We start from the raw sequence: 56980 nt of genomic DNA on the forward strand, positions 1-56980 counted from the left end.
GTGAAACTTTTCCTCGGGATGGGCGACCCGAAAGCGGACTACAGGGACAGCGTGGCACAGGTTCGCATGAAGTAACCCGCCCTCCAGACTGGACCCAGGCGAGGAGTGGACGGCGTTCCTTTTTGACCGTATGCAGCCATTCGTGCCGCGCCGCGCGTCGATGCGATGCCAGAACGCGTTGCGCTCATCGGCGAGCGGGTCGGCTTCCGGGTCGAGCTTGTCGCCGACTGGCGCTTGTCGACAGCATCGTTCGCCTGACCAGATCTGACGACGCTGCCCTATATGCAGCCTTCGTCCAGAAGCGCATCCACGTGTCGCACATCCTCGCAGGATCGCAGAGAGCGCCGGGCCACTCGCTAGCAAACAAAGTGCCTATTACGACTGACTTAGACGTATCTTGTCTTCAGTGTGGGTAAATAGACTCCCGGTGAGCGACGCAATCTCTTCCTCTCCCCAGATGGCTTTGGTGGCTATGATGGGCACCATCGGCAGATTGGATTCCTCTGCGAATGACCGTCCCTCTTTTAGCGCCGTAATCTCGTCATCCCGTCTGGCGATGCGGCTTTCCAGATTTGCGATGCGCTCCGTCAAAAAGTAGCGCCCGACCAGGAAGCCTCCACCTCCAAAGAGGACCGCGAACGTAGCAAACGCTATTGGGTTAGCCAGCACCAGCGCCGAGTTGATTTGTAGAAAATCGATTAGGTCCTGCATCCTTCACATCCTTTCAGTTCCTCGGCAGCTTATGAATCTCCAGCCGAACCGGCCCTCCCCGCTCGCAACTCGTGCAGAAAAGTGCCCTTTCGACCGTGCTGAAGAGCGCGTCCCTGCCATAGCGCCTGATGAGGGCCGGCGCCTTGACCTCCGCATGATGCGAGCAATTTCTGCACCAGGCCCGTAACATGGTGCCATTTGCGGAGATCGCTCAGCGATACGTCCAGCCCGGCATGTATGCTGCCCTCTACGATGGTCTGCGGCGGCACTGTCGGCTCGCCGGGCGTGATGATCTTTTCCATCACATGCCGGCTGTTGTAGTGGATCAGGAGCATGCCGGGTCGACGCCGGATGGCGGTTTGCCAGGCCGCTTGGCTGACAAATGAGTCCGGCGATCGACAGATGGTCTCGATCAGCGTCTTCTCCTCCCGATCCCAAACCTCGATCCGGAAATTGTCTTCCCCCGTGTTTGCCATGGCTAGGGTCGGGCCTTGTGCCAGCCGCGAGAAAAGCCATTCGAGACTGCTGCCCGCGCCAAGGCAAGTTCGCGCTCAAGTTCGGCATTTTTGACGAGCACGTTCAGCAGGGCAATCACGGCATCGCCACCTGCCGCAGCTATGGCCTGATGAGCAAACAGTTCCAATTCGGACATATCTTCGCCGGCCGGCTCGTTTTGGCGCTTTTTCATAACCCTTTCCTGGTCGATCCGGTCAGAAATAAGGAACATATTCCTCGCCAGTCAAGACGGCCTTGACTCTTTTGTTCTCATTTTGTTCACTATCGGCAGGATAGCCACAGGAGGCGGTCATGGACCTGCTTTTTAAACTCAGGGGAGCATCACCCGAGGAAAAGCAGCGCGGGTAGAGGCTGCAAAGGCGGGGATCGAGCGCGCCAGCATCACGGCGGAAGAAAGCCGCTGACGGCTGGGCGGCGAGCTGAACTGTCCGCAATCAGACAAAGCCTTGAAGGCCGCCGCATGTTGACCGAAAGTCGCGTTGGACAGAGTTTCAGGGAGGAATTCTCGATGACTCGCTCCTTTCCCACAATCACGGTTGAAACAGTCGCCGAAGCCTACGTTCTCTCCAGAGGCAAGGCCCGCTTCCTGTCCATCGGACAGGCAATCTGCGCCATTCGGAAACTCATGCCGGCCTGCAAGGCGACCGACCACGAGTTGGAGGAGATATTGGCGGCGGCGTGCGTGATTCACAGTGTGCCCGTCGCTTTCGACGCCAAAACAGCCGATGGCGCATGGCTCCATTCGTAGGGCCGGAGATGCTCGGGCAAGCGCGGCAGCCTGCCGCATCGGACGATCACCAAGGGATTGTCCGCTGCCTCATCGACAACATATCTTTGCACCAGTGGTCTTCATTGCCCTGATGCATGGGATCTGAGATCTCCCGCTTAGTCCTCGTCCCCAAAATCCTGCAGCGAGGCGTGCCAAAGGTCTTCCTCCCCACGTAGGTGCTTGATGCGGGCCTTGATGCCTGGCTTGACCCACTGCGTTGCCGGCCGCTTTGGCATGTCCTTGGGTGGTGGCCCGGCGTGTTCCTGCACTCGTTTCCAAAGCCGCTCCCGCATCTCGCGATTGACGCTGACAAACGCACTGCCGCGGCCATCAGAGCAAACGCGGGCTTGCCCCTCTCGCGTTCAACGCCAAGAAGTTCAAACTCGCTTTCGGTGAAGGATTTTGTTTTCAGCCAATTGGTAGTCGGGCCGCTGCGATATTTGCTGTCTCGGCGCTTCGATACCATCCCCTCCAGGCCGGCCGCGTCGATCAGATGATAGATCGCATTAGCCTCGCCCGGCATGGTCTCACTGAACTGGATGCGGCTATCAAACCCTGTAAGGCCGGCCAGGATTTCCCGCCGATCCTCAAATGCCATGTCGCGCAAGTCGTGGCCGTTGAGATGCAGCAGATCGAACGCGACGAAATAGAGGTCGTGCTGGCGCCTAGTGATTGCCTTGCGCAGCGCGGCAAAATCCGAAAGGCCAGCCTCATTCAAGACGACGACTTCGCCGTCGATTATGGCGTTCTGTACGCTGAGACTTTTGGCGGCCTCGACCAGATCGCGGTATTTGGAGGTCCAGTCAAGTCCGCGGCGGGTGAAAATCCGAGCGCCGCCGGCGTCGATGATGATCTGGGAGCGGTAGCCGTCGAATTTGGCTTCATGCATCCAATCATCGCCTTGGGGCGGCTTGGCGACTAAGGTAGGCATCATCGGAGGAATAAATTCTAGCCGGCCGCCGGCACTCACTCGTTTAGGCACCAAATTGACTCTAGGCTCATCCGATTTGACAGCCAGAGGAACGGAACGTGACCATTTTACTAAATTAGCAATGATGCATGAGAGGCTTATGGTAGAACTCGCCGGCGGACACGCCCACCCCCCGCCGGTAGGCCCGGCGGCCGGTTGCACCCCGCAGCGGGCTGTCGGGCCGCTCGAACTTAATGAGTGGAGCGTAGCAACCCCTCCTCCTCGGCAGCGGCCTCGAACGCCGTTCTTACGTCGTCGGGCGTGCGCTCGCCTTTAATGAGAGCGACGCAGGCCTCGATGGCCTCCTTCCACTTAGGTCCCCGCTTGGTCCACTTCATGAGTTCCGCCGCGGCACCCTCGACATTCGTACATACGTAGGTGAGCCCAGGTCGGTCGGTTCCGATGTAGACCGGAGGGTGAAACCAATGGATACCCATGAGGGTGCCGCCGCCGTTTTCGCCTGAGTTAAGAACGGTTGGACCGCCAGCCATGGCTGCCTCTCCTACCTCTGAATTATCATTGGCCGGCAAACGGGACGGGCAGCACTCGGTTCCGCCGCTGGGCTATGGTCCGACATGCGGTAAGACTGAAGTCCTTGCGTGAAGAACAGAGGGCTGAGGGCCGGCAACCAGGACCTTACCACTGCATTGGTATTCGGCCGCCGAGCAAAGTCCCTTCATCGGTGGTTCACCGAGTGCCCGCTGTTTGCCCCCGATCAGCGGACACCCGAAATGACCCCTGACAGCGGAGAGAACTGTGACCCTTATCCAGAGCAGACAGAACGTCGATGAGGTCGCAGGGCGACCCGCAAACGACAATCAAACCCCTAACCCAACGGATTTCTCGGTGATTGATCTCGTTTCGTCGAGCGACGACGAGGTCGTTGACATGGTCAGGCGAACAGAGCGCCTGGCCCTTGCCGTGATTATAGTAATGGCGATCTTCCTGCTCTTTGCACCGGTGGTCTTTATTGCCCTGAGGTATGGAATCTGAGATGTCCCGATTAGCGCCAGTAACTTCCACCAACAGAGAATAGGTTGAGAGAGAGGGACATTGCAGCGTGTCACTTTCTGGAGAGATTGAAGCCGGGTTGGTTGTCCAGCGCCTCGACGACAAAGGATACGGCAATCAAATCATCGGCAGGGATTCTGCCCTTGCCGTCCTCCATGACGGCTGCGACCTTTTGAAAGGTCTTCAGTTCACTTTCGGTAATCCGGGCGCCGCGCATCCTCTCATTGAGGTCGGCCACGCGCATTCGCAGCGCCTGGGACGCTCCAATCTCACGGTTCGACATGATGATCAAATTCCTCCCTTGATGGCTTCCCGCCGCACCTTTCGGCACGGCGGGCTGTCCTCCCAGTCGCTTTGGCCATTCGATGATTTTGATGATCTTGCGTGTGCCCGGGTCAACGACAACGGTTCGGTTGTCGACGACAACGGTGCGGTATTTGGTGTTGGGGACTTCATGAAGTTCGACGGTTTCGGGCAGGGTTGAGCCGATATTGAGCTCCACTCCAGGGATTTTCACCGATGCGAGCGGCTGCTTCTTCACATATTCCCTGATGACGGTCTCCTGTTCAGGCTCGATGATTACGTCCTGAGCAGCAGCGGCGCCGATGCCTGCCAGCAGCAGAAATCCCGCAGCGAAAGGTGAAAGATGCATTCTCATAATGGGGCTCCTTGCGTGAGTTCCGCTGAACGGCTCGTCGCGCCAGCCCCACCCAACCTCAGGCGGCCGCAAACGTTCCTTGATTGGGCTTCGGTCTACTTAAAGTAGGACCTAAGTCTGACCTTGCTGTCGCAAAGGACGACGACGGGGTGCAGCCCGGAACCGCGACTGCCAGCACTCGTTGTCGCCATGTGCTCACAGGAGAGAGAGACCATGGAGAATAGTGTCCACCAAGCTCGCTGGTTACTCGCTCCGGTGTTCGCCGTATCGATCACGTTCCTGGCGATAGGAATCATTGTTAGCTAGAGGCACCCGATTTGAGATCCGCGCAGCTAAGTCCCTTCCTGCGCTGATAAGCGACCACCCGCCATTCCTCGATTTGGCGGGTGGTCCGCAATCCCGGCTGGCCAAGTCCGCCCAGGCGAGGCCCGTCAGCGGTTCAAATTCTCGAGGCGACATCACCTCACAGCAGGTCTTCGGCAACCCCGTCGAATTTCCTAAGGCCTACGCTTGGAAGCTTCCGCTTAAGAAGGCCCTGTTCTCTCGCGGCCGCCTTGAAGGCGGCGAACGCGGCTTGTTGGGTGCAGTGTCCGGCCAGGCATTCCTCGATCATTCGGATTGCTTCAAGTCGGGATGGCTTTTGCATGAATGGCCATGGTTGCTGAAGCGCCGTCTCAGCATCAGGGATCGACGCAACAAGCATCGATCTGTGATTCAGGTAGATTGTAATCGGTATAAACGCCGGCATCTTTGGTCGCGCTCCAGAATTGAAGAGGCTAAACGCGAAGACAATGGCGGTGGTTGCATGAACGTTCGTCGGGGCTGGCCGAGCGCATCGGCCGGCTCTCGCAACGCGAGGGTGACCACCTCGTCTGGCAAGGCCAGATCAAGGACGGCAAGCCCTATCTCGACCGCGTCGGCAACCCGGCCCGTATCCTGCTCAATCTCACGGAACATCCCGACTACCAGATCCGACGCGACGAAAGTTTCTGTGACGACCCCCGGTGCATCGAGCCGCACCACTACAGGGTGATCCGCGAGCGGAAATTCAAGTACGACGACCAGCCCTCAACACCGTGGCGCGATCCCCGCAACACCAGCTCGTTCTCCGACCGAGAACTGGAGGAGATCGAGAAGAACGTCGAGCTCCTGATTGCCAACGAGACAACGGACGAGGATCTCAGCGTCTTCCCGCCCCGCATCCGGGACGAGATCCTACGCCGCGCCGGGAACATTAGCAGTCGCTAACAGTTGGGTGGGACCAGTGGGCCCACCTCCGCTACTCCCAGCCCGCTGCAGATCGGGCCGCCGCCCGATCGGCCCGCGCTCGGAGGAGGAGCGCGGGTTTATGGTGCCGCCACTGGGGCCCTTATCTTTGCGTTCGCCAAGTCGCCGATTGGATGAAGTGCATTCCACCGGAGCTTTGGCAGTGTCAGGCTTCATGCTATTTTGCCAACTCTTTCGTGGAGATGAGTGCCGTGTCGCAATTGGCAACTTTGCTGCTGGGATCATGGCGGATGATTTCCTGGACCTATGAGGTCCTTGTATCCGGCGAAGTCAGAGACGCTTTCGGAAAGAAACCCAGAGGCGTTATCACCTATGCTGCGAACGGCCGAGTGATGGTCCTCGTGCTTAACGAAGATCGCATTGCACCCAACGATCTTGTCCCTACTCCCGAAGAAAAGATCGGACTCTACGATACGATGTTTGCCTATGCGGGGACATACACGGTCGAAGAAGATCGAGTTATTCACCATATTGACATGAGTTGGAACGCGATGTGGGAGGGCACCCAGCAAGTCCGTTTCATCGATACCGACGGTCAAAGGCTGACTTATAAATCAGCGCCAGCGAAAAACCCCCTTGACGGTCGCGACTGCATTCACACCGTCAGGTTCGAGAAGATCGTTTCGCCTCACTAAAATGTACAACGCGCATCAAAGACGTCTCAGTTTGAGCTTCGGCTCACGACCCGTTCCGGTCGTTGGAGTTTGGGCACACGAGCGGCAAGTTGGCCCAAAGCCGTCGTGCGAACGGGCCGCCATTCGTCGCCCGCGATTTTTGCTCGTCGCCAATTTCGCTGTTTTGATGGCCTGATCTGATTGCGAAGATTGGCGTGGCCCCGAGTCATAGAGGCAAGTTTCATGAGTGACGCAACTTCACAGACCGTCTTTTTCTATAATCGTCATCCTATCTCATGCGAAATCATCCTTACGAAACTACGCGCAAGCCGTGGCAATCTCGACGGCTTGCGCCCTGAAGAGCTGTTTCCCCACGACCAAGATCATTATGGCGGCCTCGCCGCTACAGATGAGTTGGCGCGAGGAGCGCAGGTTAGCAATGGATCGCGAGTAGCCGATTTCTGTGCGGGGCTTGGTGGCACGGTGCGTTATCTGGCTCACAAATATGGAGCCGACGTCACTGGTATCGAATTGACGCCAGCACGCGTCTCGGGCGCACAGGAGTTAACCAGACGCGTTGGCCTTCACGGTACTGCGCGGATTGTCGAGGGCAACGTGATGGGCGTTCCCCTTCCGGACGCGAGCATGGACGCTGTCGTCAGCCAAGAAGCATTTTGCCACGTTCCTGATGTGAAGAGAGCGGTTGCCGAAGCTTTTCGTATTCTGAGGACAGGTGGCCGATTGGCATTCACAGATTGGATAGCTAATCAGCCGCTTACCGCTGCTGATGCGCAATTGATGTGGGAAGGAATGGCTATTCAGCCTCTTCGGTCGATCCCCGAGTATCGCAATCTGGTCGAAAGCGTTGGCTTTAGAGTAATTTCGACAAAAGATTTGACGGAAGAATGGGGACCAATTCTGAAGGAACGACTGGCCATGTATCGGCTGCTGCGTGAAGAAGCCAGACAGGCTGGCACCCCAATGGGGCACGATGCATTCCACGAGTCCTACATCCGATTTGTTGACCTCATTCAAGAGCGCAAAATGGGCGGCGTCAGGATTGTGGCTACGAAGTTGCCGCGTGATTGAGGAACGCCGCGCATTACCGACTCTGCTCGCCCGCGCCGACGAGGTGGAGCGGGCTTACATGCCCCCGTTAAATTGATCTAGGCTGATTTATGAGTACGGCTTAGCTCTCGTCACTAAAAACCCAGCAGCGACGCATGACGTATTTTGCTGTGGTCACCGCGAAGATGCTTGATGCGCAGCTTGACGCCAGGCCCGACCCATTGCGTTGCCGGCCGTTTCTTCATGGCCTCGGGCGGCGGCCCAGCGTGTTCCTGGACCCGCTTCCACAGCCGTTCCTTCATGTCGCGATTAATGCTGATGAACGCCGAACCGACATACTTTCCTGTGCCGGGTTCCGCTAAAAGCGCGAAGGCCGCCTTGCCCGGCTCGCGCTCGACGCCGAGCAGTTCGAACTCGTCGACCGTCCAGCTCTTGGTCTTCAGCCAGTTCGTTGTCGGGCCGCTGCGATATTTGCTGTCGGCGCGCTTAGAGACGATCCCCTCAATCCCGGCCTGGTCGACCAGGTAGAAGATCGCTTTGGGGTCGCCGGGTATAGCCTCGCTGAACTGGATCCGGCTGTTCGGCTTGATGATGCCGTAGAGAATTTCGCGGCGCGCCTTGCAGCCGATGTCGCGCAGGTCGTGGCCATTCAGATGCAGAATGTCGAAGGCGCCGAGATACATGGCATAGGGATCGCTGTGGACGGCTTTCTGAAGCGCAGCGAAGTCAGGCAGACCGGCCTCATTGGTGACGACCGCCTCGCCATCGATGATCGCGTTCTCGACCTCAAGCTCCCTCGCGGCTTCCACGATCCCCGCATATTTGCTCGTCCAGTCCGCACCGGTTTTCGTGTAGACGCGGATATCCTCGGGACTGTTGATGACGATCTGGGAGCGGTGGCCGTCGAGCTTGATCTGGTGAAGCCAGTCATCGCCCTCGGGCGGCTTGGTTACCAGCTTGGGCTCCATCGGCGGAATGAACTCGAGCCGGCGGACGCCGGTACTTACAATTTTACGCACTTATTCGAATGTGGAGACGTTCCACGACCAGCGCATCAGCCAAATGGATGAAACCCGCGCCCTACGGAGGGAAGGACGCGGGCTGATCGGGAGGGGACACCGATCTCGCAGCATTGGTTCACAGGAGAAGATGCTGCAGGAGTCGAACGCCCTCCCTGAGCTGGGTGTTCCATACGAAAGTCAAAAAAGCCCGCCGCACCTTTCGGCACGGCGGGCGATCGTCACCAGGCACAGGGTGCGGGGGGGCGGGGTGTGCCCGGATCGGAGGAAATCCTACGCGCGCCGGCTGCGTCGCGTCTACCAACCGGCGGTTGGCACCTTTAGGCACGGCTGGCTTTCGGTTGGCGAGTGTATGGTGGCGCTTTGCCCCTAAGGAGAGTAGGGTTTCCCGGTCGCCCATACCTTCCGGCAATTGAGCGCTTGAGAGCGAGCAACGTGCTTTCGCCTAATCAGGGAGAAGTACGATGCAGCAGCTATATTCCAACCTCGTCACTCATTATGAGAACGCGGTGTCCTTTCAAAACAGAGTTGTAGAGCATGAGCGCCGGTGCGGACATGTCCTCCCGGAAAGCGAAGCGCTGCTAGACATTCTGGCCGAGAATTTGGCCGAAGCCCGTCGCGCCCTTGATCGTGTGACTCACAGTCACCACTAGCTCACCGGCCAAGCGCTTGTTTCGAGGCCAACAGAAGTTCTTCCTCGTCCACCACTCCGGCCATGTAATTGGCCATAATCCGAGAAGCGAGCGTTTCACGTTGCTTTTCAGATTGAGCCCCAACCTTCAGCCGATCGAACACCCGGCCCAATAGGGCCAACTCGGACGAATTGAAAACACCCGAATCCTCTGCTCTTCCACGAAGCGGCATGACAAACCCCCTTGCCCAGAGATTTTGTTCGTGCAGCATTATTATACACCAAAAAACCGCACCCCGTTGCAGAATCGCAGGTGCGAGAAATGACAGAAACTCTCCGTAGGACTTCGACAGGTTCAGGCCATTGAAGCTCGTTATTGAGCATAAACCAGACGGTATCGGAATTGATTGCGGATGTGGTCGTTGAAGAAGCCGCCCTTGGCGAAGGCGGCGCGGAACTCGGCGAAGGTCTCCGGCGGCACGTCCTCAAACTCGTACCGTTTGCCGCTGGCGACGAACCACACCGAGAGGATTCTGCTGTCGGGATCGTATTCCGTTTTGCGTATCGAAGTGGATGGCATGATGGCCGCCCGATGAAAACCTCAACGATCGGAGAGCTCGTCGCGTTCCCTTGTGACTTAGCTCCCGACCAGCGCACGAGGATTTTCTCCGGGCCACCTCGCGCTCGGCATCGCAAAATGCGGCAGGCACGGTCTTCCGGAAGCCAACCGGAATCACGCCAACACATCTACCACCCCGGTTACGCCGATCCGGCCAATCCAACCATCTCTTCGCCGATCTGCCATAGGCGCCCGCCCCCACCGCACCGACCGCAGCCGCCTATCCGGCCTGCGTCCAGGGCTGATCGTTCGGTCCGCCCATACGGCCAGCACTGAAACCCAGTGTTAACGTCGTTCGCGGGTAAGAAGATGCGGCCGCAGCTTCAAAGTGTACGGTACAGGTTGCTGCCAGCAAGGGAGGCGGAAATGAAATTGCTTCGGATTGCGCTCTTGTGCACGGGCATGATCAGCGTAGCAATGCCGGCCGTTCGCGCTGAGGATCAGCTTGTTCCGCCTAACCACATAGAAGCGCCAGAGCCGGCAGTTCATTGCGAGGGCCAGAACTGCCTTCCACCAGCCGATAACCCTGTCGAGGAATGCAAGGGGCAAGATTGCACGCCGGCTCCGCCGGTGGACCCAGGTCCGCAGATTGAACAGGTCGACTGAACCATCAGCCGAACACCCCAACTACGAAGGTGATCGCAGATCCGTGGAGAAGGTTGGATTTCAGGTACTCTCCCTCCGCCATCTGCCGTTGATTTATCTAAGTAATTCATCGATTTGGCAGAGTTACGCACAAAGCTACGGACAGTGATTTGCAGGCCACCGATGAAATTCAGCCCAAGATGGACATATGCTGCTTCGTTAACCCGGACTAGGCTCCCGCAATTGCGACCCTCGATCCGATCTTAGGTTATGCCGTAATCTGGCGAAACCAGTTCCAAGACTGGATTATGAGATTTGACTCTTTGGGGGAGCACTTCTGGCTACTTCCTCTCCAGCGAATCTATTTTCTACATATGGGCAGCGTGATTATCCTCACTGGTTTGCTTATTTTTTGGGTCTTTGTCCTTTCCAATCAAAGCAAATCCCACACGACGAAGCTATATTGTCGCTGTTCAAGGTGACTGGGATCACGACGAAATGAAGCGGGCACGCGCTATGGTGACAGAGGCTTCAATCCCGGCACAGACCAACCAGGAAGAGTAATCTTGCTTGGGCGTGTACTGGAGAGGGACTGGCTTCTCGGCGCGTCTGGGGGGAACGCCGGAGCTCCTGTGCTCGCCGGGTATTTCGAGCTTTTGGACCGAAGGTCCCCCGCCCTTTCAGCGTCTTGTCTTGCCCTGTTACTGCTGGGCGGAGTGATATTCCTAATTCCCAGCGTGGAAGTGCTAATACTGGCTCTGAGTAGAGTTGGGCGCATCTTCTTCCAGTAGAGAAGGGCCCGCCACATGAGGCCGGCGAAGCGAAGTGAGCTACGACCTACCGCCCGGGAACACGGGAGCCTTCGATCTGCATTTGACAGACTTGGAGTTCGAAGGACTACTGGCTTTCCTTAGATCTCAACAGAGAATAGGCCGAGCCTGGATTTTCGGCTCCCGGCGGTCTGGTCGGCGCCGGTCAAAGGATGTCGTTAAGCCCGCTGATATCGACGTTGCCGTCGAACTCGTGGACGTTCCTGAAGCAGACACGCTACTGGCGATGTTCGATGTCCGGTTCGCTGCCAGCGATTTTTTCGTGCATGGGCACCCGCAATATGGCCTCTCGACTACGGAAGGTCAGGCTGGCTTTGTTCAAATCGAGTTTCCTGGCAAAGAAGGCCCGACCGTCGCGGCGTTCATCACCGCCGACGGCGCCACCCTGATCTTTGAGCGGGCCGGCTTGCTGCCGGGGTAGCTTACGCGATCAGGCTTGACGCTCTGCCCTGCCACGCGATGCTGAGTACGGCTTGGGGGATCATTTGCTTACCCGCGGTGGGAGGGGAACATGACTCCTGAGTTCTTTGGGAGTTGGCTGCTCCAAGTAGCCGTGATGCTTTGCGTCGTTGCGGGATTGGCAATGACCATCGTTGCGGATCGCACTGGATGGAGCTCCATTGGTTTCGTGATGATCGGCTTTGCCAGGCGAGGCCGACACGAGTACATGCGGTCTGTGTCATCGATGGTCGAGAAGATCCTGACCACGTATCTGCGGGAAAAGGGCTACCTGCCGAAAGGCGCAGCAGAATAGCTATGCTCGTCACCGTCAGCCGGGAGGAGTGTAGAGCGGCTCTCTGCATCGATGAACCAGGCACTGGCCATCGAGCGTCGGCACAAACCCTACCGCTGGGATTTCCGACCAGTCGCACGCATTGCTGTACCGGCGGACGTAGAGGGCATAGGTGTTCGGGCCGGTGGTCAGCACCGCCGAGCCATGGCTCTGGATTAGCGCCTGCGTCTGTTGGCAGGTCATGGCGCGGGTGTCCGGCCTGGCCTGGGCGAGGGTTGTGAAGGCAAGCGTGACCGCTGCCGAGGTCAACGCAATCCGGCGAATGGACATGACGAGACTCCCATGATGAGCCATTTGGTTGACAAACTCGCATGTCGCAGGGCAGCTGTGCAATGGCGGCCTCCAAATCGGAATTTCCGGACTGGAGCAAACCGCCCGCCCCGTGCGAACCACGGCGTGCCGCTGGAGCCCGCAACCGAGGACGCTCTCAACTCCATCGCGGCTGAAGTGAAAATTGGCCGGGCGGCCGCACACCGCCGGCATCGATGATGATCTGGGAGCGGTAGCCGTCGAATTTGGCTTCATGCATCCACTCATCGCCTTGGGGCGGCTTGGCGACCAAGGTAGGCATCATTGGCGGGAGAAACTTCAAATGCATGCATTGACTCGCAAAACCGCGATTTCAATTAGCATGCGCTTAATTAGTTCCAATTTTAACGAATCGTTGACCGCGCTGTCCCAGAATAGGACGGCGCGGTCAAACCCCAACCCGGGATTGCGCAGGCGGCTCCGCCAATCTAGCTCCCCCGCCTCACTGTCGGAGCCGCTTCCACACTCCTCTAGCATTACCAGCAAAGGTTGCATCTACTGTTACGTTATCGGAACTCCTTCGATTAGGCGGAGACGGCCACTCCCTCCGCCAAATGCACCCTGCCCCAACATTCTCCGGGTCGGTCTAAACCGGCCCGCGAATCCCTTAGTTGAGAACTGCGGGCTTTCAAAGGAAAGCTTGCAACCGCGGAGCCTAGCCCTTTGCCGTGGCGTCATTCGCAGCAGGATCTAAATTCGGCCGCTCGATCCCTTGCGTCTCAACATTGTAGACGCGAACGTGCCCTTCGAGGCCTTTGAACTGGCGAGTACCGAGGTCAACGATCGGCATGTTGCCAGGCAAATGGCGCGTCACGGAAAAATCGATAAGGATTTGTCGATCTTCAGCGGACGAACACAGCCTCGATGCCAAGTTCACGACATTGCCAATTGCGGTGTAGTCAGCGCGGGCCTCATAGCCAATTCGACCCACCGTTGCCCACCCCATAGCGAGCCCCATGCCGAAGCCAATCTCAAAACCACGCTGCCGCCACCCAGATATGAGCTCTTGTGTGGAATCCTGCATGTCGACAGCCATGTTTACGGCATGAAGCGCCGGCTCTTCACATGGAACCGGGGCGTTGACGAGAATCATCAATCCATCCGCCGAAAAACTGGTCAGCGTCACCTCATACCGGGCAATGATCGCGCCGAGCGCCTCGTAGTACTCACGCAAGAGCTGCATGATGTCCTCAGGCTCAGCGTGCGCCGAAAATGCGGTGAAGCCACGCAAATCGCAAAAAACAGCGACCACTTCCGCGCGCTGTCCGGCGAGCATTCTCTCGTCGCCAGCCTTTTCTACGAGCTCCGCCACCTGTGGTGCCAGGAAGCGCTTCAAACGCATCATTCGCTCATCGCGGTCCCGCGATATGGCGAGTTCCTCCGCCATTTGGTTGAACCGCGCAGCCAGCCGCTCAAGTTCGTCTCCAGTGACAATGTCGATCCGGTGATCGAACTGTCCGGCACCGATCTTGAGGGCGCCTTCTTCCAGCAATCGGATAGGCCCGCTCATCCGTCTGGCAAGCCAATAGGCGAGTACCGCCGCAAGGACTGTGGCGGCGAGGAACAACCCGCCGGTTCGCCACAATGAAGCGTACAGGGGTGCAAAAGCCTCTGCCTGCGACTGCTCGACAAATACCATCCAACCGGCCGCGGCAACGGGCGCGCCAGCGGTCACAACGCGTTCATTCTCGGCGTTGCGGCTTGCAATCGCAGTGCCGCCCGCGGCGGCGATCGCATCCCGCAATCCGCGCAGGGCCAAAGCTGCTTTCTCGTCGGCGCCTTGCATCACTTTGCTGATCGCGGGGTGAGCGATGAGGTGGCCGGTCTCGTCGACGACAAGTGCCTGGCCGCTGCGGCCTACGCGGACTTCGGAAACGATGAGCCAGATAGCCTTCAGACTGATTTCGGCGATGATCGTGTTTTCTAGGACTGTATCGTCGTAATTCGCCATCGCCATGGTTGCCGACGGTTCGGAACCCTGGCGGTAGGCGACCGGGCCATACCAGACCTTCGCGGTCTTGGCGCCCACGACAGCGGGATCGCCCGAGCGGTCCGCCCCGCCTTCCGTCCTGTTTGAGCCAACGCGCGAGACGTGCAGCCGTTCTGCGCCGTCGCCGTCGACGAAACTGATGCTGAGAATTCCCGGGACCTGGTGCATCACACGCAGGAAAAGAAGCCGAAGCTGTTTCACGCTGGCATTGGCCGACACGTCCTCGGGGATCGTGGAGCCGAGCGGAATCTTGATGCCGTCAAGAAAGCTCTCAATTTTGTCGGCCGCCGATGTTGCCTCGGACCGCAGCAGGGCACTGAGGATCGCACGCTGGTCGACATAGCTGAACCACCAGTTGCTGATGCCACCGGCAGCCATCGGAAAAATGGCCGCCGCGAACAAGACTAGAAAATACTTCTGAAATAGCGATCGACGCATGGAAGCGGCTTTAAGATTGGAGAAAGGTCTCCCACATGATGCGACCCGACCATAAGTCGCGACAGCTCAGTCCCAGAAAGGTAACCTAAATTCTTGCGTCTTGGTATGGGCTGAGCCGTTCCCACTCATGGTCGAGTCTCGTGCCTTCCATGGGGCTTGGATGGACGTTTCCCTGATCGGGGAGAGTCGCGTATTCACCAGCCACGTGAGCACGCCCCCGAAGGCTCGCTAGGCCCAGCGACCTCCCCCCGCAACCAAAGCCGCTGGGCCGCCCCGCTCCGCTAGTCCAGTCTAGAGCTTCCCTTTGAACCGATCTCCATTCATGGGGCTCGGCAGCTACATCACAGGCGAACGAATCCTATAAGCGGCAGATGATCGGAGGCGACCCGCGAAAGCGGCGTGTCATGGGCTTCGACGGATGAGATCATTCCGTGTCGATTTGCCATGATCCGGTCGAGCGACAGCAGCGGCAGACTCGATGGAAAGGTGGGGACCGCCGGTGGCGCGGGACCGAAAGTCGTGTGTAGCGTATTCAGCGCGGAACGGTTTCCGAGTCGCCATTCGTTCAAATCGCCGAGCAGCAGTGTTGGTTTTTCGTCCGGTCTGTTCATGATTTCGAGCACGACACGGGCCTGTTCGGAGCGCGATCGGCGCAGCAAGCCGAGATGGGCTGCGATAATGCGCAGAGTTCGTTTCTCGTCCAGATCGATTTCGGCAACCAGGGCTCCGCGCGGCTCCAGCCCCGGGAGCTTTATCTGATGGACATTGCGAACGATGCCCCGTTTGAAAAGCAGAACGTTGCCGTGCCAGCCGTGTCCTTTGCCGTTTCCGGACACCGGCACCGGCACCAGGCCTGTTTCCAATTCGAGACGCAGCAGATCCAGAAGGCCGGCACGATCTCCAAAGCGATTGTCCGCTTCCTGCAACGCAATGACATCCGGACCGATTTCCCGGATGACGCGAGCGATTCGTTCGGGATCGAACTTTCTGTCGACGCCCACGCATTTGTGAACGTTGTAAGATGCGACCAGAGTCCCCGCAGGGCGTGTCCCTTCGGACGGCGCAGCCTTCGCCTTCTGCTTCTTTCTGTCGCGAATGGATTTGAGCACACTTGCAGGAAAGCTCTGTCCAGTTCTTTGCATGAGTCTGCTGCTCGTCCTCACTACCTTCAAGACTTAGCTTTGTCTCACTCAAACAGGATCTGCAATCGCTGCTTCCTGCCCTGACGAGATGCGGCGCTCGAAAAGAGCGATGGCTGCGTCGCCCGAATTGCCCCGGGCAGAACGAGAAAGCCTCTAAAGGTAGGGCGATCCCAGCCACAACACTCGGTCGAACAGGCGGACGATGAATGGCCGGGCTCTCAAGGTTTCGATCGTTACAGACGTGGCTGAGGCGATTGCCGATCCGATCCGCGCATCAATCTCCGCGGCAAATCCTGCATCAAGAACCTCTACATCAATCTCAAAATTCAGCCGCAGGGACCGGGCATCAAGATTGGAGGAACCTATATAAGCCCAAACTCCATCGACCGACAGCAGCTTCGAATGATCGAACGAGCCCTGCGTGCGCCATACGCGGCAATAGTGCTTCAGGACCTGATCGAATTGCGCCGTCATCGCCCGGTCTACAAGGAAAAGATTGTTCATCGCCGGTACCACGATGTCGATCTCGACACCTCGCCTGGCCGCGGTCGTCAGCGCGCTGATCAGTTCCCGATCCGGCAGGAAATAGGGCGACATGATGCGGATCGATTTGCGGGCGACGGAAAATGCCCCGATCAGCAAGTTGTGGTTCGTTTCGATGCTGGCATCCGGCCCGGATGCAACCGCCCGCGCCAGCATCGGTTGAGCGGGAGCCGCGGGAAACGTGGCCACTTGCCAGGTGTCGCCTTTCAGGAACTCGCCGCTCACGAAGCGCCAATCTTCGGCGGCAACCGAAAAAAGGTCGGCCACGACCGGCCCGGTGACCTGAAAATGCGTGTCCCTCGCGCTGGAGGAGCCGGCGAACTCGGCTGAGAATCCCTTTCGGATGTTCATCCCTCCGGTGAACGCAATCGTGCCATCGACGACCAGGATCTTCCGGTGCGTTCTGAGGTTGGCGTAGGGAAGACGCAGGCCCATGACAATGTTGCCGTTGAAGAGGTCTGCCGGGATTCCCGCCTCTCGCAGGCGCCCAAGAATGCTGGGGACGGAGTAACGCGCCCCGACGGCATCGATCAGCACGCGAACGCTGACACCCCGCTGGACGGCTCGCGCGAGAGATTCCACGAAAAGCCGCCCGACATCGTCATTGTCGAAGATGTAGGTCTCGAGAAGGACAGTGCGTTGAGCGCCGTCAATCGCTCGGCACATTGCGGCATAGGCCTCGTCACCTGTCTCCAATATCGCAATCGCGTTTCCCGAGGTCAGGGCACGCCGGGCCACCCTGTCGCCCAATGTCTTCAAGCCGGTGAAGCGTTGGCCGTACCGCTCGGCAATCAATTCCTCGGCGGCAAAGTTGCGCTCATGTTTTGCGGAAGCCGCCTCGCTGGAAGGGGGCCGCATGGCGCTGATCGTTGCACGACGAATGCGGTTTATGCCGGCAACGGCGTAGATGATCGCGCCGAGGAATGGCGACAGGAACATCACGCCGACCCAACCTGTGGCGGCGCGGACGTCTTCCTTCGTCATTATGGCGTGGACGATGCCGATGGCCGCCATCACCACCGAAATGATCGCGAGGACCTGGGGCCAATGAGTCATCAAGGTCTGCAACATCGCCAGGACTATCCAGCGAGCGGTTGCAGAACGCAATGCAACTCATCCCCGGGGTCAGACCACGGTAACAAACTGGACAGAGCCGCTGTCGGGTTCGATGGAACGGCCCCGTCGCCGGAGGCCAACAGCCACGAGCGGGCACTACAGGCCTAACTTCTCCCGGAGTGCATCGATGCGTTTAGAGGCTTCCGCCTTGCTGAGGCCGTCAGCATAGGCGTCAGGGTCGTCGGCCTGTTCGGCCAAAGTTTTCAAATAGGAGGCTTGTGCGGGGGTCATGGGATCATCTCCGCTGATCCAATCTTCCGGGTCCTTTTCGACATTTGCCGATGCCTCGATTTTTGGGTTGTGCCGGTCACCCATGATCAATCTCCCTTGATGATCACCACAATGAGAATGATCATGATTTGTTCCGCCAGATTGGTATGCGCGTCGCGTCCGCCCGCGTAGGCCTCAAATCGGTGAGGACGCCCGTGAGCAGCGATCAGGGCATTGGAACCGTGCCTGGCTCATAAACGACCCCCAACTCGGGAGTCGGCTTCTTCAAATTTTTTGGCCTTCAGCCATGTGCTCGACAGTCCGCTCCTGTAGCGGCTGTCGGCGCGCTTCGAGATGATTCCATTGAGCCCGATCTTCTCGACGGTGCGGAAGAGCGCCAGCGCGCTGCCCTCGAAATGCTCACTGTATTGGATCTTGCCGAGGCCAGGCTCAATCAGTTGCCACAGCGCCTGCTTGCGCTGCAGCAGCGGCAAGGAGCCTAGATCGTGGCCGTCGAGATGGAGGATATCGAACGCGACGAACACCAGCCGGCTCGGCTCGTTCCAGATCGCCACTTCCAGCGCAGGGCAATCGAAAGCGCTCTGCTCGCCGGGAACAATGACTTCGCCGTCGAGAATGGTAGTCCGGCATGGCAGATCGACGGCTAGTGCGATGGGCCAGTATTTCGTGGTCCAGTCGCGGCCGTTCTTGTTGTAAAGACGCTTACCGCCATTATCGATGATGATCTGGGTTCGATAGCCGTCGAGATTGGCCTCGTGGACCCAGCCCTCACCTTCAGGCGGCCGCTCGACCCGAGTCGGGATCTGCGGCGGAAGAAACTCCAGCCGGCCGCCAACGACCTTGGCACGCTTACTCAATGACGCCACCTTGACCGCGCAGCGGCGGCTATCGGCACAGGCAGCACGACATCTCCCCAACATGATGCCTGCCACCTGTGCCGAGCCCCCGTCAAGCCGCCGAGCCCCCGCCAAGCATTGCAAGCATCTACGCACGAAGCCGATCTGTCGTTAGCTTTGCATCCTAATACTTATCCCGGCGTACATATCTTGCCCGGCGCGGCGCTCTTGCACCGTTCCCGACCGGCTAATTGCTGTCCGGGATCGCCGCCAGCCTACGCAGCCCTTTGCTGGTGAGATAATCCGGGCTAGAGCGGTTCGTCATTTCAAGGAACCGCAGAACCGCTCTATCTCTTTGTTTCTAGACTTGGCAAACATACGACTCGCGCTCTCAACAAGTGTCTTATGCTGCGTAGTTGCAATGTATGCTCCGCTGTGATGCGCGGCGACATCGATGAACAGTCGGTTGATAAATCGGGGATCGGCTATAATTGATGGCGCGGTGAACGCGACACGAAAATATTCTGGTTCATCCCGATCTTGTACTCAGCTTCCGAGCGCTTTGAGCCAATGTTCAAAGGAAGAGGCCTCCTCGTGTCCGGCATGCGAAACGGAGTTGGCGGGGCGCGGTAACACCACGGAGCTTCGGACTTCGCGGGGGCTGTAGCCGAATTCCTTGCTAAAAGCTCGGCTGAAATTAGCCGCTGAACTAAACCCGACGGCTTCGGCAATATTAACAATGCGCCGGCTGTCCGCCGGATCGCTAAGCGCAACATGGGCTGCCAGAAGTCGGCGACTTTGTATGTAGTGGAGAACACCACCGCTCGGTTCGAACAACTGATAAAGACGCGTCCGCGAGACGCCGAGCGCCCGGCACATTGAATCCGGCGTCAGATGAGCCGCATCCAGATTGTTGTGGACGTATCGACGGGCTCGCTCCATCAGCGCGACACTCACCAATTGTTCGGTGGCCGCGGCATGTTCCGCCGGGGGCGAGAGGCAGGCAATGATCATGCTGCGGGTTGCGTGCACGATGCGGGGCAGATCGTCAACCGTGAGACTGCGCAGTCTTGCTTCGATGTTCTTGAGGTAGTCGAGCAAAAGGTTGGCAAAGTTGCCGGACAGAATTGAATTATTCTTTGCGTCCAGGGCTGCCGCCGCATCGGCGAACAAATCACGCGGCAAATAGAGAAAGAGACTTTGGGATTCCGTTGCCCTCCCCCGAAACGGGTAGCCAAGCGATCTAATCTCCAATTTGCCCGGCTGGTTTTCCGCTACGCGGCGATCGACCTCCGTCCACGACCGGCCAGTATGCGGCAAAGCGATATACCAGTGATCGATCGAGCTGGACCGAAGCTTCGCAGCAGAACGCATATAACTATGTGCCGGTGCGCGCTGTTGAACGATCAGCATGCCGCCGAGGTTCCAAGCCGTGTGGTCGGCGGGAAAGCCATCGTCGAGCGATTTGTCATCCGGCAACTTGATCTCGACAAGCGGAGCCATATGCGCCTGCCAAGCGACGAATTGATCTTCTGGCGCCAGTTCGAGCGTCGAAAAGGGCAAAGGTTCGAGCGCCGGCGCAAGTGACGGGGCAGCCTCATTGTAAGGCTGAGCTTCGCGCGGCCAACGACGTCGATCGCGCTCAAGCGCCTGCCTCGCAAGCGCCTTGTCCTGCCTCTTAGCGTCCATCGCGTAGTGCCGTATCCGATTCCGGTATGCCCATCGCCACCGCAATCATGTGGTGTATCACAGCCATCTGGCAAGACCAGCTGAACGCGAGTCCACAGAGGGCTATCACACTGGGTTACAGCAAGAAATGCATTCCGAGATAAGTTTCTGGATGCGACGATAACGACACTCTTCAACGTGGTGCGTATAGAGTCTGGCACGGTGAAAGCGTAGTTGAGGAGGCAACGAAATGAACGCAAAGCTCAAAACAGAAGCTCGTCGCAAGATAATTCTTGATGGATATTTTAATAACGAACCTTTGAAAGATATTGCAGCCAAGGTCGGATGCTCACTGGCGAGTGTGAAAGTCGCCGCCAGTAGACTCGGTTGCACACGAACTCCGAAAGAGGCGGCGGAATTTCGGCGAGGATTTCATGTCCCAGAACAAAAATTGCGGGATTACCGCCAACTTATGATTGCTGGACAGTATAGAGCTCGCGAGTGCGCCCTGATTTTGGGACTATTGAAAGACCAATTATCGGTCAGCGAGTAAACTTATTCCAATCACGCCTCAGCGGTTCATCGACAAAAAAAGTCCGCCGCAAACACTGGCAACAGGCCCTGAAAGGTTCGCACAGATGCTGCGTCGGCGTTTCAATCGCACCTGCTTCAGCCCTCATGATCTGGCTATTTGCGAACGCGTGTTCGATCAGGTTTGCGCAGATGAACACATGGACTCTTCAAGCCGGGATGCCGAGGCCTTAGCGGTGGCGATTGTCGCAATCTTCCGAAACATTACTACCAAGGAGCGCGAACTGCTGGATGAATTGAGGTCTCTTCGTCTCTCAAAGGGCGCAGAGAAGGCGCACTAGCTGGGCGGTTTTCCCTGACGAATTGTTCTAGTCCCGCGTTGGCATTCGCATCTGCATTGCCCCATTGAGTCCCGCCAGAGTGTAGCCACAGCGCTTGCGAAGGAGATGGAAATGGGTTTAGCCCAAGACTTGTCTGATGTTGCGCTCGCATTCGATTGTCCGAATTGCTCGCATCCGGCGGTAAGGAAGGGCTCTGCGCTAAGAACGATCGCGCACTTCAGATGCGACGGGTGCAACGCCAAGGTACGGATCACCTATCCGCAGAAGCTAGCGATCTTCGAAAAGTACAGGCTATTAGCCGCCCAAGGGGCATTGCGATAAGACGATCCGGAAACGCGTCGCCAATGGCGGTCACGTGGACCAGATGCAAGAGGTCGATGCCCTGGTGGGTCCCCGCTAAAGAAATAACGGCAGTAGCGCACGTTCCCGCAGCTGCACTCGGCTTTGACGAGCATGTTGTGCCGGGTCGCCTTGCCGAGCGTATCGATCGGATCATGCGCCATGGAGGATTCGCAGTATCGAGTCCCGGCTACGTCAACCGATTTGCGACTTCTCCCAAATTTCTCGTGAAGCGCTGGGGGATAAGCGCACTGACCCATTTGCGGCGGAATCGGTGTCCATTACCGTTCCGTTAACAAATGAACGATTAGATATTGGTGGGGTCAACCGCGAAAATGTTGCGAGAACGAGGAGCCCATCAATGGCTGCGATTGCCCTTCCTGGCGATTGGACCGAACAGTACAAAGGATCGGAGCTGAACCTCTCCGGGTTCAACCTCTCCTTTTCCGACGAGTTCAATACGCTTGATGTCGTGCCGAACAACGGCACCGGTAAGTGGTTCGCGCCTGTTCACGCCCCCGCGGGGGCCGCAAAGTACATGCCGCCGGTCGGAGAAACCAACCCGTTCTCCGTCTCTGACGGGCTTCTGACGATAACCATGAAGCAGGTGGACGGCGCCTGGCAGTCGGGAACGATGCAAACGGTTAACAGCGCCGGCGAGGGTTTCGCGCAAGAGTACGGGTATTTCGAGATGCGCGCCGCCTTTCACGGCGGAGCGGGAGCGTGGCCGGCCTTCTGGATGCTGTCGCCCGATCAGACTGTGCCACGCGTCGAGGTCGACATCGTTGAAGCGTATGGCGGCGATCCCGATGCTCATCACCAGGCGGTGCACTTGAGCAATAAGGAAAGCCACGCTTGGGAAAGCAACTATACGGGCCTCGACGGTTCGCTGTTCGACGGAGCGTTTCACACGTACGGCGCGAGGATAACGACTGACTGGATCACCACATATTATGACGGCAAAGAGCTGAGCCGCTTTCCAATGAGCGACTTTTTCCGCACGCCGCTCTATATGCTGGTCACGCTAAGCATGTATTCCTCCGAGCAGGCTTCCGGCACGTACGACATGGTCGTCGACTACGTGCGAGCCTATGCTGCGCCGGACGTGATGGAGCAGCACCCGACCGGGACGGATGCGGCGGATATCCTGAACGGCGGCAATTTTGATGACGTTCTGGACGGCGGAGCTGGTGCTGACAAAATGTCCGGCGGTTTCGGCAACGATACCTACCGCGTCGACAACGCATTCGACGTAGTCATCGAGGCTAAGGGCGCCGGCATCGATCTCGTCATCACCTCGATGACGTATTCGCTGTCCGGCCAGCAAATAGAGCAGCTCACACTCACCGGCGTTGCCGACATCGACGCGATTGGTAACGAACTCGACAACAGGCTGGTCGGCAACGCTGGCAGCAACCTGCTCGACGGCGGGGTCGGAATCGACAGCATGGAGGGCGGCGCAGGCAACGATACCTACTATGTCGACAATGCGCTCGACCGCGTGGTCGAGGCCGATGCGGCGGGCAACGATTGGGTGTTCAGCTCGATCACCTATTCACTGCCATCCTATGTCGAAAATCTGACTCTCATCGGCCTTGCCGCTATCGATGGTCGCGGCAATTCTTCCGACAATGAGCTGACCGGGAACAATGGGAACAACACGCTTGTCGGCCTTGCCGGCAACGACACCATAAGGGGCGGGGCGGGTAGCGACCGGTTAGCGGGCTATGATGGCGCCGACCTTCTCGATGGCGGGACCGGGGCCGACCAGATGAATGGCGGAGCCGGCAACGATACCTATTATGTGGACAATGTGCTGGACAACGTCATCGACGAAGCGGGCCTCGACCAGATTTTCAGCTTGGTCACGTACTCACTGGCGGTCGATCGCCGGCTGGTAGAAAATCTGCGTCTGACCGGAAACGCCAACGTCGGAGCCACGGGAAATTCCCTCGACAACGTGCTCGACGGCAACGACAGCGACAACAAACTGGACGGCGGCCGAGGCAATGATACCGTGCTTGGGCGGGGTGGCAACGATGCACTAACGGGCGGCCTGGGCATTGACCGGCTTACTGGTGGCGCCGGCAACGATTTCTTCGTTTTCAGCGCGCCGCTCTCAGTGGCCAACCGCGACATCATCACGGATTTCAACCATACGGCCGATACATTCAGGCTCCAGAATTCGATAATGCAGGGGCTTGGAGCCACCGGAGCCCTCGAGCCAGGGTACTTCTTCGCTGGGACTAGCGCGCACGACGCCGACGACCACATCGTCTATGACAAGGTTACGGGTGCGTTGTTTTACGATTCCAACGGAAACGTCGCAGGCGGCGTGACACAGCTCGCGACGCTGACGAACAGGCCGACGCTGCTGGCCGACGATTTTTTCGTGATCTGATCCGACACCTACAGCGATGCGCGTGAAAAAGAGATCAAGCACCGCTGTAACTTCTTGTTTGCGCATCGCTTTGTTCGAAAAACCGGTGACCTCTTTTCGAGCAATGCTCAAATTATATTGCTAGGCGATACGTATCAAATCTCTATCTGACGACGTCCTCAGGTCTGCCGCAACGTTTCAAAAATTCGATGACGAACCATCATGTAGAGTGAGTGCGCCGGCCGGCGTGATCGTGAGATCCTCGCTTACTCGAACATGATCCGAGAGGTTCCTCTTTCTGCGATCGACATTCTCCGAGCTTCCTGGATCCGCTCGGCCTGTTGTTTGGTATAGGGACCCATCGGCCGGGTCTTTTCACCGCCGCGACGAACCCGGCAGTACCAGTGGCCGCTGTCAGAGAAGATTTCAACCGAGGTCGGTGCATCGTTGGCCGCCTCCTTGGCGACCTCGTCGATGAATTTCACGACCTTTGAATAGTACTGCGCGGGTGCAACCGTGCGCAAACCACTGGTGACGCTAAGTTCCTGCTGCACTGGGGACATGGTCGAACTCCTGTCGGTCATTTGCTTGCGCTCCCTCCCACCGGCGCTGCGCAGCATTCAGCGCAGAGCTGGGTGGATAATCTCGAAGCCTATTGCTCTGACTAGCTATCTAGCAAACGAAATTGATTGACATTTAAACGCAATTTTTATGCTATATGTTTTATGGACATTGAACTCGCCCGGACTTTCATCGAGATCGTTTCGACAGGGAGTTTCATTCGGGCATCGGAGCGCTTGAATGTCGCCCAGACGACCGTAAGCGCACGGATTCGCAGCCTCGAGCAGCAATTGGGCCGCGCGCTTTTTGTTCGCCACAAAGGCGGAGCTTCTCTCACCCCGGCCGGTGAGCAATTTCTGCGCCACGCCCCGATGTTCGTCCAACTATGGCAACGCACCCTTCACCAGGTTGCCGTGCCCCCGGGACGTCGAGCTGTTCTGACGGTCGGCAGCGAAGTCAGCCTAGCGCAACCTCTTCTGCTCGATTGGGTCCGATGGATGCGCGGGTCGCTTCAGGACATTGCACTTCGAGTACACGTCGATGTGCCGAAGGATTTGATCAATCAGGTCGCGTCAGGAATGGTCGACTTGGCTATCATGTACGCGCCCCCCCACAGACCGGGTTTGAAAATCGATCTGCTTCTGGAGGAAAAACTCGTCCTCGTGACGACCAATTCCGAAGCGCGCCTCCTGGACGAATCCGATTATGTTTATATGGATTGGGGGCCGGATTTTGAACTTCACCACGGGATGAATTTCCCGAGTGCTGCTCCGGATCTTTCTTTCGATCTCGGTCCGCTCGCACTGAGCTATGTTCTTGCGACTGGCGGCTCCGGATATTTCAGGATGAGTTCTGTGCGGCCTCACATGGAGGCCGGCCGGCTGCACCTTGTGCCTGAAATGCCGCAGTTCTCCTATCCGGTTTACGCGGTGCAATCCGCAAGTGCGGACGAGAGCGTGGTAGGTCCTGCCCTGGCAGGATTGCATTCCGTCGCGAGCGCCGACATCAAATTGTAGGAGTTGTTGGGCGTCTAAAGGTCCGCTTGGATTGACGGGAACAGAAGGTCGACCGTTGTTCCAATCCCTCGCTCACTCTTTATCCGGATCCGACCACCAACCATTTGCGCCAATGCCTGCACTTGCAACATCCCTATCCCGGTGCCCTTCTCACCCTTCGTCGTAAAGAAAGGATCAAATACCTTTCGCAAGACTTCCGGAGCCATGCCGCAACCATCGTCCTTGACGCGAACGCATGCGTAGGTTTCGGGTCCGGGCAGGTCAGGCGTCGGGGCCGTCTGCACCAATCGCTCAGTGGTGACGCGGATCTCCCCGCCACTTGGCATCGCATCTCGTGCGTTCATTACGAGATTAAGCACTGCAGAGTCGAACAGCGCCGGGTCGATCAAGCAGTTCGGGATATCGGAACCAAGCTCCAGCTTGACGCGGACATCGGGGCCTGCGCCATATCTCAGGAAAGGCTCAAAAGACCTGAGGAATTCATTCAAATTGCCAGCGTGGATTTCGAGTTCCTGATGTTTTGCGAAGGCCAGTACCAGTGACGTCAGTTCGATACCTCGATCGATTCCCTGCCGCGCTGCAGCAATGTAGGTCCTCACGCTTTCGGGCTCCTCGGCTCTTATTTCGGCAAGCCTCAGGCCGGATCCGATGACTGCCAGGAGGTTTCTGAAATCATGGGCAATACCGCCAGTCATCTCGCCTAAGGCGGCAAGCCGATGTGTGGCACGCTCACGTTGTTGGGCTGCGGCCCGAGCACCGAGAGGCATATCTACCTGACGCTCGTCGCGCTTCGCTCGTGTTTCATTATCGTATGGAAACGCGCTGCCGGTCATGATGGTCGCCCCTATCGATCATTGACGACAAACAGGAAACTCGGGCTCCCATTCGCATCGTCGTTTGGGTTCTCCTGTTGCTGGTGTCACGCATCCTGCACGCATGTCTAGGCGCGCCGCACGATCCCTTTCGTCATGATGTCTTCGACCATCGGAAAGGCCTTGACGGCCTCTTCCGGTAGGTCTCCCTTCGCTCCGGTTAGCTCCGTCCAGTCATGCGCCTCGGGCTCGCCGACGACGATACGACCGACCATTCCAGCATGCTCATGCGGAATGCAGTAATAATCATAGACCCCCTGCTCGGTGAAAGTAACCGAAAAGCTTTCGTCGGGCAGTAGATAGTCAGAATCCCAAGATTTTGCCGCTTTCGGCATGCGGAGCGGCCGCTCGAAGTTTGTGGGATTGTATGCCGTCGTCGTGTGCGAATTGCCGGGGTTGAGATTGGTCCAGCGGATCGTCTGTCCTGGTTTGATCAGAATGCCTATCGGGTCGAACCAGACGTGTGAACCGTCGTCGCGCCCTTGCATCTTGACTTCGATCATCTCGCCACCCAACACGGCCAGAGAAGAGAGGGAAAGGGCGGCGGCGAGCCCGCCGCCAGCGCCCAGTATCTCACGACGCGTCAGTGTCATTTGGCGACCTGTGCCTCGTCAGCCGCCGAAACATGCCACAGCACGACATGGACATGCGGCTCTTCTACCCCCGGATGGCCGGCATTGTAGTAGACGTCCACATGGTCGACATTGCCGCCGGGTGAAGCGAGGTCGTCAAAACGCTTGTCCGGATTGAGGTCTTTGATCGGCAGCATGTAAATCGTGCTGACAAGCTCGCCATCGTGGTCATAGGCAAGGAATGGTCCGGCAGGCAATGTCGTCGGATCGACGAAAAGTTGGCCCATGCCCGGCAGGAAGTCGGGCAGTTTCACAAGCTTGCTGACCTGTTCGTAAGGAGCGGCTGGCGGAGCTTTGGTGACCTCATTCGCCGCCATGGCGCAAAGCGAACTGCCCACTGTCAAGGCAACTGCGAGGACGAGTTTTTTCATCACGGCATCTCCTGGTTGAAATAAAAATTGCGACGGCTGAAGATCTGGAAGTCCGTCTAAAAATTCGATTTTCACTTTCTGACACGGCATGTTCGCGCCCAGCTAGCAAGCAGGAGACTGTTCTGTTCGTCAAACGAAAATAACTGGCATTTAAAAGCATTATTTCTGTTAGTCAGGCCCGTACCTGTTTTGCTTGATTTTCAAAATATCTTCCACTACCTCTGAATTGCTATGAATATTTTCAGCCTCAATTTTCGGCGGGAGCCTAAACGCCTCAAAACGGGCCATTAGCCCGGACGCGAGAGAGTTCGCGTCCGGGACAGCCAGCCTCATCTCCACTCCTCAGTCCACTGAGAACTCTGTCCTGCTTGACCAGTGCGGCTGAACGCTCATTTGCGATCGCGTCTGGATCGACACGGAGGTTGACCCTGATGATCTCCTCCATCCTGTCAGAAGAAGACATTTCGCTTGATCTTGTGACGAAGGGAAAGCAATCAGCCTTGTCAAGAATTGCGATCAGGATTGCTCGGAGAAATGGGCTTGACGAGCAGATGGTTATCCGTGGTCTTTTCGACCGTGAGTGTCTCGGCTCGACGGGCATCGGTCGTGGCGTCGCGATCCCCCACGCTCTGCTCGGTATGATCTCTTCGCCTGCCGCGTCTTTGACACGTTTGGCTCAGCCTATCGATTTCGACGGCCCGGACGACGATCCCGTCGACCTCATTTACACTATACTTTGGCCGGCCTCTGCCACGTCCGCCTTCCTCCCTGCCCTCTCCCAAATATGCCGGCTGCTTCGGGCATCTCAGGTTCGCGCGCGACTCCGACAGGCACGGACATCCGATGAGGCGTTGGCGATTCTCGAAGCTAAGCCGGTTCCGGCAATTTCCACCAACTTGCATACTTGCTGCTTCGAGCCTGGCGTTCTGGTGTCCAGGCACCTGAGCAATGCCTAGTCAGATGGCCCTGCTCGACCAGCGCCTTCAGATGGTCCTTGATCGTGTTGCGGCTCGCGCCGCTGACCCTCGCGGTCTCGGCCACCGTAGCCCGGCCATGCTCACTCGCCAGTTCGAGGATCGGGACCGATGACTCCGGCAGCGCAGCGAGCATGACCTGTTCGCGCTCCATCTTTTTCTCGAGGTGCTGTTTTTGGCTCTGCAAGGCCCGCAGGAAGAACTCCAGCCATGGGTTCCAGTCCGGCGCATCCATCCGGATCGTCCCCTGCGTCCGCCGAAGCGACAGGTAATAACTTCCTTGTTCTGCTCGATCACGCTCTCCAGCGAGCTTGTAGGGCACGCAGGCATAGCCCGCGCGCAGCAGCAGCAGCGTCGTCAGGTGATGCCGCCATGGCCGTTTGTCCACCTGTTTCCATCCAATTGTCGTTCTGCGCAACACTCCTAACAGAGGATGGCCGGAAGGGGCCGTAGCGTAATCCAAGCGCACCTCCGCGCACATCGCTGGCAAGCATCGCACATCGCGGAATCGCCAGATATACAGTAAGCGTTTGTTATCATTGCGCTTTGTGAGTTGTGGCCTTTCTGTTCCAAACTCCGTTTCTAACCTCCACAAACGATGAAGCTCGGCCATCGTGCCGCGCTGCTCAGTCTCCTTTGACACGCGCGGTGAACGGCGAGCGACCGCACCCCTAAAGTTTGGAAAGACTGCTCCAGAACAAAGACTGCTCCAGATTGGTATCGAGTTCGTGGCGTCGCCGTGGTTCCGCGCAGTTGCGGGTTGCGCCGACGCATCTTGCACGGCAAGCTGCCTCGAAGCACTCCAGCGATCGCACGTGGCCGCTCCAATGAGGCTGTTCTGGATCTTCAGGTTCTGGCGTTCCTTCTCAGCCGCTGGCCTGCTGATCGGAACACTCTTCTTGGCGGCCTCGCTCACCCCTACGCTGCTTCCACGCACGTTTGTGACGCAAGGCATTCTATCGGGATGTTCTTTCGCGGCCGGATATGGGCTTGGCGTGTTCGGGCGCTGGCTGGCCGACTACCTGGAGTTGCCCAAGCCCACCGGCCGCATCTTGCGGGCCATCAAACTCGTCGCTGCGGCCACCTGCATCCTGGTTGCCGTGGCGTTTCTCTGGCAGGCTTCGGAATGGCAAAATTCGATCCGGCAGCTCATGAGGCTCGAGCCGGTAGACACTGCGCACCCCCTGAAGGTCGGTCTGATCGCGTTGCTGACCTTCGTGCTCTTGATCCTCTTGGCGCGATTGTTTCAGGTCACGTTCCTGTTCATCTCGCGAATGCTTGGCCGGATCATGCCGAAACGCGTGTCATACGTGATCGGCATTGCCGCTGCGGCTGGGTTATTCTGGACGGTGGCCAACGGCGTTTTCTTCAGGTTTGCGCTCCATGCCGCGGATTCGTCGTTCCAGGCATTCGATGAACTGATCGAGCCCGAGACCCAACAGCCGGCCGACCCCAGCAAGACCGGAAGCGATACCTCGCTGATCGAGTGGGACGAACTAGGAAGGGCGGGACGGGAGTTCATCGCGACTGGACCGACGAGCAAGGATCTAGGCTCGTTCCTGGGGATGGATGCGCGTGAGCCGATCCGCGTCTATGTCGGATTGCGGTCTGCGGAGACAGCCGAGGAGCGCGCAAAGCTTGCCCTCGAGGAGCTCAAGCGCGTCGGCGGATTCGATCGCTCGGTGCTGATCGTGGTGATGCCGACAGGCACCGGTTGGATAGACCCTGCTGCAATGGACACCGTCGAATATCTCCACGGCGGCGACGTCGCGAGCGTCGCCATGCAGTATTCGTATCTCACAAGCTGGCTGTCTCTCCTGGTCGAGCCCGGCTATGGCGCCGAGGGAGCTCGCGCCCTGTTTGCGGAAGTCTACGCGTATTGGACCACGCTTCCCAAGGAAAGGCGCCCCAGGCTCTATTTGCATGGGCTGAGCCTTGGCGCCTTGAGCTCCGAGCAATCCGCCGAGTTGTTCGAAGTGATCGGCGACCCGTATCAGGGGGCACTTTGGAGCGGCCCGCCATTTCCGAGCAGGATCTGGCGTTCCGTCACCGACGACCGCGAGCGAGGATCGCCGGCCTGGCTGCCACGCTTCAGGGACGGGTCGTAGTGCGGTTCACGAGCCAGGAGAACGGCCTGGCGATCCCGGACGCACATTGGGGACCGATGCGGATCGTCTATCTTCAATATGCGAGCGACCCGGTGACGTTCTTCGACTACCGGTCCCTGTACCGACAGCCGGAATGGTTGGCGGGACCGCGCGGTTCCGACGTGTCTCCCGAGCTCAAATGGTATCCGGTCGTGACGCTTCTCCAGCTCACCGTCGACATGGCGATGGCCACAACGGCCCCGATGGGGTACGGGCATGTCTATGCGCCGGAGCATTACATCGATGCCTGGATCGAAGTGACTGACGTTCGGGGACGGACCGCGGAGCAGATCAACCGGCTGAAGCTGGAATTTTTGCGACGGCGGTGAAGGGGCGCGGCTGGCGAAGGCCAGCGCCTGGACGTATGCCGTTCACGACCATCCCGGGCGTTGAAGGCGGTGAGGCCTCACGGCACGGCAGCGAAAAACAAGAACACTGCGAAGATGACCAAGTGTACTATGCCCTGAAGCACTGTGGTCAGGCCGGTACCAAAGTGATCACGCTGACGATAAGCGTCAGAAACCAGCAGGACCTGGTGCCGATCGACTCGAAAATAACCCGGCTTTTGATCCATTTCTCTCAGTCGCCCACGACTTGCCACGTATCGTCCGGATTGAAGCGGTCGATGTATTTGACGATCTGCTCGGTGGTTGGCCCGAGATCGGCCTCGTAGACGACGCCGTGCTGGTTGACGGCGAAGGTTTTTGCGCCTGTCTCGCCATATTTGGCCGGCCAGGCGATAAGGCCGAAGCCGGCGATCATGTTGCCGTTGATGACGTAGTCGTAGGCGCCGCCGGCGATCTGATCGCCCTGGCCGGTCAGGATCTTGTATTTGTAGCCGAAATAGCCTTCGCCCTTGGCCGCGTCCTGAAGTTCGGCCTGATCGATATTGCCGCCGGCCGGACTCTCACCGTTGATGTCGTCGGTCGGCCAGTAGAGCCCGTCGGTCATGCCTTCAGTACTGATAAGCTTCTGCGCGAACTCCTCCACGCCGTCCGCGTCGCGGTCCTGAGCCGCATAGTCCTCCTGCGCATCGACATAAGCGCGCATCGTCTCGATCGCGGTGAGCTCGTTCTCGCCGACATACCGGTTCACGATCTCTTCGAGCCCGGCATAGGTGTCGAAAGCCCACTTGCCATCCTCGCCCTTGACGATCGGAAAAGGCAGCGGCCACAGCTTGTCGCCGATCTGCAGCGTGCGGCGGTCGCCCTCGCCATCGAGGACAAGCTGCTTGGCCACACCCTCCTTGATCGCCGCCAGCGTCTCGTCCGCGTTCTCGTCGGCCTTCAGCTTTTCCGCATCGAGGCCGAGTAGGGCCGCAACCGCACCCTTGCCGGCGTCGTTGAGCGCCTGCTTGAATGCTTCGACCGCTGCCTCGGGCGTATCGAAGACAGGCGGCTCGGCGGCGGCCGCAAAGGCGGTGATCTCCGGCGCATCCGGCGCATCCTGTGCAGCGGCTGGCTGCGAGACGGCGATGCCCACTGCAAGCGCCACCGCGCAGACAGAGCGGAGAAGGATCGTATGCAAAACTCCCGTGTGACGGGTGGTGCTGAACATCTGTGTCATAATCCTGTCCTCCGTTCCGTTAACGCCCGCGTCCGCCGCCGCCGCGCTTGATCTGCTTGTGGCCGCCACCGCCGCGCTGGCCGCCGCCCATCGACTTGTGGCCACGGTTGGAGCTGACCTTGGTCGCCTTGCCGCGATCGACGTTGCCAAGCCCCGACGGTTTCTTCGGCCGGTTGTCGACCCTTGCCGCAGGTTTTGGCTTGCCAGCCGGACGGTTCACCTTGGCCGGCTTCGCCGCCGGGCGGTTGGCGGTAGGCCTGGCCGCAGGTTTCTGGATGTTGGCGGGCTTGGCGGGGCGGGTCACGTTGGCGGGCTTGGCCTTCAGCCCGTCGAGCGTGCTCTTGCGCACGTCTCTCGTTCCCGCCGTCTTGCCCGGCGCCCTGTTGGCGAGGCTGTCGTTCTTCTTGATGTCGCGGGCGCGGTCGCGGATGGCGTTGTCGCCATTCTTCTCGATCCTGTTCTTGATGTTGTTCTGGTCGAACTTGTTCAACTGATCGCGGTCGATCTTGATCTTGCTGCGATCGACATTCTTCCAGTCGACGTCGTTGATGTTGATATTGCCGTTGAAGTCGCGGTTGTTGAAACAGTTGTTGCAGTCGATATCGATGTCGTTGCCGTTCCAGCCTCCACCCCATACCCCCCAGTCGTCCCAGTCGACGGCGGCGGCCCAGATGGCGCCCGTCACCGCCCCGGCGAAGAAGGTCGCGCCCGGATACACATAATAGGGGTAAGGATCGGGATAATAGCGGATCGGTTCCCACACGTAATCCGGCTCATAAAACATCTGCGGCGGATATTGCGGGACGTAGATCACTTCGGGGCTCGCCGACTTGATGACGAAATTGTCGTTCTCCTTGACCACCTGGATCTTGTCGTCGGTCTTGATGACGCCCTTGGCGACCGCCTCGTCGCGCAGCTGCTGGATGGCAACCAGCACGTCCTTCTGCTGGTAGGCGATGGCGTCGCCGAGCGTCTGCGTCCATTCGAGGTCGTCGCTCATCATCTTGACGATGCCGGGATAATTGAGCAGCGACACCACGGAGCCGTCCCAGCTGTCCTTGGGTTTCAGGCTCTTGTCCTTCTCGTAGCGGTCGAGGAAGCGCGCCGCCTCGACGATCTGCAGCGGATAAAGCGCAGCCGCAGTGATCACCGCGATCAGCTCGTCCGGATAGAGCGCAATCCGCGCAACCAGGACCTCCATCTCGTCGGCGCTCAACGGCTCCGGCGAGGCCGCCGCATCGCCGGATGCGTCAGCCGCCGCGACCTGTTCTTGTGCAAGGACAGGATGCGCCGAACCAAACCCGGCAAGCAGCAGCGCCAGCGCCGCAGCGCCGATCTTCAACAAGTCATTGCCCGTCATGCTCGATCCTCCCTGTCGGTCTCTGTCCGGGCAGCCTTTGCGCCGAAAGGCCGGCACCAACGAGGACGCCTGTCCGCAGGCTGAAACGATGCGCCAATAGACCCTGCTGCACCAGCGACTCTATGTAATTTACGTCGAACGCGAGCAGCCAAATGCGGGCGACCGCACAATTGGCGGTGAGCGGAAAACTGCATCTCGCCGGTGCCTACTCTGGATCCAATGCTCGACATATTGCGCCGATAAAAGATGTCCCGCAGAATACTCGGAGCGTCGAGAAGGCTGGTTCGAAGCCGCCTCAAGCGTCTGGTCGAGACCGCCCGTGTGCTCCCGGCGGGATAAGTCGCCACACCGCATAGGGCTTGTAAAACGGATCGAGATGGATGTGCTGAATTTTGCCGTGCCAAGTGAAGCGGCGGCCGGTGACCATGTCCTCCACTTCGATCGAGGCGACTCTACAACCTCAAGAGCCACGCCTCTACTTTCCCTTTGCCCTTGACTTCTATAGCGCCGCGCGGCTCGAAAACGAACTGGTCCTTAAGCCGCTCGTAGACGGCCCGCGTCACCTGAACCGCGTCGGGAATGCTACCTGATTCCATGCGGCTCGCGAGATTCACCGTGTCACCCCACAGGTCGTAGATGTACTTGCTCTTGCCGATGACGCCGGCCACCACCGGCCCGCTGTTGACGCCAACCCTGAGCTTCATCGGGACGTTGTGCTCCATGGCGTGCTCGCGGGTAATGTGGACCATGCGGATGGCCATGCGCACCATGCGCTCGGCGTGGTTGGCGACCGGCGCGGGCAGGCCGCACACCGCCATATAGGCATCGCCCACAGTCTTGATCTTCTCGATGCCGAGATCGTTGGCCGCGGCATCGAAGCGCGTGAACAGCCCGTTGAGAAACGTCACGACCTCCTGCGGCGGCATCTCCGATGTGAGAGCGGTGAAACCGACAAGATCGGCGAAGGCCACCGTGACCTCCGCGAAGCCGTCGGCGATCCTCTCCTCGCCGCCCCGCAGCCGGTTGGCGATCGGCGCCGGCAGGACGTTCAGCAGCAGCTCCTCATTCTCGCGGTTTTTGTTCTCGATGACGACATTCTTTTCACGCAGTTCCTCGACCATTCCGTTGAAAGCTGCGCACAGCTGGCCAATCTCGTCGCGCGTGCGCACTGGCACGCTCGCGCGATAGTCGCCGGCAGCGAAGCGTTTTACCCCGGCCGTGAGCTCGCGCAGCGGTCCGAGCAACGCGCGCGACAGCCAGGCGGCGGTGGCGGCCACCGCCAGCAGCGCCAGGCCGCCGACGATCAGTAGATCCCGGCGCAGCCGGGCGATCGGTGCAAAAGCCTCGGCGCTGTCGATCTTGGCGACGAGGGCCCACTTGACGCCGGGAATCGCCAGCGGCCCCCACGAAGCGAGCGTCGGGACACCACGGTATCCGATGATCTCGCCGGTACCCTCGACACCGGCCAGTGCCGCCTGAGTGGCCTTGGTGTCGATGCGCTGATGCAGCACCGGCGTCCCGTAACGCTGAATGGCGTCGAGCTCCTCGTCGCCGGCGCCGACGGACTTTAGTTCGGCGAAATAGCCCTTCCGGTTCTCGTAGAACGCCCGCGGGCCGGAGCGCACCAGATGATCGGGCCCTACGAGATAGGCCTCACCCGTTTCGCCGAATCCTTCCTGCCGCCAGCGGCGACCGCCGGTGACGACGTCGTCGATCTCCTCGTTCGACAATTGCGCCACCAGCACGCCGATGACGACGCCCCGGTCAATGACAGGAGCCCCCATGAAGGCAATCGGCGCGCCGCCAGAGGGCGCATAAGGAGCGAAATCCTCGAGACAGACGGCCGATCGGTCGGCGCTCTCCGCGCAGCGGGCGACGACGGCGGCGGCGTTGGAGCGGCGGTACGGACCGAACTGGAGCGACGTGGTGAAGTCGGCCTCCTTCTGGACGGTGTAGATCAGGCGACCGGATTTGGGATCGGCGATCATGAAATCGAAAAAGCCGACGGTCTTAGCCGCGGCGCGCATCAATGGATGATAAACGGCGTGCAGCCCGCTGTAGTCGCTCCCGTCGCCGGCATCGTCCAGAAGCTTGCGCCGCTCCGCCGGGTTTGGATTTTCCACAATGTAGTGATACTGCAGATGGTAGGGGGCGCCACCGACCGGCAGGTAGTCCGACAGGGCTGGTTCCCTGCCCAGGATACGCGTCATCTGGGGGATGACGTTCGCGGCGTACCAGTCGCCGACCTTCTTCTGCAGTTCGGGCGGCACGCCCGCCCGGTCGAGTTGGTCGACTGCAATCCGGAACTCGCGCGTCGCATCGACCACCATCTTGGAGGTGGCGAGCAGGCGCAGATCGGCCTGTATCGTACGGAAGTAGGTTTCAACCTGGCGCGTCTTGGTCTGGCGGGCGGCCGTGAGCTGGTCGAAGACTGCCTTTTCGAGAGCATTCTGTGCGCGGAAGTAACCGAGCACCCCGGTCACCAGCACCGCGATAGCGCCGAGCAGGACGAGGGTTGTAAACAGCTTCGCCGCCAAGCCCCAGCGCGCGGGTCGAAACGATCCAGCCGCCTCCATAGAAGACATCAGTTAACTCGCTAGCCCGCCGCGGCAGAAATGACATCTGCAGCGCGAACAGGGAATGTGAGCATGGCGCTGCCAGAAAAATAAAGAACAAGGCGCTTCATGTCAGATCGCATTGGAGACCTCTTCTGCCACAGCACAGCGTTTTACCGGTCGACTCGAAAATAATCCGGTTTTCGATACATTGATATTAGCGTTGGCAGATGGAACGCGGTTTTCCTCAATCGGGCACCACTTCCCAGATGTCGCCGGGATTGAAGCGATCGATATGTTTTACAATCGCCTCGGTAGCCGGGCCGAGATCGGTCTCGTGCCGGGCCTTTTTGGCAGTGTTTGTCACGTTCTGCGTGCAATGCAGCGGAACCCCACATGGCACGTCGACGTGTCGATCGGCTGCGCCATCCGCGCGGCCGGGCGGTAGCGCCGGCAATAGTTGGGCGCGCAAAGATGCGATCCGCCTTTCATCACCTTGCGCGGGATTCTGATCTGCGGCTGCCGTGGATCGAGGCTGTCGTCCCGTTTGGCACCGCGGGGGTTGTCAACCGTGCAGCACGGGTTGTCGATCTTGCCGTGTTCCTGGTACCAGTCCGTGGTCCACTGCCAGACATTGCCAGCCATGTCGTAGAGGCCGTAGCCGTTGGCGGCAAAGGAGGCGACGGGTGACGTCCCCTCGTAGCCGTCCTCGCAGAGATTCTGCCATGGGAACTCGCCTTGCCAGGTATTGGCCATGTGTCGGCCATCGGGCGCCATTTCATCGCCCCAGACAAATTCGGCCGCGTCGAGCCCGCCACGCGCCGCGAATTCCCACTCGGCCTCGGTGGGCAATTGCTTGCCCGCCCACGATGCGTAGGCTTCGGCATCCTCAAAGTTCACATGCACGACCGGATGGTCGGCCAGCCGCTTGATCGAACTCGCCGGGCCGCGCGGATGGCGCCAATTGGCGCCGCGGACATAGACCCACCAATTGTAGTGATCGCGAAGATCGACACGCTGTTTGGCCTTGCTGAACACCACGGACGATGGCGCCAGCATGTCCGGCTTCGCTCCGGGATAATCGTCGGGATTTACGGGACGTTCGGCCGAGGTGACGTAACCAGTTGCGTCGACGAAGCGAGCGAACTCGCGGTTGGTGACGGTGCAGACGTCCATCCAGAAGCCGCCCACTGTCACGCTATGCGCCGGGGCTTCTTCGGGATAGTGCTTGTCCGATCCCATGAGGAATGTACCGCCGGGAATCCAGACCATGTTCAGGAATGGCTCTTCGACCTGTGTAGATTGAGCCCGGCGTTCCACAACTTGACGCATCGTCTTGCTCCGAATCCTTACTTCTTGAAGGCGAACACCCGGTTCCAATCCTTCTTCATATCGACAACCGTCCAACCAGAATCGGCTGCAGCGTCGAGGCCCTTGTCGAGGCGGCCGATGTGCGACTCGCGGTCGTAGGCCCATTCGCGCTCCGCGTCTGTATGATGGACATACAGGCAGAAGCGCGGGGCTGGTCCGGCGCAGGTCCATTGCAGCATCTGCAGATCGCCGTCGGAATTGCCGAAGGCCGCGATCGGCCGCCGCCCAATATGCTTTTGGATGGCCACCGGCTTGCCCGCCTTGTCGTCAATGAAATCAACTTCCGGCAGCTTGTTGAGAACAATCTGGTCCCCTTTCAACTCGAATTTCATTTTGCCGCTGCTGCCGATTACCTGCTCGGGCGGAATGCCATAAACCTGCTCGCTGAATACTCGCACGAACTCGATGCCGCCGCCCGAGGCTACGAATGTCTTGAAACCGTTGGCGCGCAAATAGTCCAGCAGCTCCAACATCGGCTGGTAGATCATCTCCGTGTAGGGTTTGCCTGTCTTCGGATGCTTTGCGCTCGCAAACCAGTCGCGGACGATCTGTTCGAACTCGTCGGTCGTCATACCGGAATGCGCGGCCATCACGATCTCCAGGATCGCGTGTTCTCCGCCAGCTAGCGCCGCTTTCACATCGCCCTTCAACAGCGAGGCAAAGGGCTCCTGCGTGTTCCATTCGGGATGTTGGGGAGCGAGCGCCTTGACCCGGTCGAGCGCGAACAGAAGCTGAAAATACATGGGCTGTTCGCCCCACAGCGTTCCGTCATTGTCGAACACCGCGATGCGTTCGGGGACGGGCACGAAATCCGCCGACCCTTCCTTGGTCACGCTTTCGACGAACCGCACGATGGATTGCTTCGCCTCGCCTTCGTTCCATGACGCGAGTACTTCCGCGCCTTGCGCGGAAGGCGCAATCGCCATCAACAGAAAAAGGGGCAGCAAATAGCGCCTGGCGGCGCGAGCGAGAACGGTCATGGCTTGACACCTTTGCTTTCTGAAATTTGAGCGGGACGGTGTTCGAACAGCAGCGTCCAGAGCCTGCCTTCGCCGAGGGCGACATTCAGTTCCCTGGACGCCAAATAGGGGATCAATATCAGCAGCATGATCAGGCTTGTCGCCAGCGTCTGAGGCAGCTTGGCGCCTCCGAACTCAGCGAGCGAGGCGGCGACCGATCGCCCATGAATCAAACCGACGACGACTTCCTCGAGGACCGAGAGAACGAGAAGCAGGATCAGATAGAGCAAGGCCTTGTAGGCTATAACGTAGGCGATTCTGCCTCCTCCACGCCGGTCTCCCAAGCGGATCATCTGTCCGAGCATTATGAACTTCGCCAGGATCAGTGCCTTGATGGCCGCCAGACCTGATGGCAGATAGCCGATGCCCTCCTCGCCAAGGATCGCTGCCTTGTAGAGAATGAGCGCACCAAAGCAGACGAATAGATACAAGGACAGGAGCGCGTACTCGCGCAGTTCGTTCTTTGCCCGCTGAGCAATGGTCTCGGTCGAGGAATTGTTGTTCGCGACTGCCATTGATCTGCTTCCGAGTTAGCTTGGGGGCCGCGCCTGCCGATAGTGCGAGCGCGGCCTGTTCAGAGCGAAGACTCAGTTTCTGCCACCCTCCTGCAGTTTCGCCAGGACCTGGTCGAGCGCGAAGCTGCCGGGCCTCTGCCGCGGCGGGAACTCGACATAGGTCTGCAGGTGTTTGGCGACATAAGCCTGCGCCGGCACGAGCGCGAAGGCGTGCTCGACACGCCATCTGTCATATTCCCCAGCGTCCGTCTGCGCCCGTTCGAACGGGTCACCCTTGATGTCGAAGAGCTTCGGGAACCGCAGCGGAATCAGCGGATTCTCCCACACGGCAAGCCCCTCCTCGCGCTGCTCGAGGAAGACCATCTTCCAGCGTTCGTAACGCAAGCCGGCGAGATTGCCGTCATCGGTCCAGTAGAAGTATTCGTGGCGCTTGCCTTCGCCTTCGCCAGCCAGCACATCGCGTTGATTGTAGCCATCCAGATGCACCTTGAAGCTCTTGCCAGCGGCTTCGTATCCGCTCAACAGCTTAGCCGTCACGTCCGGTTCGCCTGCGGCGGCGACGAGCGTCGGCACGAAGTCTTCATGTGACGTTATGTGATTGATTTCGGTTCCGGGCTTGATGACGCCGGGCCAGCGCATCATGCACGGCACGCGGTAGCCACCTTCCCAGTTTGTGTTCTTCTCGCCTTTGAAGGGCGTGGTGCCGCCGTCCGGCCACGAGAAAACCTCCGCGCCGTTGTCGGTCGTCCAAAGGACGATGGTGTTGTCGGCGATGCCGAGGTCATCGAGCTTGCCCAGAAGCTGGCCGACCATGCCGTCCATCTCCACCATGGCGTCCGCATAGATGCCCAAGCCGGTCTTGCCCTTCGAGGCCTGCTTGAGAAACGTGTAGATGTGGGTCCGGGTCGAATTGAACCAGCAGAAGAACGGCTTCCCGTCGGCGTTCGAGCGGTCGATGAAGTTGAGCGCGCTGCCGAGGAACTCTTCGTCTACGGTTTCCATGCGCTTCTTCGTCAGCGGACCGGTGTCCTCGATCTCCTGTTTGCCCACCCGCCCGAAACGCGGATCCTCGGTAGGATCGTCGGTTGCACTGGCCTTGCATTTCATCACGCCGCGTGGACCGAACTTGGCCTTGAACTCGGGGTTCTTCGGGTAGTCGGGATGCTCCGGCTCGTCCTCGGCATTGAGGTGATAGAGATTGCCGAAAAACTCATCGAAGCCGTGAACGGTGGGCAGATGCTCGTTGCGGTCGCCGAGATGGTTCTTGCCGAACTGGCCGGTCACATAGCCCTGCGGCTTGAGCAGTTCCGCAAGTGTCGGGTCCTTCTCCGACAGCCCTTCCTTGGCACCCGGCAGGCCTACCTTCAGCAGGCCGGTGCGGAAGCAGGATTGGCCCGTGATGAATGCGGCGCGCCCGGCTGTGCAGGACTGCTGGGCGTAGTGGTCGGTAAAGATCGCCCCCTCGCTGGCGATACGATCGATGTTCGGCGTGCGATAGCCCATCATGCCCCGGTTGTAGGCGCTGAGGTTCCAATAACCGACGTCATCGCCGAAAATGACGAGGATGTTGGGTTTTGCACCGGCTGCTTGAGCTTTCGCGCTCGTGGCTATTCCGGATGCGACAGCTGAAATGGCGAGCACAGATCCTCCGGTCAGCAAAATGTCGCGCCGGTTCGGTTGTCGGTCTGGATTCGCTTGCCTATCACTCATCTGACGTCCTCCTTGATTGTACCGCTTTTCCAAAATGAGCCGGGTTTTCGGTTCCTTGGCGAGAAAAACATGCTCCGCGTTCTGTCGACGAGACGAAACTCGTGGCAGGACGCTTCAACCATGCCTTCGACAAAATCGTCCTTCGTGAGGTTTGCCTATTGCCGCTCGGGGCGGAAGGTAATTAACGGTAACCTACTGGCAGAATCCGCTCGGTTGCATCGAAAGCGGGCTATCCAGGATACGGCTAGCTCGATGGGACAAATGGCAGTAGGGAGATCCAATTCCCGGCGCCGATATACCGCGCAATGGCCTTGGGTCGGATCGGGAAGACATTGCGGGTTCTTTGAGGACCGCTGCCACAAGCGTGTCAATCCTCGGCCATCGGCGGATACAGCTTCACCAAGCAACAGTCCGACTGCGTAACTTACATACCGATACTGGCACCATCAAAAAGACTATGCGCATTCTAGCGCATAAGGGATGGCGCTATGGCAGCAAACGGCAAAACTCCTGGCAGGGAGCAGTGATATTCGGCGGCAAGCGACGCCTGCCAAATGCCGAATTTGCGATCCGCAAATGAGGCATTCCGCGACAGTAGGGTGTGGACGGTCGACACCGACGTCTCCTTCAGTGAAGCGACGGCGCAGCCTGGGTGGATGCCACGGCCGGTCGTCGCTGAAACTATTCGGTCAGGCCCGAAGTCTATTCTGGCCGGTGGGGCTCGTCGGCGCCGGCGAAGCCGACATCGACTGGATGTCGCCGTGGCGATCGGCTATCGTTTCAGCGATCGCGTCTCATCGGTCATCGGGTACCGGGCATTGGGCGTCGACTACAGCAACGACGACGGTTTCCTCGATGTCGCAGCAAGGTCCGATTCTGGGACTCGTTGTCCGGTTTTTGTGGCACAAGGAGTCCGATGGATTTTGACTTCGCCCTTAGCTTGCAGCCACTCTGCCCGGAGACGTAGCATGCAGCCAGAACAGTTGCCCATAAAAGGGCGAGGAGCCAATATGTGCAGCTGCGGCATTCAAAACTCGAGGCACTCATGAATTACAAGCTACGGCTCGGGTTCTTGCCAGTTATCGTCGTGCTCTTGCTAGCGCTCTTGCAGGGAACTTCGCTAGCTCAACAGCCCTCCCCAGACCTTCCGCCCGAAAAGGCAAAGCAGTTCCTCGAGCTTTTGTCCGATCCGCAACTAAAGGCGTGGCTCGAGGGAAAGATTCCAGCGGCCACGTACGAGCCCGGCCTGTCCATTTCCGAGGACATCTTGAGCTTGGAGGCGGGTATTCGTGCCCGTATCGGTGCGCTCGGCGCCGCGATCCCGCGCCTGCCGGAAGAACTGTCGCGCGCCGCCAAAATTGTCTCGCGTGACGTGAACTCCGGCAGGCCAGGGCTGGTCATGGGCATCCTGGCGGTCTTGATCGCGGTCGGTTTCGGAGCCGAGTGGGCGGTGCGACGAGCGCTCGCCAGGACGAGGAGCGCGGTTGCTCAGGAAGACGCCGGACAAGCGATCCTCTTCGAGACTGTCGCCCTGCTGACTTTTGCGCTCGCCAGCGCCGGTTCGTTCTTGGCACTCGGATGGCCACCCCTGCTCCGCAGGATCATTCTGACCCTGCTTCTTGCGTTCATAGCGTTCCGTATCGTTCGCGCGGCAGCCCGATTGCTGTTTGCGTTCGGCGGTGCGACGAGCGCTCCCTCGGACAGGCCGACTCCGCTTTTCGAAAGCGAAGCTTCGACCCGTTTCTGGCGGTGGCGAGTCAGCCTTGTGGCCGGGTTCCTGTTGTTCGGCTGGGCGATTGCCAGCCTCATGCCTGGCCTGGGCTTCTCTCCCGAGGCTGCAGAGCTCGCCGCCTTCCTGTTCGGGCTTGGCATTCTGGCAACCGCAATCGACGTCGTCTGGCACCGGCCCGACGTGCGAGGTTCTCTGGTCAAGCAATCGTTTCTCACCTTGTTCCTGATCGTGCTATGGGGGGCTTGGGTCGCCGGCCTGCTCGGCGTCCTGTGGCTTGGGATTTTCGCCCTGGTGCTGCCGACAGCCTTGCGCGGGGTCGGCGCCGCGGCACAGGCCTTCGCCGGCAGGTCGAAGCGCAGCGGCGCGATGGGCGTCGTATTCAACGTGCTCATTGTCAGGGGCGCCAGGGCGGCGGTCATTGCCGCGGCGGTCGCATGGCTCGCCCATATCTGGCGGCTCAGGGCCGCAACTTTCGCCGGCAGCGAGACCGGCGGCTTCCTGATAGCCGGGCTGCTCAACGGCATCATCATTTTGCTCATCGCCGACATGCTTTGGCAACTGTCGAAGGCATTGATCGAATATCGGATGAACCTCGCGCCGACGGATGGGAACAGCGCCGATGAACTGGCTCGCAGCGGACGGCTTCGCACGCTGTTGCCGATTTTTCGCAACGCCCTTGCCGTGTTCATAGTCGCCGTCACCATTCTGACCGTCCTCGCTGGGCTCGGCGTGCAGATTGCGCCGCTGATTGCGGGTGCCGGAATTTTCGGCGTCGCCATCGGCTTCGGCTCGCAGACCCTGGTCAAAGATGTGCTGAGCGGCGTCTTCTACATGATGGACGACGCCTTCCGGGTCGGTGAATACATCCAGAGCGGCAGCTACAAAGGCACGGTCGAATCCTTCAGCCTGCGTTCGGTGCGTCTGCGGCATCATCGCGGCCCCGTCTACACCGTCCCATTCGGTGAGCTCGGGGCGGTCCAGAACATGAGCAGGGATTGGGTGCTCGACAAGATGATGATCAACGTTACCTACGATTCCGACGTGGATCTGGCGCGCAAGCTCATCAAGAAGATCGGCCAGGAACTGGCAGCCGATCCTGAATTTGCGACCGACACGATCGAACCGCTCAAGATGCAGGGCATCGACAGTTTCGGGGACTATGCGATCGTTCTGAGGATGAAGTTGATGACGAAGCCCGGGACCCAATTCGGCATCAAGCGGCGCGCACTCATGATGATCAAGGCGGCATTCGCGGAAAACGGTATCAAGATCGCGGTTCCCACCGTTCACGTCGAGGGTGGCGGGGAGACTGCGGCGGCTGCTCATCAGGCAACCCAAACCCTGAAAAAGAGCAAGGCCCCCTTGGAGGCGGTGAGGGACAGGCCATAGAGCTGCGCGGTCCTGTCCACGTCATCCGAACTCGGCCTGACCTCTCTGAGAAAGGCATCGATGTTGACCGTGTACGTGGCTCAGATTTCAGGACGTGGGATTGTCGCCTCGACGCGGCGAACGAAGACGAAGCTAGAGCGCGGCTGGCAGACAGGACAATTCGGCGGGACCTGATTGTGTTTCCAAAACCAAGATCGTCCCCTTTGGAACGGCGTCTCGCAGCTTGCCCCCGATCTATCGGAGCCCTTCAAGAGCAAAGGTATTGCCGATCTCGAGGACGGCACCCTTATCATTCGGGCAAAGTTCACGGCGAAACCGGGCAAGCAATTCGCGATCTGCCGGGCGGCACTGAAGGCGGTTCACAACGCATTCCGAGAGAACGGAATTCGGGCCGTGCCAAAGCCGACCAAAGGACAATGGCTATCGCGTGACAGTCCCATGCCGTCGTCGATGGCGTCGAGGACTGAACGGTCCGCAGTGCGCTGGCCAGCATTAGCCCGTAGATTACAGTTATTTACGTTGCCTGACGTGAGCCGATCGGCCAGGGTCACTCACAGCGCGTAATATCGCCTCGTCCCGCAAGAGAACAGCAGCCTCTGAGCAATCGAAATTGGGCGCCCATAGCCAGAAACAATCCTGCACACAAGGGGAACATCAATGCGAAAATTCATGACACTCATCGCGGCAACGTCAGTAGCACTTTCGTCTGCGATGGCAGCCTACGCACAAGATCAAAACCCCCTTCCCAAGGCCAGCGATGTGCTTGTCCGACAAGGGAACGACATCGAGGGCTGGACGGTCTATGCCAATCAAACCCGCGGAGATTGCTTGATCGTGCGCCAAGATGGGCCAAGTGCGGTGCAAATGGGCGTTACCGCAAATCAGGAGGTCGGGTATCTTGGCGTGTTCACCAAGGAGGACATCGGCCTTCAGAACGGGAAGACGTCAGATATCTTCGTCTCTATCGACGGCCAACTCTTTAAGGGTGTCGCCACTAGCACGAGCGGCGAACTCAAGGGCGGATATTCTGGCGGCTACATCTTGACAGACGATCCGAAATTCAAGCGCGCCGTGGCGAAGAGATATAAAATGACCGTGTTTCCGGAAACCAAGGGGGCCTTTGTCGTCGATCTGAAGGGGACTTACAAGGCAATGGCAATGGGCCGCAAGTGCCTCACGCAGTGACCCCGCTCTGACCAGTCATTTGCCTTTCATGGGTCCGGAACGCGAGGTTGGCGTTTGAAACAGAATTGGCAATTCTGTTTCACCCGACGCCTAGTTGAGCACCGGGCGCGGGTGTATTTCTTGGGTGGGGCGGAGCACCGTGGTCCGCCGATCTGCGGGCAGAAGATAGGTGCAATTCCAACGCCGTCTTGAGCGTCGCAGGGTGGAAGGCCGTCGTCGGCCTCGTCGATCAGAACCGGCAGGAAGCGCCAAAAGCTGCCGTAGCGCCAGCGCGCAGGCGACCCTCGCCACGCACCCGGCAACTGGACGACGGCATAGGGTAGATGGCACTAGCCGTCAAGTTTTCGGAGGAAATCGACTATTCGAGACGCGGCTTCCTCCGGCTGCTCCAAGGGTAGGAGATGCGCCGCCCCGGGGACGTTGACGAGCGTCCCCTTGCCTTGTTCATAGCCGCGGTCACCGTGCTAACGATCCTCGCCGGGCTCGGCGTGAAGATACTCCCGCTGATTGCCGGCGCCGGCATCTTCGGCATTGCCATCGGCTTCGGCTCGCAGACCCTGGTCAAGGACGTGCTGAGCGGCGTGTTCTACATGATGGACGACGCCTTCCGGGTCGGTGAATACATCCAGAGCGGCAGCTATAAAGGCACGGTCGAATCCTTCAGCCTGCGTTCGGTGCGTCTGCGGCATCATCGCGGCCCCGTCTATACCGTCCCATTCGGTGAGCTCGGGGCGGTCCAGAACATGAGCAGGGATTGGGTGATCAACAAGATGATGATCAACATTACCTATGATTCCGACGTGGACCTGGCGCGCAAGCTCATCAAGAAGATCGGCCAGGAGCTGGCGGCAGACCCGGAATTTGCGGCCGACACGATTGAGCCGCTCAAGATGCAGGGCATCGACAGTTTTGGGGAATACGCGATCGTTCTGAGGATAAAGTTGACGACGAGGCCCGGGACCCAATTCGGCATCAAGCGGCGCGCATACATGATGATCAAGGCGGCATTCGCGGAAAACGGTATCAAGATGGCGGTTCCCACCGTTCACGTCGAGGGTGGCGGGGAGACTGCGGCGGCTGCTCATCAGGCAACCCAAACCCTGAAAAAGAGCAAGGCCCCCTTGGAGGCGGTGAGGGACAGGCCATAGAGCTGCGCGGTCCTGTCCACGTCATCCGAACTCGGCCTGACCTCTCTGAGAAAGGCATCGATGCGAGCATTCACCACGGGTCAGAGCCTTCGTGTGGGTCGGATCGCTGCTCGGATTTCATTGTACCCTTGGGGTCGCCCCACGCCCGCTCCATGAACATTGAATCAAGGCGCTCAATGCTCCAGAACGCTGCGGTCGTCCCGATGACATAGGCTGAGGCGACAACCGCCTGCCGCGGCAATTCATAAACGCGCTGGACTAGATGGATGGCGACCAGCACGACGGCAATAAACATCAGCTGGCCAAGTTCGACGCCGACGTTGAATGAGAAGAGCGCCAGCGGGACCATGGGATCCGCGCCCCATGGCCAACCGTACCCACTTGTCAGGGGAGGAGTTCGATCTCGCCCGGCTTCCAGGTCTTGTCGAACCACGGCTGCAGCGGACCATAGAGGCGAAGAAGAACGTTCCAGCCCTTGCCGGGAACTGTCTGGACCCAGTTGGCCTCATGGCCTTCCGGCGCCGTCGGGCCGAACCAGACATCGACCGAGGAGTCCGCGTTGATCACGATGTCTTTCTTGTCGCTGCCGATGCTAGGGAATTGCTGGTCCGTCTGCAGCATCGAACGCGTCTGATTGTCATACAAGACGAACGACCAGAAATTCTTTGCCGGAATGTTTGGCGGCAGATGCACCTTATAGGTCTTGCCGCCATCGAACGGCTTGCCGTCCTTGTCGGTGGTGGCGCCTGCGTACTGCGAACCGATACCGACGCGCTTTATCGCCATGGCCGGCGTGATGCCCGTCGCATAGTAGTGGAACAGGACACGCGCATCCAGATAGCGCACGCCGGGCTGCAGAAGAAACTCGTAGCTGCCGCCGACAAAGCCGGTGAACCAGGCACTGTCCGGATAGTAGTAGGCATCCTTCATGCGGGTCTTGAAGGTGATGGTGCGCGCCGTCGCGTTGCCGACGGCTACGGCTTCGGTGAGGATCTTTTTCATCCGCTCGTCCGGCGCGAAGGGTTTGCCTTTTACGATGCCGATGGCGGCGAGTTGTCCCAACACTTCCGGGTGATAGGACTCCTCCGGCTCGTACTGGACGATGCCGTTCACTTCCTCGTAGAAATGAAAATCATTGGCATGGATGGTGTTGAACTCCTTGCCGGAAGAATTGATGATCTTCATCGGCGGCGGGTTGTCAGCTTCCGAAAGAGGATACACCTTGGCGAATTTCCTGGTGTTTTCGACAGCAGTGGCGGTGCTGCCGTTCTCGAGGAAGCCGCGCCAGAAGAACAGGTTTCCGTAGGTTGACGTCTTAAACACGAAATACCCTTCGGGTATCTCGCCTTGGTAACCCGGCGGCAAAAGCAGGTATTTTCCGCCCTTGCCCTTGTCCGGTCCGGCATTGCCGACATCGCCGACATATTGGAACCAGTGGTTGTCGATCATGCCCAGGATATTGGGCGGTGTCTCGATGACCAGCGGGCCAGCCTTGGTGTCCAGCCACATGAGATTGTAGATGCTTTCGGTGTTGGCCGTCAGGAACAGCGAATGCGAGTCCGCCAGGTTTTCGAACACCAGGATGGTCTGGTTGTTGTCGGCTCCCTGGCTGGCAAATCCAACCCGCATAGCTTCGACGGATGCACCAGGCATGGCGTTGAGAAAAGCATCGACGCCGCGCATGAAATCGAGATTGTCGTAGATCTTCTCCGAAGTGGCGTCATCCGGGAAGCCATCGAAAAAATTCAGTTTGCCAATCCTGGTGTCCACACTTTCCGGCGTGACGATGGAATCCGGTATCGGCGTCGTCATCTTCATCTTCGGCGCTTCGGCGGAAGCGGTGCTCATGTCGATCAGTACCGCCGCGGCGGTGGCGCAAAGCAGTCTCGTCGTGCGTGCAGCGGTCGCAGTAGAGCCGGCCAATTTCAGGTAGTGTTTCATGGCTTTTCATCCTTCACAGCGGTTCAGGCCGCGGGGCGGCCGGTCTTCTCATTTTTTCGGGAACAGAAGCGTCCGGTCCATCAACCGACGGATCGGGAACCGACGCGCTGCGCTGAAAATGCTTTTCTTGCCTTTTGGCCGATACTCGCTGGCATTGCGCCACGTTATTCAAAGCAACCTAGGCTCGGCATTCGTGCCGTGCCAGCCGCAGTATGTAAATTACGTGGAGCAACCCGTAATTGACGAAAAAACGAGGCGCGGGCGGTCGAAAACCTCAACACGCGGGGGTACGGTGATCCGGGCGGATGCCTCCGCAGTAAGGAAGTTCAATCCCCTGCGCGGAAAGACTGTCGTGCCCAAGTCCACCGGATCGCGGACGGCATACCGGTGGCGCTCGTTCCCAAGGCCAGCGCTGGAGCACGCGTTTGCCTTGGATGGTCGGGCGATTTCCTAACTATGCGACTGCCTGGGCCCCCTGCTGGCTCAAATCACCATCGACGAAGTCCGATTCACGCTTTCCGGCTGCCTCCGCCTCGTCGTCGGCGGTCGGTCGTGCCCTGGCCATCGCCCGGCACGCGGTGGAGTTGGATCCCGGCAAATGTGTGCGCTCTGCACGCCGAAATGTCCGCTCTATCAGCAAGGAATTCAGGGCGAGAGCCGTCGCGACAACTGGCGGCGAGAGCTCCAGGGCCCAGACAAGATGTTCGACGGGACGCGGGATGACGTCAGCCTTCGCGGAGATCACAGCGTCGGTCACAGATGACAATGTCCGCAAGATTAACGAGGTCGCCTGGCGCGAAAGCTGCTCTCGAAGCCAAGCCATCATTTGAACCAAAGCCGTGTTTGAGCCTTCTTGTCTTGGCAGGCGGCGCACGATCCGCCTGCCCCAACACCAGCCAAGCAAAATCGGGCGTTTCCTTTAGCCGGCCGGATTGTACCAGATCGGCGAGGTGTACGCGCGCTCCTGCATCTCCATCGTCGCTTCCGGCGGCATTTTTACGCCGAAATATTTGGCGTCGTAGGCCGTCCAGCGCGGCGTCGGGATTTCCAGCACGCGGCCGTAATAGAACGCCCGCTGGGCCGGATCGAACTCGGGATCAACCCAGACGGCGATCAGTTCCGGCGCACCTATCGTGTTGGTCCAGGTGGCATTGGCGACATCGACAGTGTTCCCGACCGAAGGCACCTTGCCGTCAGCGCCCGGCCTGCGATCGCCCGACCACGCAACGTTGTAGACCTTCTCCTGCACCTTTCCGGCAGCATCCAGCCACCCCTTGACGATCTGGTAGCGATCGAGGTTGGCGCCGATCGGATCCTTCAGCGCTGCAACCAGGAAGGTCGGCGCCTTGCCTTCCGGCGCGGCAGTGAGATCGCCGCCCATCGGTACGCCCTTCGTATAGCCGATGAGAGCAGGGCTGCGGGTATTGGCGTCGGCTTCAACGAAATCGAAGCCGCCGAAGAGCCGCACCAGCATCCGCGATCCGGTCGTGGCATAAGTCTCCCGGCGTGCCATCGCGTCGAAGATCGCCTCGCGGGTGTTCTCGGTCGCCCAGACCGCCGCGTAGCCGGAAGCGGTCTGCTCCCAGCCCATAATGGTCGCCTTCTCGGTCTTGACGAACGGGTGCGTGGCGCGGGCCGGCCCCGGCTCGCTGCTGGATGTCTTGCCAAAGAAATTGTCCTCCTCGACGGCAGCCAGCCCGGTGTGCGCGTCGGTCGAGCCGACCATGCCGAACTTGTAGGGGTTCACCCCGAGCTCCTGCTCCAGCTTGAGCCCATTCTTCAGCGCCGAGCGCGCATATTCGAACTCCAGCATATCGGGCGTCTTTACGACGGTCAGGTCGAGATTGCCCTTGTCCCAGCGCTCGAAGTTGGCGAATTCGTCATTTGGCGACAGGAAGGGGTGCGTTTCGCCGTCGCCCTTGATCTGTGAAGCCTCGTAGAGACGCTCCCACTTGGCACGCGTCTCGGCATATTCGCGGTCTATCGGCTTGTCGACGCCCGGCTCGATCATCGGGAACATGCGGCCATTGGAAAGGTTGCCATTATGGGCGATGGCGAGCACGTCGCCGCCGGTTTTCTCCTCATAGGCCGCCATCCACTTCCACAGATCGCGGGGATTGTCGCTGCCCGGTGCGAGCACGGTGAAGGGCACGGTCTGGCGGGCGAGATCGCCATTGTCGCGGAAGATGACGTTGCGATGCAGGTTGTTGCCGCCCGTGTTGGAGGTCCATTCGTAGCCGATCACAGCAGTGAAGCGGCCCGGATCGTTCGCCTCCTCCGCCGCGTCAATGGTCTCCTGCCATGCCGAGCGATAGGGGGCGGAGTCGGGCGAATAAAGCAGCGGCCCGGTGAGTTGCCCTGCCCCGAAGGCAGTGATGAGCTCGATCGCGGCAGCGGCGCCCTGGCCGGACTGGATCATGTCGTACCACCGTCGTCCCTTGGGGTCCGCCAAGATATCAGGCTTGCCGGCCAACAGGTCGTTGAAGAACCCCATATTGTCGGAATGGTCGGTGACGACCAGGAAATCGAGCGGTCGAGACAGCTTGGTGAGCTGTCCCGAGGAGGCCATGATCTCCTCACCCTTGCCGAAGCGATAGGCATCGCGCGGTCCAAGGCGCGCACCAAAGGCGCCGGCATCGAAGGAGAAAGATGTGTGGGTGTGCGTGTCGCCGAACAGCGGCCTCGTCGGGAAGTTTCGTCCGGCCCAGGGAGAATAGGCCCGCTTGGCCGGATAGAGCTGGTCGGCGGTTTGCTTGTCCAAGGAACCGGAATCCAGCACGGAATCCTGCGCTGCAGCGGGCAGCGCGCCTGTCAGGCTCGCAGCTACAAGAGCGGCGACTGAAACAAACTGCAAAAGTCCGAGCGTTCTCATCATAGTCCTCCTCCAACTGTTTGGTGCATGCCGAAGCCAATTATTCCGAGGAAAACTGCTCATCGGAGACCACCGGACCGCGTGAACACGGCCTTGGAACTCCCGCCTTCATCAGCCCTTGAAAGGTACATAGCGATCGCGAAATGCGATGCGTCGTCCAGACCAACGCCCGCATTCAGAATTTCACGCAGCCTGGGCACGAAACGAACCACTTTCCAATCGGACAGGTCATTTGCGACATTCCCGGCAAGCTCGGGGTGATGCGCGAGCAGGCGACCGTAAGCTTCGATGATCGCTGACCGCAGTTCGACTGCCCCGCCCGTCCCCTGTACCGACAGTGCTTTCACGATTTCGACCAGCTCTGCATGACTTCGGACCGGCTCGACGAAGTATTCTTCCGCGAGCTGCGTCACCCCGTCCGCGCCGGTCATCTCGATGAGCGCAGTGGCGTAGGCACCGAGGTTGATCGTCAGCCCATACTTTGCCGCGGTCTTTAGTTTTCCGCGAACGAAGGCGATGTCGTCCGGGCGGTCCGACATGCCGAGCATGAGGATGTAGAGCCCATGCCATTCGACATGAAACAAATCGTTGACGATTCGAAAGATGTCGTCGCGCGCAACTCTTGTCTTGAGATCGCGCAGCGTTGCGTAAGGCGCGCGCGCGACCTCGAGGAAGGCCAGTTCGGCGAGCCTGCGATCTTCGTGCCGGAGGTAAGTAGCGAAGAACACCGCGCGTTCGGCCAGCGTCTTCGAGCTCTTGTTCCATTGCGCCACCTGGCGCATTACATTTTGATACTCGCGCCCCGCCATGCCAAGCGCCCTCCACGCCCCGCCGGGGCCGTTCTGGACAAGAATAACCTGGAGAGCCGGATACAGCTGGAGGGCGCGGGCCGTCGTCGAATCGAGGAACAGAGGGATGGCGCTGCCGTCGTAGCGTCCCTTGAATGTTTCCAGCACCACGTAGGAGAAAGGTCTTGCCGGATTCTCGCGCGCGAAGACCGCCGTGCCGCTCGCGACGACCTGGTCGGCATTCGTCACCTTGGGATAGGGCATACAGAGCACACAAGCATGCACCGGCGTCGCGGTCAGTAGGAACGCCGCGGCAATCATGCACATCAGCGATGCCAGTGCTGCGCTTGTCAGCCCGGTTCGCCGATCCCTGCGCGAGGTGTTCATATGCCGCCCTTCCCGACAATCTCAAAAGGTCGCCACACGTTCGATCACCCAGAACATTGCAATCGTGCCGATAGCGTATGGCGGCACGAGATCCAGCCAGGCCGGCAGCGATCGCCTGCGGACCTGGATCAGTGTGACAAGCGCAAGTACGGCTCCGACAAAAAGAAGCTGTCCGACTTCCACTCCGAGGTTGAAGAACAGTAGCGCAACGGGAATCTGTCCCGCCGGCAGTCCAATCTCGCTAAGGGCGCCGGCAAAACCGAAGCCATGGAGAAGCCCGAAAGCAAATGCTACCAGCCAGGGTGCTCGAGCGGCTAAACTTCTGCGCCCCTGCCGTACGTGGACGATCTCGACTGCGACGAACGCGATCGACAACGCAATCACCGCCTCGACCGGCGGCGAGGGTACGCTAACAAAGCCGAGCGTCGCCAGCGCCAGCGTGATGCTGTGCGCAACGGTAAAGGCGGTGACCGTCTTGACGAGCCGCCACGAGCCCTCGGTGATGATGAGCAGGGCAAGCACGAAAAGCAGATGATCGAAGCCTGACAGAATGTGCTCGACGCCAAGTTTGAAATAAGTGGCGGCCGTAAACCAGCGGCTTGGAGTTGCAGGAACCGTCGCTTCCGGGGCGCCGGGCGTCAGCCGCTCGATCCACACGTCGCCGCTGGCGAACTCAACGCGCACGAGCGCATCGGTCATCGTGTTTTGCAGGCCGTCAATCGATACCACCTGGCCTTCCAACGGCTCGACCGCGCGCATCTGCCAGGTCTGCACCATTGCGTCGCCGGTCGGGCGCGAGACGACCGGCGTGAGGTTCTCGACCTTGCCCGAGAATGCTGCCGACAGCGCCAGACGCGCGTCACCCTGCATCGGTGTCTTGAACAGCACGCTGAACTCGTTCGGCGCCTCTTCCTGAACGCTGAGGTAGGCTGGGCGCACCTCGTGCGCCGAGGCAACCTGCGAGAACAGCATGGCGATGGCCGCTGTCAGCACGACCAGCCGAACGCACCCCGTCGCGGCGCGGGCACCTCGGACGAGTGCAGACCATTTGGTCAGCGGGTTCATTGCGTGGCCACTTTCGGTGCGGGCTCGGGCCCCAATACCGCTTTCGTGGTGTCGTCCAGCTCGACGCCAAACTTGTTGCGCAGCGCGATCAGATAATCGCGGCTGACCTCGGTCTGCTTCGCAGAGCGCCACTCAGAAAGGACCGCATCCCTGACCGTCTCGAAGGGCTTCAGGGTGGTCGCTGTACGCTGCGTGACGAGCACCAGATGAAAGCCATAGCCGGATTTCGTCGGCCCCTGCCATCCGCCGGCTTCGAGTGCAAACACCGCGCGCGCAAAATCGGCACCGAACATTCCGGACAGTGCCAACTCGTCGGTATCGGCGAAGCTGTCGCCGAACAGCAGCCGGTCGCCCGCGGTCGAACCGTCCTCTGTATTCGCTGACAGCGCACCCAGCGCGGCGGTCGCGTCCGCCGCGGCATCCTTGCGATGCTCCGGGTTGAAGTAGACCTGCCTGAACGAGAGTTTTCCGGGCGTCTCGAAGGGTGCAGGGTTGGCCGCATGGAACTGCCGCAGTTCCGCTTCGGTCGGCTCGGCAAGCTGGGCGGTGTCCTCAACAAGGAATTTCAGCTTTTGCGCCAGGCGGCGGCGGATGATGGTGTCGTCCTTGTCGAGGCCTATCTCCTGCGCTTCGCGCGCCATCACTTTCTCATTCAGCAGATCGTCGACGAGACCCTTGAGCTCATCGGCGGTTGGCTCACGCAGCCATTGGCTCGACCAAGTCTGCTTGAGCCAGCGCACGTCGCCTTCACCGATCCGGATCGGCTCGGCGGCTGTCGCTTCGGTTTGCCTGTCGTTCAGCCAGGAATAGCCGCCAAACAGGATCGCACCGATGACAGCAAAATGTAGCAGAGGCTCCCTGAGCAATATCATACGCTTTCCTGCGCCCCCTGCCGTCGCATCCATGGTTCGGTCCAGGACGACAGCAACTCGCATCAGAGCCCTTCGAGTGTGATACCTCGACGACTACTTCTTTCGCTCTGCATGGATGGTAGGCCCAAAAATCCGGGGCGGAATGTAATTTACGTGGGCAAGCACGTAACAGGGCAACAACAAAGCCGCAGCCGAGCGTTTGAGGAGTCGTGCGCCAACCTCGAAATTACTCCGCGCAGGCCAACCGAGGGCCTACTTCTTGCAACCTTTTGTGGCGGAGCCAACGCATTCCTTGCCAGCACTCGATTTCTGGTTGGCCTGGGAACCCGTCAAGGCGCCGATGTGATTGCCCAAATTTTCCCTGCTGTTTTGATCGACCGCTGCAACAGGTGCCGCAATCACCAACCCTGCCGCGCTGCCCGCCGCTGCCGCCACACCGGTCGTTGCGTGAATGATGGTATCGCCCAGGCCTATCCTGTTGTCGGTCAACGTCTGGCCGCCGGCCATACGCGCCCCAATCAGTTGAACGACCTGCGGTGACGAGGCGAACTTGCCGTGATGCAAAGGATCGCCGGATTTGACTTTCGTCAGATCGATGACGGTTATGTTGTTGCTGGCGAGATCTTCCTTGTATGGAGCTTGTTCCGGATCAATCGATCCGAGCCGGGGGATGTCGCCCCAGACCCGTCGCGAAACTTTGAGCGCGCGATCGTCCTGCGAGACAAAGAGGGTGAACTGCGGGTGCTGTTTGCCCATGTCGGCAATCTGAGTGCGAAAAACATCGACGTCGACGTCTGGCGCGGCCAGCATGACGTTCTTGAACTTCGCCGGAAGGCCGCCATTGCGGATGGCCATCTGGCGCAAGCCTTCCAACGCAAGCCAGTTGCCCATCGAATGGGCGAGGATCGAAACTTCCTTTATCTGGGGATCGCGTGCAAGATATTGGAACAGCAGTTCAAGCGCATTTCGCGTGTAGTTGGTGCTTTCACGATCGTAGCCATAAGCCAGCGCACTGCCTCGGGAGGGCCATGTGACCAGGATCGGGACGCTCTGCGTGTCGGTGTCCTTCGCGATCTGCGCAAAACGGTAGACCGCGTCTTCAAAGCGATTGTTGAATCCGTGAATGAAGACGAGGACGCTGTGATCCGGGCTCTTCCTGACAGAGGCGCTAAGCCACCCCTTCGCTGTCTCGAGCGTCAATTCCTGGGCCTGCACGACGGCAAAATCGGTCGCCGGGTTTGACGGCAGCTTCTTGGGCCATGCGACCTCTCCAACCTTGCGGACCGAAGGCGGAGGGATCGAAACCGTGATTTCCGCGAACGAGGGGGCCAGTCCGCGCTCGCCCGTATACATTTGTGCCGGATTGGAGGAACGACTGCGTGTCGTTGCGACCAGCATCTCCACCTTGCTGGAGGAAGGCGAGGTATCGGCCACGGGCAGCAGCACATTCGTCGGACGGGACGCGCACCCCGACAGCAGGCCAACCAACGCCGACGCCAACAAGACGTTGCTGATACGCCTGACTTGGGACAGGCTCACGAAACAGTTTCCCAAACTCTTCTCCCGTTTCGAAGTCGTCTCAGGCGCAGAGCCAATCAGAACCGGAACCTGGCGCCGATGATTGGTCCCTGCATTGCTATGTCAAACACAAATCCGTCGTCGTCGTAGTCCACGGCAAGGTAGCGATAGCCCGCTTCCAGCGTGACCGAATCACTGTACCGGTATTGAAGCGTGCCCTGCACTTGCCAATCGAGGTCGGCGCCAAGGCCGAAGCCACCGACATCCGCCTCGCCATGGAGTCCGAATCCGTTACCAAGAGCGACATCGCCGGCCACGCCAATAATGGGGTCGACCCAAGTCTGGCTGCCGCTGGCCTCTCTTACGGCGAGAGGGCCAGTAACGGTCAGATCCGCATAGAGGTGCCAAAGCCGTCCGCCGGCTAGAACGTCCAAGGTCGCGGTGCCATTGTCGAAGACCCGATAGGAGCCGCCGAAGGTCCACACCACCGTGTTCATGTTCGCTTCGGCCGAAAAAAGAGCCAACGGGCCGGGCGACGTGCCGTCGGCCTCGAGGCCCAGGTAGATGAAGTCGGTGAACAGAGCGTAGCGGCCATTGCGCGCCTCACCGGCAAGCATGACCGGCGGGGGAGACCAATCGATGTGGTCAAAGATCTGGCCGAAATCGACGTCGATATCGACCGGCGGCAGGCCCCTGACGCCGACCCTGCCCTTCATTCCTGCCATCCAGAAATAGGGTTCTGCGGTGAAGGTCCAGGCCGGCGCGGCTTCAGCAGGCATGGGCGCGGCTTCAGGAAGTTGCGTCGCAGCATCCGCAGCGATCGCCGGCACTGCAACCAGCGCTGCCGCTGTTCCAGCCGAAGCCAACACGAGAGCTCGGATGATTCCCATATCGAAGTCCCTCAAATTCCGTCTTTTACTTCATGTCCGATGCGATCGTCTTGCACCCGCAGTGACAATATATATCTATTCGCGCCGCTCAGCTAATGGATATCGGTTGCCGATCGTCTTTCATGTCGACAGCGGTTCATTTATTGCTGTCACGGATGGACAGTGCCGGGCCTACTTCGGGAACAGCAGTCCCGTGCGCAATCGAGCCCGTCGGGTCCGCTAGGGCTTACCGTGACGACAAGCCGGGCCGGAAGCACGGCTGCTATAGTTTGTAGAGCTCGATTGCCAGACAGAAATTCCAAGCCGGCCCCCGCTTAGTTCTGGCGTGGCGGCCAAGGCGTGAAATGCGGTTTCCTGCCGGCATCCGCGTGCAGCACCGCTCCGACTTCCCCAACCAACCGATCCACCAGTCCCTGCCATTCGGCTCGTCTGGACTCGCGGAATGCCGGCGGGACCATGTCGATCCTCGAGAGTGCAAGCTCCGCTTCAGCAAGTTCCTCGCACATATCCTGAAAACCCTCACTTCGGCCCATCAGCCGATGGATCGCCAATTCAAATTGCGGAAACCGACGCACCGCC

At 59.3% G+C, this 56980-nt stretch carries 52 protein-coding genes and 4 pseudogenes (1 of these 56 cut by a window edge); 17 read left to right on the forward strand and 39 right to left on the reverse strand.

What is annotated here, in order from left to right; genetic code table 11:
- Positions 1-375: 375 nt before the first annotated feature.
- Genes AC0L3D_RS07040 through AC0L3D_RS07050 form a run of 3 tightly spaced genes read right to left on the reverse strand, consistent with a single transcriptional unit; the run spans position 376 to position 1399 of the window.
- A complete protein-coding gene (locus tag AC0L3D_RS07040; RefSeq protein ID WP_287208253.1) occupies positions 376-711 on the reverse strand; it encodes a hypothetical protein in 336 nt (111 codons plus the stop codon).
- 29 nt (positions 712-740) lie between these two features.
- A complete protein-coding gene (locus tag AC0L3D_RS07045; RefSeq protein ID WP_473630537.1) occupies positions 741-1187 on the reverse strand; it encodes a hypothetical protein in 447 nt (148 codons plus the stop codon).
- 2 nt (positions 1188-1189) lie between these two features.
- Positions 1190-1399 carry a hypothetical protein gene (locus AC0L3D_RS07050; protein ID WP_473630538.1) on the reverse strand — a complete coding sequence of 70 codons (210 nt, stop codon included), beginning with the start codon at positions 1397-1399 and terminating at the stop codon, positions 1190-1192.
- Positions 1400-1687: 288 nt separating this feature from the next.
- On the opposite strand from AC0L3D_RS07050, the gene AC0L3D_RS07055 reads away from it, so the two are divergent.
- Positions 1688-1975, forward strand: a complete 288-nt coding sequence (locus tag AC0L3D_RS07055) for a hypothetical protein (RefSeq protein ID WP_473643628.1) — start codon at positions 1688-1690, stop codon at positions 1973-1975.
- A gap of 46 nt (positions 1976-2021) precedes the next feature.
- Here AC0L3D_RS07055 and AC0L3D_RS07060 read toward each other — a convergent pair whose 3' ends face one another.
- Together AC0L3D_RS07060 and AC0L3D_RS07065 are read right to left on the reverse strand one after the other, a co-directional pair.
- Positions 2022-2885: an ATP-dependent DNA ligase gene (locus AC0L3D_RS07060; RefSeq protein ID WP_473643630.1), complete on the reverse strand. Its 864-nt coding sequence runs from the start codon at positions 2883-2885 to the stop codon at positions 2022-2024.
- 272 nt (positions 2886-3157) lie between these two features.
- Positions 3158-3457 carry a DUF982 domain-containing protein gene (locus tag AC0L3D_RS07065; protein ID WP_473630541.1) on the reverse strand — a complete coding sequence of 100 codons (300 nt, stop codon included), beginning with the start codon at positions 3455-3457 and terminating at the stop codon, positions 3158-3160.
- Positions 3458-3722: 265 nt separating this feature from the next.
- Between AC0L3D_RS07065 and AC0L3D_RS07070 the strand changes: the two genes are divergently transcribed.
- Positions 3723-3959, forward strand: coding sequence for a hypothetical protein (locus AC0L3D_RS07070; protein WP_473630542.1), 237 nt, complete (start codon positions 3723-3725; stop codon positions 3957-3959).
- Between the two features lie 379 nt (positions 3960-4338).
- On the opposite strand, the pseudogene AC0L3D_RS07075 reads toward AC0L3D_RS07070, so the two are convergent.
- A pseudogene (locus AC0L3D_RS07075) lies at positions 4339-4635 on the reverse strand (DUF1236 domain-containing protein); the annotation flags it as partial.
- A gap of 463 nt (positions 4636-5098) precedes the next feature.
- The gene (locus AC0L3D_RS07080) at positions 5099-5383 is read right to left on the reverse strand and encodes a DUF982 domain-containing protein (protein WP_473630543.1); all 285 of its coding nucleotides are present in this window, start codon (positions 5381-5383) and stop codon (positions 5099-5101) included.
- Positions 5384-5436: 53 nt separating this feature from the next.
- On the opposite strand from AC0L3D_RS07080, the gene AC0L3D_RS07085 reads away from it, so the two are divergent.
- From AC0L3D_RS07085 to AC0L3D_RS07095, 3 genes are all read left to right on the forward strand, one after another.
- Positions 5437-5883 carry a hypothetical protein gene (locus tag AC0L3D_RS07085; RefSeq protein ID WP_473630544.1) on the forward strand — a complete coding sequence of 149 codons (447 nt, stop codon included), beginning with the start codon at positions 5437-5439 and terminating at the stop codon, positions 5881-5883.
- 230 nt (positions 5884-6113) lie between these two features.
- Positions 6114-6557, forward strand: a complete 444-nt coding sequence (locus AC0L3D_RS07090) for a lipocalin-like domain-containing protein (protein ID WP_473630545.1) — start codon at positions 6114-6116, stop codon at positions 6555-6557.
- A 222-nt stretch (positions 6558-6779) separates the two neighbouring features.
- On the forward strand, positions 6780-7625 hold the full coding sequence (locus tag AC0L3D_RS07095) for a class I SAM-dependent methyltransferase (RefSeq protein WP_473643632.1): 846 nt from the start codon (positions 6780-6782) through the stop codon (positions 7623-7625).
- Positions 7626-7738: 113 nt separating this feature from the next.
- Here the strand turns inward: AC0L3D_RS07095 and AC0L3D_RS07100 are convergent, their stop codons facing one another.
- From AC0L3D_RS07100 to AC0L3D_RS07110, 3 genes are all read right to left on the reverse strand, one after another.
- Positions 7739-8572, reverse strand: coding sequence for an ATP-dependent DNA ligase (locus AC0L3D_RS07100; RefSeq protein WP_473643634.1), 834 nt, complete (start codon positions 8570-8572; stop codon positions 7739-7741).
- A 705-nt stretch (positions 8573-9277) separates the two neighbouring features.
- A complete protein-coding gene (locus AC0L3D_RS07105; RefSeq protein ID WP_473628837.1) occupies positions 9278-9526 on the reverse strand; it encodes a hypothetical protein in 249 nt (82 codons plus the stop codon).
- A 101-nt stretch (positions 9527-9627) separates the two neighbouring features.
- Positions 9628-9834: a KTSC domain-containing protein gene (locus AC0L3D_RS07110; protein WP_473628838.1), complete on the reverse strand. Its 207-nt coding sequence runs from the start codon at positions 9832-9834 to the stop codon at positions 9628-9630.
- 1449 nt (positions 9835-11283) lie between these two features.
- Between AC0L3D_RS07110 and AC0L3D_RS07115 the strand changes: the two genes are divergently transcribed.
- The gene (locus tag AC0L3D_RS07115; protein WP_473628839.1) at positions 11284-11709 is read left to right on the forward strand and encodes a hypothetical protein; all 426 of its coding nucleotides are present in this window, start codon (positions 11284-11286) and stop codon (positions 11707-11709) included.
- A 90-nt stretch (positions 11710-11799) separates the two neighbouring features.
- The gene (locus AC0L3D_RS07120) at positions 11800-12042 is read left to right on the forward strand and encodes a hypothetical protein (RefSeq protein ID WP_473628840.1); all 243 of its coding nucleotides are present in this window, start codon (positions 11800-11802) and stop codon (positions 12040-12042) included.
- Positions 12043-12057: 15 nt separating this feature from the next.
- Here the strand turns inward: AC0L3D_RS07120 and AC0L3D_RS07125 are convergent, their stop codons facing one another.
- The 7 genes from AC0L3D_RS07125 to AC0L3D_RS07155 all read right to left on the reverse strand — a co-directional run bounded on the left by AC0L3D_RS07125 (position 12058) and on the right by AC0L3D_RS07155 (position 20375).
- Positions 12058-12351, reverse strand: coding sequence for a hypothetical protein (locus AC0L3D_RS07125; protein ID WP_091591761.1), 294 nt, complete (start codon positions 12349-12351; stop codon positions 12058-12060).
- Between the two features lie 694 nt (positions 12352-13045).
- On the reverse strand, positions 13046-14818 hold the full coding sequence (locus tag AC0L3D_RS07130; protein WP_473643636.1) for an adenylate/guanylate cyclase domain-containing protein: 1773 nt from the start codon (positions 14816-14818) through the stop codon (positions 13046-13048).
- A gap of 341 nt (positions 14819-15159) precedes the next feature.
- Entirely contained in the window at positions 15160-15960 is an 801-nt protein-coding gene (locus AC0L3D_RS07135) for an endonuclease/exonuclease/phosphatase family protein (RefSeq protein ID WP_128245071.1), read from the reverse strand.
- A 153-nt stretch (positions 15961-16113) separates the two neighbouring features.
- Positions 16114-17574, reverse strand: a complete 1461-nt coding sequence (locus tag AC0L3D_RS07140) for a phospholipase D-like domain-containing protein (RefSeq protein ID WP_473643742.1) — start codon at positions 17572-17574, stop codon at positions 16114-16116.
- Positions 17575-17715: 141 nt separating this feature from the next.
- A complete protein-coding gene (locus AC0L3D_RS07145) occupies positions 17716-17934 on the reverse strand; it encodes a DUF3072 domain-containing protein (RefSeq protein ID WP_128245069.1) in 219 nt (72 codons plus the stop codon).
- A 146-nt stretch (positions 17935-18080) separates the two neighbouring features.
- A complete protein-coding gene (locus AC0L3D_RS07150; protein ID WP_473643638.1) occupies positions 18081-18782 on the reverse strand; it encodes an ATP-dependent DNA ligase in 702 nt (233 codons plus the stop codon).
- A 450-nt stretch (positions 18783-19232) separates the two neighbouring features.
- Entirely contained in the window at positions 19233-20375 is a 1143-nt protein-coding gene (locus AC0L3D_RS07155; protein ID WP_473643640.1) for a helix-turn-helix domain-containing protein, read from the reverse strand.
- A gap of 229 nt (positions 20376-20604) precedes the next feature.
- Between AC0L3D_RS07155 and AC0L3D_RS07160 the strand changes: the two genes are divergently transcribed.
- The 3 genes from AC0L3D_RS07160 (at position 20605) to AC0L3D_RS07170 (ending at position 23966) form a co-directional block, all read left to right on the forward strand.
- On the forward strand, positions 20605-20907 hold the full coding sequence (locus AC0L3D_RS07160; protein ID WP_287241524.1) for a hypothetical protein: 303 nt from the start codon (positions 20605-20607) through the stop codon (positions 20905-20907).
- An 85-nt stretch (positions 20908-20992) separates the two neighbouring features.
- The gene (locus AC0L3D_RS07165) at positions 20993-21226 is read left to right on the forward strand and encodes a hypothetical protein (RefSeq protein ID WP_473643642.1); all 234 of its coding nucleotides are present in this window, start codon (positions 20993-20995) and stop codon (positions 21224-21226) included.
- Positions 21227-21926: 700 nt separating this feature from the next.
- Positions 21927-23966, forward strand: a complete 2040-nt coding sequence (locus AC0L3D_RS07170; protein ID WP_287241521.1) for a family 16 glycosylhydrolase — start codon at positions 21927-21929, stop codon at positions 23964-23966.
- 245 nt (positions 23967-24211) lie between these two features.
- Here the strand turns inward: AC0L3D_RS07170 and AC0L3D_RS07175 are convergent, their stop codons facing one another.
- Complete coding sequence (locus AC0L3D_RS07175; RefSeq protein ID WP_473524324.1) at positions 24212-24508, reverse strand: hypothetical protein; 297 nt, start codon at positions 24506-24508, stop codon at positions 24212-24214.
- 162 nt (positions 24509-24670) lie between these two features.
- Between AC0L3D_RS07175 and AC0L3D_RS07180 the strand changes: the two genes are divergently transcribed.
- Complete coding sequence (locus AC0L3D_RS07180; protein ID WP_473524325.1) at positions 24671-25522, forward strand: LysR family transcriptional regulator; 852 nt, start codon at positions 24671-24673, stop codon at positions 25520-25522.
- 14 nt (positions 25523-25536) lie between these two features.
- Here the strand turns inward: AC0L3D_RS07180 and AC0L3D_RS07185 are convergent, their stop codons facing one another.
- From AC0L3D_RS07185 to AC0L3D_RS07195, 3 genes are all read right to left on the reverse strand, one after another.
- Positions 25537-26355 (reverse strand): ATP-binding protein, encoded by an 819-nt coding sequence (locus AC0L3D_RS07185; protein WP_128172559.1) that lies wholly within the window; start codon positions 26353-26355, stop codon positions 25537-25539.
- Between the two features lie 107 nt (positions 26356-26462).
- The gene (locus tag AC0L3D_RS07190; protein ID WP_027153956.1) at positions 26463-26987 is read right to left on the reverse strand and encodes a plastocyanin/azurin family copper-binding protein; all 525 of its coding nucleotides are present in this window, start codon (positions 26985-26987) and stop codon (positions 26463-26465) included.
- Positions 26984-27397 (reverse strand): DUF5602 domain-containing protein, encoded by a 414-nt coding sequence (locus tag AC0L3D_RS07195; RefSeq protein ID WP_027153955.1) that lies wholly within the window; start codon positions 27395-27397, stop codon positions 26984-26986. The genes AC0L3D_RS07190 and AC0L3D_RS07195 overlap by 4 nt, the downstream gene beginning before the upstream one ends.
- 431 nt (positions 27398-27828) lie before the next feature.
- Here AC0L3D_RS07195 and AC0L3D_RS07200 point away from each other — a divergent pair, with 431 nt between their 5' ends.
- Complete coding sequence (locus AC0L3D_RS07200) at positions 27829-28353, forward strand: PTS sugar transporter subunit IIA (protein ID WP_473643644.1); 525 nt, start codon at positions 27829-27831, stop codon at positions 28351-28353.
- Here AC0L3D_RS07200 and AC0L3D_RS07205 read toward each other — a convergent pair.
- Positions 28265-28834 (reverse strand): winged helix-turn-helix domain-containing protein, encoded by a 570-nt coding sequence (locus AC0L3D_RS07205; RefSeq protein ID WP_287241519.1) that lies wholly within the window; start codon positions 28832-28834, stop codon positions 28265-28267. The genes AC0L3D_RS07200 and AC0L3D_RS07205 overlap by 89 nt on opposite strands.
- Positions 28835-29198: 364 nt before the next feature.
- Between AC0L3D_RS07205 and AC0L3D_RS07210 the strand changes: the two are divergent.
- A pseudogene (locus AC0L3D_RS07210) lies at positions 29199-30847 on the forward strand (alpha/beta hydrolase).
- A 250-nt stretch (positions 30848-31097) separates the two neighbouring features.
- On the opposite strand, the gene AC0L3D_RS07215 reads toward AC0L3D_RS07210, so the two are convergent.
- The 8 genes from AC0L3D_RS07215 to AC0L3D_RS07250 all read right to left on the reverse strand — a co-directional run bounded on the left by AC0L3D_RS07215 (position 31098) and on the right by AC0L3D_RS07250 (position 40614).
- Entirely contained in the window at positions 31098-32084 is a 987-nt protein-coding gene (locus AC0L3D_RS07215; RefSeq protein WP_473643646.1) for a DUF2950 domain-containing protein, read from the reverse strand.
- Between the two features lie 19 nt (positions 32085-32103).
- On the reverse strand, positions 32104-33444 hold the full coding sequence (locus AC0L3D_RS07220; RefSeq protein ID WP_128170637.1) for a DUF3300 domain-containing protein: 1341 nt from the start codon (positions 33442-33444) through the stop codon (positions 32104-32106).
- 452 nt (positions 33445-33896) lie between these two features.
- Entirely contained in the window at positions 33897-36029 is a 2133-nt protein-coding gene (locus AC0L3D_RS07225) for an adenylate/guanylate cyclase domain-containing protein (RefSeq protein ID WP_287260004.1), read from the reverse strand.
- A 217-nt stretch (positions 36030-36246) separates the two neighbouring features.
- On the reverse strand, positions 36247-36366 hold the full coding sequence (locus AC0L3D_RS07230; protein ID WP_287260005.1) for a DUF2950 family protein: 120 nt from the start codon (positions 36364-36366) through the stop codon (positions 36247-36249).
- On the reverse strand, positions 36363-37331 hold the full coding sequence (locus tag AC0L3D_RS07235; RefSeq protein WP_128170636.1) for a formylglycine-generating enzyme family protein: 969 nt from the start codon (positions 37329-37331) through the stop codon (positions 36363-36365). The genes AC0L3D_RS07230 and AC0L3D_RS07235 overlap by 4 nt, the downstream gene beginning before the upstream one ends.
- Positions 37332-37348: 17 nt before the next feature.
- Complete coding sequence (locus AC0L3D_RS07240) at positions 37349-38350, reverse strand: HAD family hydrolase (protein ID WP_128170635.1); 1002 nt, start codon at positions 38348-38350, stop codon at positions 37349-37351.
- Positions 38347-38904 (reverse strand): hypothetical protein, encoded by a 558-nt coding sequence (locus AC0L3D_RS07245; protein WP_128170634.1) that lies wholly within the window; start codon positions 38902-38904, stop codon positions 38347-38349. The genes AC0L3D_RS07240 and AC0L3D_RS07245 overlap by 4 nt, the downstream gene beginning before the upstream one ends.
- Before the next feature lie 72 nt (positions 38905-38976).
- A complete protein-coding gene (locus AC0L3D_RS07250) occupies positions 38977-40614 on the reverse strand; it encodes an arylsulfatase (RefSeq protein ID WP_128170633.1) in 1638 nt (545 codons plus the stop codon).
- Between the two features lie 634 nt (positions 40615-41248).
- Between AC0L3D_RS07250 and AC0L3D_RS07255 the strand changes: the two are divergent.
- The 4 genes and pseudogenes from AC0L3D_RS07255 to AC0L3D_RS07270 all read left to right on the forward strand — a co-directional run.
- Positions 41249-41541: pseudogene (locus tag AC0L3D_RS07255) on the forward strand (hypothetical protein); the annotation flags it as partial.
- Positions 41542-41659: 118 nt separating this feature from the next.
- Positions 41660-43735: a mechanosensitive ion channel family protein gene (locus AC0L3D_RS07260; RefSeq protein WP_128170632.1), complete on the forward strand. Its 2076-nt coding sequence runs from the start codon at positions 41660-41662 to the stop codon at positions 43733-43735.
- Between the two features lie 657 nt (positions 43736-44392).
- On the forward strand, positions 44393-44920 hold the full coding sequence (locus tag AC0L3D_RS07265; protein ID WP_287320915.1) for a hypothetical protein: 528 nt from the start codon (positions 44393-44395) through the stop codon (positions 44918-44920).
- Between the two features lie 434 nt (positions 44921-45354).
- Positions 45355-46068, forward strand: a pseudogene (locus AC0L3D_RS07270) (mechanosensitive ion channel family protein); the annotation flags it as partial.
- Between the two features lie 70 nt (positions 46069-46138).
- On the opposite strand, the gene AC0L3D_RS07275 reads toward AC0L3D_RS07270, so the two are convergent.
- From AC0L3D_RS07275 to AC0L3D_RS07315, 9 genes are all read right to left on the reverse strand, one after another.
- Positions 46139-46417: a HupE/UreJ family protein gene (locus AC0L3D_RS07275; RefSeq protein WP_128169556.1), complete on the reverse strand. Its 279-nt coding sequence runs from the start codon at positions 46415-46417 to the stop codon at positions 46139-46141.
- Between the two features lie 35 nt (positions 46418-46452).
- Positions 46453-48009, reverse strand: coding sequence for a DUF1254 domain-containing protein (locus AC0L3D_RS07280; RefSeq protein ID WP_287260007.1), 1557 nt, complete (start codon positions 48007-48009; stop codon positions 46453-46455).
- Between the two features lie 919 nt (positions 48010-48928).
- Positions 48929-50881, reverse strand: a complete 1953-nt coding sequence (locus AC0L3D_RS07285) for a DUF3604 domain-containing protein (protein WP_128169553.1) — start codon at positions 50879-50881, stop codon at positions 48929-48931.
- A gap of 59 nt (positions 50882-50940) precedes the next feature.
- A complete protein-coding gene (locus AC0L3D_RS07290) occupies positions 50941-52056 on the reverse strand; it encodes a hypothetical protein (RefSeq protein ID WP_287260009.1) in 1116 nt (371 codons plus the stop codon).
- A 21-nt stretch (positions 52057-52077) separates the two neighbouring features.
- The gene (locus AC0L3D_RS07295) at positions 52078-53121 is read right to left on the reverse strand and encodes a HupE/UreJ family protein (RefSeq protein ID WP_473628852.1); all 1044 of its coding nucleotides are present in this window, start codon (positions 53119-53121) and stop codon (positions 52078-52080) included.
- Positions 53118-54026 carry a peptidyl-prolyl cis-trans isomerase gene (locus AC0L3D_RS07300; protein WP_287260010.1) on the reverse strand — a complete coding sequence of 303 codons (909 nt, stop codon included), beginning with the start codon at positions 54024-54026 and terminating at the stop codon, positions 53118-53120. Before AC0L3D_RS07300 ends, AC0L3D_RS07295 begins: the two co-directional genes overlap by 4 nt.
- Before the next feature lie 219 nt (positions 54027-54245).
- On the reverse strand, positions 54246-55526 hold the full coding sequence (locus AC0L3D_RS07305; RefSeq protein WP_287260183.1) for an alpha/beta hydrolase: 1281 nt from the start codon (positions 55524-55526) through the stop codon (positions 54246-54248).
- 62 nt (positions 55527-55588) lie between these two features.
- The gene (locus AC0L3D_RS07310) at positions 55589-56341 is read right to left on the reverse strand and encodes a porin family protein (protein ID WP_473643649.1); all 753 of its coding nucleotides are present in this window, start codon (positions 56339-56341) and stop codon (positions 55589-55591) included.
- Positions 56342-56715: 374 nt separating this feature from the next.
- Positions 56716-56980: the 3' portion of a hypothetical protein gene (locus AC0L3D_RS07315; protein ID WP_128169549.1), read on the reverse strand. Its footprint extends 47 nt past the window's final position; 265 of the gene's 312 nt are visible here — the last part of the coding sequence; its start codon lies beyond the right edge, outside the window — the gene reads right to left on this strand; it ends in the stop codon at positions 56716-56718.

The sequence above is a fragment of the Mesorhizobium sp. WSM4837 genome, from assembly GCF_055811435.1.

Coding starts and splice junctions, on each gene's coding strand:
- AC0L3D_RS07045 (WP_473630537.1), bottom strand. CDS start 1,187: ATGGCAAACACGGGGGAAGACAATTTCCGGATCGAGGTTTGGGATCGG.
- AC0L3D_RS07170 (WP_287241521.1), top strand. CDS start 21,927: ATGGCTGCGATTGCCCTTCCTGGCGATTGGACCGAACAGTACAAAGGA.
- AC0L3D_RS07120 (WP_473628840.1), top strand. CDS start 11,800: ATGACTCCTGAGTTCTTTGGGAGTTGGCTGCTCCAAGTAGCCGTGATG.
- AC0L3D_RS07125 (WP_091591761.1), bottom strand. CDS start 12,351: ATGTCCATTCGCCGGATTGCGTTGACCTCGGCAGCGGTCACGCTTGCC.
- AC0L3D_RS07220 (WP_128170637.1), bottom strand. CDS start 33,444: ATGACGGGCAATGACTTGTTGAAGATCGGCGCTGCGGCGCTGGCGCTG.
- AC0L3D_RS07040 (WP_287208253.1), bottom strand. CDS start 711: ATGCAGGACCTAATCGATTTTCTACAAATCAACTCGGCGCTGGTGCTG.
- AC0L3D_RS07195 (WP_027153955.1), bottom strand. CDS start 27,397: ATGAAAAAACTCGTCCTCGCAGTTGCCTTGACAGTGGGCAGTTCGCTT.
- AC0L3D_RS07095 (WP_473643632.1), top strand. CDS start 6,780: ATGAGTGACGCAACTTCACAGACCGTCTTTTTCTATAATCGTCATCCT.
- AC0L3D_RS07250 (WP_128170633.1), bottom strand. CDS start 40,614: ATGAGTGATAGGCAAGCGAATCCAGACCGACAACCGAACCGGCGCGAC.
- AC0L3D_RS07190 (WP_027153956.1), bottom strand. CDS start 26,987: ATGACACTGACGCGTCGTGAGATACTGGGCGCTGGCGGCGGGCTCGCC.
- AC0L3D_RS07240 (WP_128170635.1), bottom strand. CDS start 38,350: ATGACCGTTCTCGCTCGCGCCGCCAGGCGCTATTTGCTGCCCCTTTTT.
- AC0L3D_RS07290 (WP_287260009.1), bottom strand. CDS start 52,056: ATGAACACCTCGCGCAGGGATCGGCGAACCGGGCTGACAAGCGCAGCA.
- AC0L3D_RS07200 (WP_473643644.1), top strand. CDS start 27,829: ATGATCTCCTCCATCCTGTCAGAAGAAGACATTTCGCTTGATCTTGTG.
- AC0L3D_RS07105 (WP_473628837.1), bottom strand. CDS start 9,526: ATGCTGCACGAACAAAATCTCTGGGCAAGGGGGTTTGTCATGCCGCTT.
- AC0L3D_RS07055 (WP_473643628.1), top strand. CDS start 1,688: ATGTTGACCGAAAGTCGCGTTGGACAGAGTTTCAGGGAGGAATTCTCG.
- AC0L3D_RS07160 (WP_287241524.1), top strand. CDS start 20,605: ATGAACGCAAAGCTCAAAACAGAAGCTCGTCGCAAGATAATTCTTGAT.
- AC0L3D_RS07260 (WP_128170632.1), top strand. CDS start 41,660: ATGAATTACAAGCTACGGCTCGGGTTCTTGCCAGTTATCGTCGTGCTC.
- AC0L3D_RS07175 (WP_473524324.1), bottom strand. CDS start 24,508: ATGTCCCCAGTGCAGCAGGAACTTAGCGTCACCAGTGGTTTGCGCACG.
- AC0L3D_RS07145 (WP_128245069.1), bottom strand. CDS start 17,934: ATGGGTGACCGGCACAACCCAAAAATCGAGGCATCGGCAAATGTCGAA.
- AC0L3D_RS07155 (WP_473643640.1), bottom strand. CDS start 20,375: ATGGACGCTAAGAGGCAGGACAAGGCGCTTGCGAGGCAGGCGCTTGAG.
- AC0L3D_RS07080 (WP_473630543.1), bottom strand. CDS start 5,383: ATGCCGGCGTTTATACCGATTACAATCTACCTGAATCACAGATCGATG.
- AC0L3D_RS07140 (WP_473643742.1), bottom strand. CDS start 17,574: ATGTTGCAGACCTTGATGACTCATTGGCCCCAGGTCCTCGCGATCATT.
- AC0L3D_RS07180 (WP_473524325.1), top strand. CDS start 24,671: ATGGACATTGAACTCGCCCGGACTTTCATCGAGATCGTTTCGACAGGG.
- AC0L3D_RS07280 (WP_287260007.1), bottom strand. CDS start 48,009: ATGAAACACTACCTGAAATTGGCCGGCTCTACTGCGACCGCTGCACGC.
- AC0L3D_RS07245 (WP_128170634.1), bottom strand. CDS start 38,904: ATGGCAGTCGCGAACAACAATTCCTCGACCGAGACCATTGCTCAGCGG.
- AC0L3D_RS07215 (WP_473643646.1), bottom strand. CDS start 32,084: ATGACACAGATGTTCAGCACCACCCGTCACACGGGAGTTTTGCATACG.
- AC0L3D_RS07275 (WP_128169556.1), bottom strand. CDS start 46,417: ATGGTCCCGCTGGCGCTCTTCTCATTCAACGTCGGCGTCGAACTTGGC.
- AC0L3D_RS07165 (WP_473643642.1), top strand. CDS start 20,993: ATGCTGCGTCGGCGTTTCAATCGCACCTGCTTCAGCCCTCATGATCTG.
- AC0L3D_RS07185 (WP_128172559.1), bottom strand. CDS start 26,355: ATGACCGGCAGCGCGTTTCCATACGATAATGAAACACGAGCGAAGCGC.
- AC0L3D_RS07295 (WP_473628852.1), bottom strand. CDS start 53,121: ATGAACCCGCTGACCAAATGGTCTGCACTCGTCCGAGGTGCCCGCGCC.
- AC0L3D_RS07060 (WP_473643630.1), bottom strand. CDS start 2,885: ATGCATGAAGCCAAATTCGACGGCTACCGCTCCCAGATCATCATCGAC.
- AC0L3D_RS07065 (WP_473630541.1), bottom strand. CDS start 3,457: ATGGCTGGCGGTCCAACCGTTCTTAACTCAGGCGAAAACGGCGGCGGC.
- AC0L3D_RS07100 (WP_473643634.1), bottom strand. CDS start 8,572: ATGGAGCCCAAGCTGGTAACCAAGCCGCCCGAGGGCGATGACTGGCTT.
- AC0L3D_RS07135 (WP_128245071.1), bottom strand. CDS start 15,960: ATGCAAAGAACTGGACAGAGCTTTCCTGCAAGTGTGCTCAAATCCATT.
- AC0L3D_RS07285 (WP_128169553.1), bottom strand. CDS start 50,881: ATGAGAACGCTCGGACTTTTGCAGTTTGTTTCAGTCGCCGCTCTTGTA.
- AC0L3D_RS07130 (WP_473643636.1), bottom strand. CDS start 14,818: ATGCGTCGATCGCTATTTCAGAAGTATTTTCTAGTCTTGTTCGCGGCG.
- AC0L3D_RS07265 (WP_287320915.1), top strand. CDS start 44,393: ATGCGAAAATTCATGACACTCATCGCGGCAACGTCAGTAGCACTTTCG.
- AC0L3D_RS07110 (WP_473628838.1), bottom strand. CDS start 9,834: ATGCCATCCACTTCGATACGCAAAACGGAATACGATCCCGACAGCAGA.
- AC0L3D_RS07225 (WP_287260004.1), bottom strand. CDS start 36,029: ATGTCTTCTATGGAGGCGGCTGGATCGTTTCGACCCGCGCGCTGGGGC.
- AC0L3D_RS07235 (WP_128170636.1), bottom strand. CDS start 37,331: ATGCGTCAAGTTGTGGAACGCCGGGCTCAATCTACACAGGTCGAAGAG.
- AC0L3D_RS07050 (WP_473630538.1), bottom strand. CDS start 1,399: ATGAAAAAGCGCCAAAACGAGCCGGCCGGCGAAGATATGTCCGAATTG.
- AC0L3D_RS07300 (WP_287260010.1), bottom strand. CDS start 54,026: ATGGATGCGACGGCAGGGGGCGCAGGAAAGCGTATGATATTGCTCAGG.